This is a genomic window from Nocardia sp. NPDC006982 (genome assembly GCF_042869435.1).
Classification (GTDB): domain Bacteria; phylum Actinomycetota; class Actinomycetes; order Mycobacteriales; family Mycobacteriaceae; genus Nocardia.
The window spans coordinates 404827-461830 of sequence record NZ_JBIAFV010000007.1; the positions used below are offsets into that span (position 1 = coordinate 404827).

Annotated in this window: 48 protein-coding genes and 8 pseudogenes (1 of these 56 cut by a window edge); 19 read left to right on the top strand and 37 right to left on the bottom strand. The window is 66.1% G+C overall.

Translation table 11 applies throughout. The features are described 5' to 3' along the window. Positions 1-2470, top strand: a 2470-nt coding sequence (locus ACFYOW_RS28780; RefSeq protein WP_387293051.1) for a beta strand repeat-containing protein, incomplete at its 5' end; no start/stop codon positions are given. An 89-nt stretch (positions 2471-2559) separates the two neighbouring features. Further along, a complete protein-coding gene (locus ACFYOW_RS28785) occupies positions 2560-2823 on the top strand; it encodes an integrase core domain-containing protein (RefSeq protein ID WP_387293255.1) in 264 nt (87 codons plus the stop codon). Positions 2824-3786: 963 nt separating this feature from the next. Here ACFYOW_RS28785 and ACFYOW_RS28790 read toward each other — a convergent pair. From ACFYOW_RS28790 to ACFYOW_RS28800, 3 genes and pseudogenes are all read right to left on the bottom strand, one after another. Then, positions 3787-3939: pseudogene (locus tag ACFYOW_RS28790) on the bottom strand (DUF4236 domain-containing protein); the annotation flags it as partial. A 534-nt stretch (positions 3940-4473) separates the two neighbouring features. Continuing rightward, complete coding sequence (locus ACFYOW_RS28795; protein ID WP_387293053.1) at positions 4474-4716, bottom strand: hypothetical protein; 243 nt, start codon at positions 4714-4716, stop codon at positions 4474-4476. A gap of 148 nt (positions 4717-4864) precedes the next feature. After that, a pseudogene (locus tag ACFYOW_RS28800) lies at positions 4865-6127 on the bottom strand (IS110 family transposase). Positions 6128-6731: 604 nt separating this feature from the next. On the opposite strand from ACFYOW_RS28800, the gene ACFYOW_RS28805 reads away from it, so the two are divergent. After that, positions 6732-7046, top strand: a complete 315-nt coding sequence (locus ACFYOW_RS28805) for a transposase (protein WP_387293055.1) — start codon at positions 6732-6734, stop codon at positions 7044-7046. Positions 7047-7316: 270 nt separating this feature from the next. Here the strand turns inward: ACFYOW_RS28805 and ACFYOW_RS28810 are convergent, their stop codons facing one another. The 5 genes and pseudogenes from ACFYOW_RS28810 to ACFYOW_RS28830 all read right to left on the bottom strand — a co-directional run bounded on the left by ACFYOW_RS28810 (position 7317) and on the right by ACFYOW_RS28830 (position 13744). Next, positions 7317-10589 (bottom strand): protein kinase, encoded by a 3273-nt coding sequence (locus ACFYOW_RS28810; protein ID WP_387293057.1) that lies wholly within the window; start codon positions 10587-10589, stop codon positions 7317-7319. Positions 10590-11314: 725 nt separating this feature from the next. Further along, a complete protein-coding gene (locus ACFYOW_RS28815; protein WP_387293059.1) occupies positions 11315-11692 on the bottom strand; it encodes a nitroreductase family deazaflavin-dependent oxidoreductase in 378 nt (125 codons plus the stop codon). 861 nt (positions 11693-12553) lie between these two features. Next, positions 12554-12799 (bottom strand): annotated as a pseudogene (locus ACFYOW_RS28820) (alpha/beta fold hydrolase); the annotation flags it as partial. A gap of 325 nt (positions 12800-13124) precedes the next feature. Then, positions 13125-13316: a hypothetical protein gene (locus ACFYOW_RS28825; protein WP_387293061.1), complete on the bottom strand. Its 192-nt coding sequence runs from the start codon at positions 13314-13316 to the stop codon at positions 13125-13127. A gap of 47 nt (positions 13317-13363) precedes the next feature. After that, on the bottom strand, positions 13364-13744 hold the full coding sequence (locus tag ACFYOW_RS28830; RefSeq protein WP_387293063.1) for a DUF5313 family protein: 381 nt from the start codon (positions 13742-13744) through the stop codon (positions 13364-13366). Between the two features lie 257 nt (positions 13745-14001). Between ACFYOW_RS28830 and ACFYOW_RS28835 the strand changes: the two genes are divergently transcribed. The 3 genes from ACFYOW_RS28835 (at position 14002) to ACFYOW_RS28845 (ending at position 18201) form a co-directional block, all read left to right on the top strand. Beyond that, positions 14002-15834 (top strand): phosphoenolpyruvate carboxykinase (GTP), encoded by a 1833-nt coding sequence (locus tag ACFYOW_RS28835; protein WP_387293065.1) that lies wholly within the window; start codon positions 14002-14004, stop codon positions 15832-15834. A 2-nt stretch (positions 15835-15836) separates the two neighbouring features. Further along, positions 15837-17534 carry a SulP family inorganic anion transporter gene (locus tag ACFYOW_RS28840; RefSeq protein ID WP_387293067.1) on the top strand — a complete coding sequence of 566 codons (1698 nt, stop codon included), beginning with the start codon at positions 15837-15839 and terminating at the stop codon, positions 17532-17534. Positions 17535-17694: 160 nt separating this feature from the next. Continuing rightward, positions 17695-18201, top strand: a complete 507-nt coding sequence (locus tag ACFYOW_RS28845) for a hypothetical protein (RefSeq protein WP_387293069.1) — start codon at positions 17695-17697, stop codon at positions 18199-18201. A 189-nt stretch (positions 18202-18390) separates the two neighbouring features. Here the strand turns inward: ACFYOW_RS28845 and ACFYOW_RS28850 are convergent, their stop codons facing one another. From ACFYOW_RS28850 to ACFYOW_RS28900, 11 genes are all read right to left on the bottom strand, one after another. After that, positions 18391-18750: an ArsR/SmtB family transcription factor gene (locus tag ACFYOW_RS28850; protein ID WP_387293071.1), complete on the bottom strand. Its 360-nt coding sequence runs from the start codon at positions 18748-18750 to the stop codon at positions 18391-18393. Between the two features lie 267 nt (positions 18751-19017). Then, positions 19018-19302 (bottom strand): hypothetical protein, encoded by a 285-nt coding sequence (locus ACFYOW_RS28855; protein ID WP_387293073.1) that lies wholly within the window; start codon positions 19300-19302, stop codon positions 19018-19020. Positions 19303-19325: 23 nt separating this feature from the next. After that, positions 19326-20240 carry a universal stress protein gene (locus ACFYOW_RS28860; RefSeq protein WP_387293075.1) on the bottom strand — a complete coding sequence of 305 codons (915 nt, stop codon included), beginning with the start codon at positions 20238-20240 and terminating at the stop codon, positions 19326-19328. Position 20241: 1 nt separating this feature from the next. Beyond that, positions 20242-20544, bottom strand: coding sequence for a hypothetical protein (locus ACFYOW_RS28865; protein WP_387293077.1), 303 nt, complete (start codon positions 20542-20544; stop codon positions 20242-20244). 130 nt (positions 20545-20674) lie between these two features. Then, positions 20675-21595: a universal stress protein gene (locus ACFYOW_RS28870; protein ID WP_387293079.1), complete on the bottom strand. Its 921-nt coding sequence runs from the start codon at positions 21593-21595 to the stop codon at positions 20675-20677. A gap of 15 nt (positions 21596-21610) precedes the next feature. Next, positions 21611-22489, bottom strand: coding sequence for a universal stress protein (locus ACFYOW_RS28875; protein WP_387293081.1), 879 nt, complete (start codon positions 22487-22489; stop codon positions 21611-21613). A gap of 39 nt (positions 22490-22528) precedes the next feature. Then, the gene (locus ACFYOW_RS28880; protein ID WP_387293083.1) at positions 22529-23446 is read right to left on the bottom strand and encodes a universal stress protein; all 918 of its coding nucleotides are present in this window, start codon (positions 23444-23446) and stop codon (positions 22529-22531) included. 128 nt (positions 23447-23574) lie between these two features. Continuing rightward, complete coding sequence (locus ACFYOW_RS28885) at positions 23575-25308, bottom strand: GAF domain-containing protein (RefSeq protein WP_387293085.1); 1734 nt, start codon at positions 25306-25308, stop codon at positions 23575-23577. A 59-nt stretch (positions 25309-25367) separates the two neighbouring features. Continuing rightward, positions 25368-26018, bottom strand: a complete 651-nt coding sequence (locus ACFYOW_RS28890) for a response regulator (protein WP_387293087.1) — start codon at positions 26016-26018, stop codon at positions 25368-25370. A gap of 27 nt (positions 26019-26045) precedes the next feature. Next, a complete protein-coding gene (locus tag ACFYOW_RS28895; RefSeq protein WP_387293089.1) occupies positions 26046-27575 on the bottom strand; it encodes an AAA family ATPase in 1530 nt (509 codons plus the stop codon). Continuing rightward, positions 27566-28330 (bottom strand): SDR family NAD(P)-dependent oxidoreductase, encoded by a 765-nt coding sequence (locus ACFYOW_RS28900; RefSeq protein WP_387293091.1) that lies wholly within the window; start codon positions 28328-28330, stop codon positions 27566-27568. The genes ACFYOW_RS28895 and ACFYOW_RS28900 overlap by 10 nt, the downstream gene beginning before the upstream one ends. Positions 28331-28556: 226 nt before the next feature. Here ACFYOW_RS28900 and ACFYOW_RS28905 point away from each other — a divergent pair, with 226 nt between their 5' ends. Continuing rightward, positions 28557-29555 (top strand): Acg family FMN-binding oxidoreductase, encoded by a 999-nt coding sequence (locus ACFYOW_RS28905; protein ID WP_387293093.1) that lies wholly within the window; start codon positions 28557-28559, stop codon positions 29553-29555. A gap of 50 nt (positions 29556-29605) precedes the next feature. On the opposite strand, the gene ACFYOW_RS28910 is transcribed toward ACFYOW_RS28905, so the two are convergent. Together ACFYOW_RS28910 and ACFYOW_RS28915 are read right to left on the bottom strand one after the other, a co-directional pair. Then, positions 29606-30517, bottom strand: a complete 912-nt coding sequence (locus tag ACFYOW_RS28910) for a DUF302 domain-containing protein (RefSeq protein ID WP_387293095.1) — start codon at positions 30515-30517, stop codon at positions 29606-29608. Between the two features lie 16 nt (positions 30518-30533). Continuing rightward, on the bottom strand, positions 30534-31061 hold the full coding sequence (locus ACFYOW_RS28915) for a flavodoxin family protein (RefSeq protein WP_387293097.1): 528 nt from the start codon (positions 31059-31061) through the stop codon (positions 30534-30536). A 137-nt stretch (positions 31062-31198) separates the two neighbouring features. Here ACFYOW_RS28915 and ACFYOW_RS28920 point away from each other — a divergent pair. From ACFYOW_RS28920 to ACFYOW_RS28930, 3 genes and pseudogenes are all read left to right on the top strand, one after another. Beyond that, positions 31199-32810 (top strand): annotated as a pseudogene (locus tag ACFYOW_RS28920) (SulP family inorganic anion transporter). 78 nt (positions 32811-32888) lie between these two features. Continuing rightward, positions 32889-33491: a hypothetical protein gene (locus ACFYOW_RS28925; RefSeq protein WP_387293099.1), complete on the top strand. Its 603-nt coding sequence runs from the start codon at positions 32889-32891 to the stop codon at positions 33489-33491. Between the two features lie 66 nt (positions 33492-33557). Then, positions 33558-34436: a universal stress protein gene (locus tag ACFYOW_RS28930; protein WP_387293101.1), complete on the top strand. Its 879-nt coding sequence runs from the start codon at positions 33558-33560 to the stop codon at positions 34434-34436. Between the two features lie 246 nt (positions 34437-34682). On the opposite strand, the gene ppsA is transcribed toward ACFYOW_RS28930, so the two are convergent. The 5 genes from ppsA to ACFYOW_RS28955 form a co-directional block, all read right to left on the bottom strand. Further along, complete coding sequence (gene ppsA / locus ACFYOW_RS28935; RefSeq protein WP_387293103.1) at positions 34683-36965, bottom strand: phosphoenolpyruvate synthase; 2283 nt, start codon at positions 36963-36965, stop codon at positions 34683-34685. A 21-nt stretch (positions 36966-36986) separates the two neighbouring features. Next, positions 36987-37541 carry a flavodoxin domain-containing protein gene (locus ACFYOW_RS28940; RefSeq protein WP_387293105.1) on the bottom strand — a complete coding sequence of 185 codons (555 nt, stop codon included), beginning with the start codon at positions 37539-37541 and terminating at the stop codon, positions 36987-36989. An 80-nt stretch (positions 37542-37621) separates the two neighbouring features. Next, the gene (locus tag ACFYOW_RS28945; protein ID WP_387293107.1) at positions 37622-39649 is read right to left on the bottom strand and encodes an erythromycin esterase family protein; all 2028 of its coding nucleotides are present in this window, start codon (positions 39647-39649) and stop codon (positions 37622-37624) included. Between the two features lie 45 nt (positions 39650-39694). Continuing rightward, entirely contained in the window at positions 39695-40861 is a 1167-nt protein-coding gene (locus ACFYOW_RS28950; RefSeq protein WP_387293109.1) for a site-2 protease family protein, read from the bottom strand. A 1-nt stretch (position 40862) separates the two neighbouring features. Then, positions 40863-41528 (bottom strand): DUF2267 domain-containing protein, encoded by a 666-nt coding sequence (locus tag ACFYOW_RS28955; RefSeq protein WP_387293111.1) that lies wholly within the window; start codon positions 41526-41528, stop codon positions 40863-40865. Positions 41529-41780: 252 nt separating this feature from the next. Between ACFYOW_RS28955 and ACFYOW_RS28960 the strand changes: the two genes are divergently transcribed. From ACFYOW_RS28960 to ACFYOW_RS28975, 4 genes are read left to right on the top strand one after another with little or no spacing between them, the layout of a single operon-like run. Continuing rightward, entirely contained in the window at positions 41781-41957 is a 177-nt protein-coding gene (locus ACFYOW_RS28960; RefSeq protein ID WP_387293113.1) for a hypothetical protein, read from the top strand. A 57-nt stretch (positions 41958-42014) separates the two neighbouring features. Then, complete coding sequence (locus tag ACFYOW_RS28965) at positions 42015-42206, top strand: E3 binding domain-containing protein (protein ID WP_387293115.1); 192 nt, start codon at positions 42015-42017, stop codon at positions 42204-42206. Next, positions 42157-42678 (top strand): 2-oxo acid dehydrogenase subunit E2, encoded by a 522-nt coding sequence (locus tag ACFYOW_RS28970; RefSeq protein ID WP_387293117.1) that lies wholly within the window; start codon positions 42157-42159, stop codon positions 42676-42678. The genes ACFYOW_RS28965 and ACFYOW_RS28970 overlap by 50 nt, the downstream gene beginning before the upstream one ends. A 6-nt stretch (positions 42679-42684) precedes the next feature. Next, positions 42685-42930: a hypothetical protein gene (locus ACFYOW_RS28975; protein WP_387293119.1), complete on the top strand. Its 246-nt coding sequence runs from the start codon at positions 42685-42687 to the stop codon at positions 42928-42930. A 137-nt stretch (positions 42931-43067) separates the two neighbouring features. On the opposite strand, the gene ACFYOW_RS28980 is transcribed toward ACFYOW_RS28975, so the two are convergent. Then, positions 43068-44060, bottom strand: a complete 993-nt coding sequence (locus tag ACFYOW_RS28980) for an Acg family FMN-binding oxidoreductase (RefSeq protein ID WP_387293121.1) — start codon at positions 44058-44060, stop codon at positions 43068-43070. A gap of 240 nt (positions 44061-44300) precedes the next feature. Here ACFYOW_RS28980 and ACFYOW_RS28985 point away from each other — a divergent pair, with 240 nt between their 5' ends. Then, positions 44301-44567 carry an SHOCT domain-containing protein gene (locus ACFYOW_RS28985; RefSeq protein WP_387293123.1) on the top strand — a complete coding sequence of 89 codons (267 nt, stop codon included), beginning with the start codon at positions 44301-44303 and terminating at the stop codon, positions 44565-44567. A gap of 158 nt (positions 44568-44725) precedes the next feature. On the opposite strand, the gene ACFYOW_RS28990 is transcribed toward ACFYOW_RS28985, so the two are convergent. Next, the gene (locus ACFYOW_RS28990) at positions 44726-45730 is read right to left on the bottom strand and encodes an Acg family FMN-binding oxidoreductase (protein WP_387293125.1); all 1005 of its coding nucleotides are present in this window, start codon (positions 45728-45730) and stop codon (positions 44726-44728) included. Between the two features lie 97 nt (positions 45731-45827). Between ACFYOW_RS28990 and ACFYOW_RS28995 the strand changes: the two are divergent. Beyond that, a pseudogene (locus ACFYOW_RS28995) lies at positions 45828-46083 on the top strand (Tn3 family transposase); the annotation flags it as partial. Between the two features lie 69 nt (positions 46084-46152). Further along, entirely contained in the window at positions 46153-47616 is a 1464-nt protein-coding gene (locus ACFYOW_RS29000; protein WP_387293257.1) for a multicopper oxidase family protein, read from the top strand. Positions 47617-47731: 115 nt separating this feature from the next. On the opposite strand, the pseudogene ACFYOW_RS29005 reads toward ACFYOW_RS29000, so the two are convergent. Continuing rightward, positions 47732-48061 (bottom strand): annotated as a pseudogene (locus ACFYOW_RS29005) (TVP38/TMEM64 family protein); the annotation flags it as partial. A gap of 55 nt (positions 48062-48116) precedes the next feature. After that, entirely contained in the window at positions 48117-48971 is an 855-nt protein-coding gene (locus tag ACFYOW_RS29010) for a universal stress protein (protein WP_387293127.1), read from the bottom strand. 357 nt (positions 48972-49328) lie between these two features. Here ACFYOW_RS29010 and ACFYOW_RS29015 point away from each other — a divergent pair. Next, positions 49329-49991, top strand: a pseudogene (locus tag ACFYOW_RS29015) (DUF4389 domain-containing protein); the annotation flags it as partial. A gap of 105 nt (positions 49992-50096) precedes the next feature. Here the strand turns inward: ACFYOW_RS29015 and ACFYOW_RS29020 are convergent. The 4 genes and pseudogenes from ACFYOW_RS29020 to ACFYOW_RS29035 form a co-directional block, all read right to left on the bottom strand. Beyond that, positions 50097-50756 (bottom strand): annotated as a pseudogene (locus ACFYOW_RS29020) (cation transporting ATPase C-terminal domain-containing protein); the annotation flags it as partial. A gap of 62 nt (positions 50757-50818) precedes the next feature. Then, positions 50819-50965 carry a hypothetical protein gene (locus tag ACFYOW_RS29025; RefSeq protein WP_387293129.1) on the bottom strand — a complete coding sequence of 49 codons (147 nt, stop codon included), beginning with the start codon at positions 50963-50965 and terminating at the stop codon, positions 50819-50821. A 91-nt stretch (positions 50966-51056) separates the two neighbouring features. After that, positions 51057-51257: an HPP family protein gene (locus tag ACFYOW_RS29030; protein ID WP_387293131.1), complete on the bottom strand. Its 201-nt coding sequence runs from the start codon at positions 51255-51257 to the stop codon at positions 51057-51059. Between the two features lie 197 nt (positions 51258-51454). Further along, entirely contained in the window at positions 51455-51931 is a 477-nt protein-coding gene (locus ACFYOW_RS29035) for a CBS domain-containing protein (RefSeq protein ID WP_387293133.1), read from the bottom strand. Between the two features lie 465 nt (positions 51932-52396). On the opposite strand from ACFYOW_RS29035, the gene ACFYOW_RS29040 reads away from it, so the two are divergent. Next, a complete protein-coding gene (locus ACFYOW_RS29040) occupies positions 52397-52837 on the top strand; it encodes a sigma 54 modulation/S30EA ribosomal C-terminal domain-containing protein (RefSeq protein ID WP_387293136.1) in 441 nt (146 codons plus the stop codon). Positions 52838-52928: 91 nt separating this feature from the next. Here the strand turns inward: ACFYOW_RS29040 and ACFYOW_RS29045 are convergent, their stop codons facing one another. The 3 genes from ACFYOW_RS29045 to ACFYOW_RS29055 all read right to left on the bottom strand — a co-directional run. Next, entirely contained in the window at positions 52929-55715 is a 2787-nt protein-coding gene (locus ACFYOW_RS29045) for a cation-translocating P-type ATPase (RefSeq protein ID WP_387293138.1), read from the bottom strand. A 141-nt stretch (positions 55716-55856) separates the two neighbouring features. Beyond that, positions 55857-56552, bottom strand: a complete 696-nt coding sequence (prs, locus tag ACFYOW_RS29050; RefSeq protein WP_387293140.1) for a ribose-phosphate diphosphokinase — start codon at positions 56550-56552, stop codon at positions 55857-55859. After that, positions 56519-57004 carry the 3' end of a wax ester/triacylglycerol synthase family O-acyltransferase gene (locus ACFYOW_RS29055; protein ID WP_387293142.1) on the bottom strand. It continues 918 nt past the right edge of the window, so the window shows 486 of its 1404 coding nt (coding positions 919-1404); the start codon falls outside the window, past its right edge — the gene reads right to left on this strand; its stop codon occupies positions 56519-56521. Before ACFYOW_RS29055 ends, prs begins: the two co-directional genes overlap by 34 nt.

Consider the following 57004-nt stretch of genomic DNA (forward strand, 5'->3'; position numbering starts at 1 on the left):
CGTCCCCAACGCTGGTCCGGTGACCGGCGGGACCACGGTCGTGCTGACCGGCACAGCCCTGACCGGTGCGACCGCGGTGAATTTCGGTGCCACCCCGGCGACTTCGTTCACGGTGGACTCCTCGACGCAGATCACCGCGGTCGCCCCCGCCGGGACGGCCGGAACGGTGTCGGTCACGGTCACCACCGTGGGTGGAACGAGTAACGGGGTCTCCTACACCTACGTCGCGGTTCCCACCCTCACGACCATCGCCCCGAACGCCGGTCCGGTGACCGGCGGGACCACGGTCGTGCTCACCGGGACGAACCTGACGGGTGCCGCCGCGGTGAATTTCGGTGCCACCCCGGCGACTTCGTTCACGATCGACTCCGCCACCCAGATCACGGCGGTCGCCCCCGCAGGTGCGGCCGGGACGGTACTGGTCACGGTCACCACCGTGGGTGGAACCAGCAACGGCGTCACTTACACCTATGTTGCGGTGCCGACGTTGACCACGGTGGTGCCCAACGCCGGTCCGGTGACCGGCGGGACGACGGTCGTGCTCACCGGGACGAACCTGACGGGTGCGACCGCGGTGAATTTCGGTGCCACGCCGGCGACTTCGTTCACGATCGACTCCGCCACCCAGATCACGGCGGTCGCCCCCGCAGGGGCGGCCGGGACGGTACTGGTCACGGTCACGACCGTGGGTGGCACGAGTAACGGGGTCTCCTACACCTATGTTGCGGTTCCCACCCTGACCGCCATCGTCCCCAACGCTGGTCCGGTGGCCGGTGGGACGACGGTCGTGCTGACCGGCACGAACCTGACGGGTGCGACCGCGGTGAATTTCGGTGGCACCCCGGCGACTTCGTTCACGATCGACTCCGCCACCCAGATCACCGCCGTCGCCCCCGCAGGGGCGGCCGGGACGATACTGGTCACGGTCACGACCGCGGGTGGCACCAGCAACGGGGTCGCCTACAGCTACGCGGCGGTGCCGACGCTGACCACGGTGGTGCCCAACGTGGGTTCGGTGACCGGCGGGACCACGGTCGTGCTCACCGGCACAGCCCTGACGGGTGCGACCGGAGTGAGTTTCGGTGCCACACCGGCGACCTCGTTCGTCGTGGACTCCGCCGCCCAGATCACCGCCGTCGCCCCCGCAGGGTCGGCTGGAACGGTACTGGTCACCGTCACCACAGCCGGCGGAACCAGCAACGGCGTCACCTACACCTACGTCGCGGTGCCCACACTGACCACAGTGGTACCCAACGCCGGTCCGGTAGCAGGCGGAACCATGGTCACCATCACCGGGACGAATCTGACGGGTGCGACCGCGGTGAATTTCGGTGGCACACCGGCGACCTCGTTCACGATCGACTCCGCCACCCAGATCACGGCGATCGCCCCCGCAGGTGCGGCCGGGACGATACTGGTCACCGTCACCACCGCAGGTGGCACGAGTAACGGCGTCACCTACACCTACGTCGCGGTGCCCACACTGACCACAGTGGTACCCAACGCCGGTCCGGTAGCAGGTGGGACCACCGTCGTGCTCACCGGCACAGCCCTGACCGGGGCCACTGCCGTGAGTTTCGGTGGCACCCCGGCGACCTCGTTCGTCGTGAACTCCGCCACGCAGATCACCGCCGTCGCCCCCGCAGGGTCGGCGGGGACGATACTGGTCACCGTCACCACCGCAGGTGGCACCAGCAACGGGGTCGCCTACACCTACGCGGCGATTCCCACGCTGACCATAGTGGTGCCCAACGCCGGCCCGGTAACCGGCGGCGCAGCGGTCGTGCTCACCGGGACGAACCTGACCGGTGCGACCGCGGTGAGTTTCGGTGGTACACCAGCGACCTCGTTCAGCGTCGACTCCGCCACCCAGATCACGGCCATCGTGCCTGCTGGGGCGGTCGGGACGGTACTGGTCAGCGTCACCACCGCGGGTGGAACGAGTAACGGGGTCTCCTACACCTACGTCGCGGTGCCGACGCTGACCGCCATCGCGCCGAACGCCGGTCCGGTGGCAGGTGGGACCACGGTCGTGCTCACCGGCACAGGACTGACCGGTGCGACCGCGGTGAATTTCGGTGGCACACCGGCTAGTTCGTTCAGTGTCGATTCCGACACCCAGATCACGGCGGTCACCCCTGCCGGGTCGGCCGGGACGGTACTGGTCACCGTCACTACCGCGGGAGGAACCGTCGACGGCGTCTCCTTCACCTACGCGGCGGTGCCGACCCTAAGCGCGGTCAGTCCGACTTCGGGGACGGCGGCCGGCGGGAACACGGTCACCATCACCGGGACGAATCTGACCGGTGCGACCGCGGTGAATTTCGGTGGCACCCCGGCAACCTCGTTCAGTGTCGACTCCGACACCCAGATCACCGCGATCGCCCCGTCCGGCACCGTCGGGACGATACTGGTCACCGTCACCACCCCGGGAGGAACCAGCAGCGGGGTCTCGTACACCTACCTCTGACGGTGGATGTGGCTGGGCCGTCGGCGGGCAATTGCTTGCCGACGGCCCATCGCGTTGGCGCGGAGTTCCAGTCCGGATTCCACTGGCACGTGCTCGACAAGGGCATCAACCACGTCTATATCAAGCCCCGCACCCCGCGATTGAACGGGAAGGTAGAGCGCTCTAACCGCATCGACACCGAGGAGTTCTACCGGTTACTCGACGGGGTCGTCATCGACGACGTGAACATCTTCAACGCGAAACTCAAAGAGTGGCAAGACTATTACAACTACCACCGGCCCCACGGCGGACTCGACGCCCAGACCCCGTATGAGAGACCTCAGCAGAAGACACAAACCGGGAACCGGGTGTAGTCGATCTTCACTGACGGAATCCGTTGTGTGGCATTGCTTCTCGGTGTTACCCGGGCGGTTCGACAGCTCGGTTGCGAATCTCTCGGCGGCCTCGGGGCGGGAACAGTCGATCACCCAGCTCAGGCCGTTCGAGGCGGTCAGCGTCAGGTGTCCGTATTCCATGATTGGTAGTTGGGGGTTGCGGCGGTATCGGCGGTCGGGTCCGCCGCGAACGTTGACGAACTGCCATGTCGTGTCGACCTGGGTGCCGTCGCGGGGCGGCTGCTCGTACTCGATGACTCGCTGTCGAGTGCACGTCACGCGCACATGTTGGTAGTCGACATCGCTCCAATCTTCGAAGGAGCGCACCAGGATTCGATCGGGCAGGAATAGCAATGCGTGCCGGTCGTGGGAGATCGTCGGTACCGCGATATTGGTGGTGAGCACGCGGGGTGCTTTCAGGCTGCGCGCGATCGGCTTGCGTTTGACCGCGGCATCGGCTCCGCCGCTGACCTTGTATCCGTAGGTGCCGACGATGGTCGCGGATGCCTCGACCCGCCAAGCCCCGCCCAAGCCGACCATCGCACGATGGCCCTCGCAGAACTCGGCGAACCAGGCCGCGACGGGCCCACTCACCTCATACACTGCTGTCGCTGTCCGTTTCCCGTGTTCCCACCACCACAACCACGCCAATGCGGGCACGCCCACAACCAGGGCAGCGATCGGCATCCACAGCACTTTCGACGTAGCGGCGACACCGATAGTCATCACCAATGCTATTGCTGCCCATGGTAATAGCAGCTGATATCTGCTCGCGGCGAGCAGCTGCTCGATTAGTTCACCCGGTCCGGTCGGCAGCAGTTGCGATGCGTCGAGCCCGGTCGTATCGGCCATATCCGCCGCATCGAACGTCAAGCGGGCTGTGGACGGAATCGGGACGGCGCGGGCGCCAGATTGGGAAGACAGCACGCGGCGGTAATAGACGCCGTGCGCACCGACATGAACATACGTACCGCGTGGTCCGGAACCGACCCGCAACCCGCGAACCCCGACACTGCCGCCCACGCCGGACTTCGAGAAGTTGACCCGAAACGGACCGGCATTCAACGACTTCCGGAAATACAAGCCCGCCGCCACCCCCAATCCCCTCCAGACCCGTGTGATCAGATTCTATGTCGCCACAGAGGGGGCTGGGGGCGCAACGCGCGGGACTTCTCCGGCGCACGGATTCGGGCGCGTGCGCCCTCTGGGCGTCGACATTCGCCGCTGGGCTGTCAGTCGCAGAAAGGCCAACGAGGCGATCATCTCCACGCTCATGGCGCGCCGTCCTTTTCGCCTGGTGCTCCGTCAGGTCCGGCCGCGTCGGACGGTGCGCTCAGGGCACCGATTCCATGCCTGATCGTCGGTCGCGAGTTACCGCAAAATGAGGTATGTCGAACGGTCGTTGTCGATTGCTGAGGTGGTGACTTATCAGGCTGGCCAGGAAATTGGCAGGTCGGGACAAGCTAGGCGACCTCGCCATCGGCGTCGGGGTCATTACCGTGGATGCTGTGCCCGCGTCCAGCGACACTGAGCACAGTTGCGGCGCGGGGCGATGCGACACGTCGCAGGCCATGAGGCGCCACGGCTAGACTTCCCGGCTCGACGTGATCGCCTTACCGCATCGCGCGGCTAGGGATGAATTCGACTGTCTTCAGGGGACATCCGCATCGGGAGAAACTCCGGGATGGTCTTGATCGCCACCACCAAAGCGCCCCCGCCTGCGGCAGCAACTTGCAGGAAGTCCCAAGCGCCCTGCTCGCCCGGCATCGGCGGCACTCCGACTTGGCGGACCTCAACCCCAGGAACACGAGCCAGATGTTCACGCAGAGAACTCAATTCAACGATATCGGACAGCGAGATCTCCACCGCCACAGTCACGACCATCAGGACCCCAGTTCTGGCGTCATCGTCCGGACGGTAATGGTGCCAGACACTCGGCCATTCAGGCAGAGTGCGATTCCCCTCATATCGTGGAGGCCGGACCATAGAGGAAAGGCCAGACCTCCGATTTTGCTAACTGTCAAGCAGCTGCGGATTCGCTCGGTGTGTCGATGGGGTGTCCGAAGGCCTTGATCGGGTCGTAGGTTTGGCGGGTTTGCAGGCAGTGGTGGAGCTGGCCGAGCATCTTGTTGAACAGGTGCCGGACCGCTGGCACATGGCGATCGCCGTGGTCGCGGCGGTGTCGGTAGTGGTCTCGGGCGGGGCCGGAGTGGAGGACAAGGGTGGTTGGCCCAGACCCAGCCGGTCGCGGCCAGGCGGTCGTTCTTGATGCGGCGATGGGTGATGGAGATGACCTTGCCGGATGCCTGTGTGACCGGAGCGGATCCGGCGTAGGCCTTCAACGCGCGTGCATCGGTGAACCGGGCGCGGTCGTCACCGATCTCGGCGAGTATCCGCGCGCCGGTCAGGTCGGCCAACCCCGGGAAACTCGTAATGATGCGGTGGTCCGGATGCTTGCGGAACTCCTCGGCCGCGACCTGCTCCAGTTCGGCGGCGCCGGCGCATGCGGCGTCGAGCATGGCGAGCAACGCCGACGCTTGGCGACCCATCGCCTGTTCCACCGATTCCGGTTGCCGCAGTTGCGGTTTCCGCAAGCCTTCGATGATGTCGGTGGCGAGCCGGTCGATGCCGCGCTGGCGACCTGCCCGGCGCAACGCTGCGGTAACCCTGGTCTTGGTCAACTTGGCCGCGTGGGCGGGGGTCGGCGCGATCGCCAGGATGGCGCGGGCCTCCGGTTTGGCGAGGTTGGTGGCGGATTTGACCGCGAAGGCGTCCAGAACATCGGGTAGTACTCGCGCAACAGGCTGCGCAGCTCGTTGCCGGCCTTGGTGCGCCGCCAGACCGCGTCCTGCTGAGCCCGCGCCAAAACCGCGATGGCACGGGCGAGTTCGCTGTCGACGGGCATCGGCCGGTGCGCATGCGAGTCGACGCGCAAGATGTTGGCCAGCGTCATGGCGTCGGCATGGTCGGACTTGGCGCAGGCCACGGAGTGGCGTTCGCGGTAACGCGCGACCGCCATCGGGTTGATCGCGAACACCGGGCGTCCCGAGCTGCGTAGCGAAGCGACCATGAGTCCACGCGGGGTTTCGATCGCAACTGGGATCGGGTCTTCGGCGCTGTCGCCGACGCTGGCGAGCAGCTCGGTCAGCTCGGCGAACCCGGCCGGGTCGTCGCCGATCCGCTTCTTCGCTACCAGCGTGCCGTGCTGGTCGACGACGGCGATGTCGTGGTGCCCTTCCGCCCAGTCGATACCGCAGTAATGGTTCAATTTTCGTCCCTCCATGAGGCCAGGCCATCCCCGCATCAGATTGAGTGGGTGGTGCTGGGTCCGGAAAACCCGGGCGAGAACGCGCAGCGCCCTACTTACGAGCCTCTGGGGCTTGCCTCCGATGAGCTGTTCGCGATCCCAGCTCACCCGCACGGCACCGGTCTATCTCAGAGCTCCAAAAGGCTCCCGAAATGCAGGGTGTGCGATCGTGCAGGCGGGCTCGAACCACGAGCAATCCCAATCGGTGACGGTGGCCGGACCCGGCCGACACGCCGTGCCATGCCGGACGCGACCACCCGTCGCTGCCGTTTTCGTCCCGGTCTGGCCTGAGGGTTCGCATCCCAGATGGCGGACAGAGATCGCGGCAGCAGTCTCCCGCGGCACGACAGCACGCGGTCTCAACGCAGAACTCGCCGGTTCGCGGTAGCGGCAGGTGTCCGTCGGACAGCAGGAAGGCCGCTGCGGTAGAGCGTGGCGCCCGCAGCACCAGTCACCGCGCCCGATCCGAAAGATCCGATGCTGCCGGACACGACCACCCTGCCTCCCGGGAGACCTTCAAAGGTCAGTTTCAGTGCAGGTGTCCCGGGCCCGGAGTTCCGGATCGTTCACGAATAAGTAGATGGCGGAGAAGAGACGCAAGTTCGATTCAGAGTTCCGTGAGGGAGCGATCCGGATCGTGCGGGAGACCGGGCGGCCGATCGCCCAGATCGCCTGTGAGCTGGGGGTCAACGAGGCGACGCTGACGACGTGGGTGGCGCGGGATCGGCAGCAGCGGCGGGCGAACGAGTCCGATGGCGGGTTGAGCGAGTCCGAACGCGAAGAGCTGCAACGGCTTCGGCGGGAGAACGCCGAGCTGGCGATGGAGCGTGATGACGCCCCTATGTTTGTCAAGTCGTCGCGGGGGCTGTTTCGCCAGGTGACAGTGCGTCTTTGATGATCGGGAAGACCTCGCGGGCGACGTAGCGTTTGAGTCCCTTGAGTCAAGTCCTCATGCTGTGAGGCGTTGTGCTCGCGGCAGTGCTGGCCGCTAATCGGTGAACGCGGCTGGGTGCCGGGACTCGGCATCAGTCTGAGGATCTGAGGATGCAGATCGGCGAAATTTTGTCGCATCCGGTGCAAACATCAGGCCGGATCGACGCAGGTCAGAAGTGACGAAATCCGTTGGGGGAGCGAATAATACGAGCTTCACAACACATAGTGGGGCTCACAGACTCTCTTGTTTGGTTTCCTGCACGATCCAGGCCGCGATCTGAGAGCGTGAGGTGAAGCCGAGTTTGGTCAGGATGTGTTCGACGTGGCCTTCGGCGGTGCGGTGCGAGATCACGAGTTTGGCGGCGATCTGCTTGTTGCTGAGTCCCTGAGCGATGAGGTCGGCGACCTGCAGCTCACGCTTGGTCAATTTCGTGGATGCGCGCGCGGTATCGGCGGGCTGTTCCCCGAGCGCGTACGCCACAGCGGCGCCGATCCCCATCGCCTGACCGTGGCGGAAGGCCGCATCGAATGCGCGGGTGCCGAGGATGCGATGCGTTGTCTGCTCACAATTTTCGTGAAAGCGCGCCATTTCCGGGAAGACAGCTCCAACACTGCTACCCACGAGCCAGCTTCCTTGCGCGGCTCCCAGCAGCACGGCCGCGCGCTCGGCGTCGCCCTGGTCGGCGACAGTCCAGGCCAGTGCCTCGAGACTGAACGCGGTAAGCACCGGGCTACTTGGCCGACGGTTGACTCGCAGCGCTTCCTCGAGCAGGTTTTGAGCTTTGTCCCGCTCACCTTGCTGCCATGCAGCCACACCCAATCCGCGTAGCGCAGCCGAACGAAAGAGCAGTTCGCCCTGCGCTTCGGTAATGGAAAATACCCGGCGGTAATGCTCGGTTGCTCGAGTCATGTCGCCGCGAAGCTCATATGCCCAGCCGAGGATGGTCAGGGTACCGATGTAGAGAGCGCCCGTCCTGTCCCAGCTGAGTGTCTCGATGTCATGTTCGAGGGAGGACGCTACGTTGACCGTTTCGCCGCTAGCGAGTGCGAGAAGGGCGGTCGCATACGCGATCTGCGCCTGGCTCGCGGGAGCGGGGGCCTGTTCCGCGAGCACTCGTGCCTGCTCCAGCAGGGCGGCCGCAGACTGGACATCCCCCTGCGGCGCGGCCAGTTGGCAGCCGACGCAGAACGCCTTGATGCGGTCGAGTACCGGTTGCGCGGCAGGGTGGGCGAGAACGCGGTCGATCCACGATCGGCCTTCCCCATACTGACCGGATAAGCTCCAGAAGTCGTAGAGTGCCGCTGTGGTGCGCAGCCCTGCTTCAGCGGCTTCCTGCGTGTTCTCGGACAGGCAGGATTCGAGCGCTTCGCGCAGGTTGGGTAGTTCGTGTTCGAGGCGGATGATCCAGTCGAGCTGCCGGTCGCTGATCCACCCGGCTTCCGCGTCCAACGCCAACTGCCGATACCAGCCGCGGTGGCGTCGGCGCAGCTCAGTGTCTTCGCCGGACTCTCGTAGTTTCTCCCGGCCGTAGCCGCGAACTGTCTCGAGCATCCGGAAACGCACGGCGGTATCGGATTCCTCCCGGATCAGGATGGACTTGTCGACCAGCGAGGAAACCACATCCAGCGGCGTGTCCGGTGCTAGGTCTGTGCCGCATATCTGCTCGACGGCGTCGAGTTCGAAGCTGCCGGCGAACACCGACATCCGGGCCCACAGCCGCTGTTCGGTCCCAGTGCACAACTCGTAGCTCCAGTCGATACTCCATCGCAGCGTCTGTTGCCGTGTCGGGGCTGTGCGACTGCCGCGGGTGAGCAGCGCGTACCGGTCGGTAAGCCGGGCCAGGATCTGCTGCGGTGACATCATGCGCATCTGGGCCGCGGCCAGCTCGATCGCCAGCGGCAACCCGTCCAGGTGGGCGCAGATCCCGGTGACGGCGGCCTTGTTGCCCTCATCGAGTTCGAAGCCCGGCACCGCTGCCGCGGCGCGGTCCACGAACAACGTCACCGCATCGAAACCGGGCAGCCCGGCCAGGGTCGGTTCCCGGTCGGGGTCGGGGACCGACAGTGGTGGCACCCGCAGCAACGCTTCCCCAGCGATGTTCAGTGGTTCGCGGCTAGTGGCGAGGATCCGCAACTCCGGACACGTCCGCAGCAACGTCTCGGTCAGCTTGGCCACGGCATCCACAATCTGCTCACAGTTGTCCACCACGAGCAGTGTTTCTCGCGAGCTCAGGAAGCCGATCAGAACCTCGAGCAACGGGCTGGCCGACTCGTTGCGCACACCAAGGGTGGCCGCCACCACGTCGACCAGCAGCGCGGGGTCGGACACTTCGGCCAACTCGATCAACCACACACCGTCGGCGAAACCACGTCGCGCACTGGCCGCGGCCCGCAGCGCCAGTCGCGTCTTGCCGACACCCCCGGTCCCGGTCAACGTCACCAGCCGCGCGTTCGACAGTAGATTCTTCAGCTCCGATACCTCGGTGCGCCGGTCGATGAAACTGGTCAACTCGAGCGGCAGATTGCCACTGTAGTCCCGAGTAGCCGCCGTCGGCTTGCGCGCTACCCGCATCGGTGGCTGCTGGTCGGAATCGGCGAGATTCGGTTCGCCTCGCACCGCCATCTCGCCCACCGCGAACCCGTGGCGCTGCTGCAGTTGCCGAAATGTCTGCCCCAGCGCCGCCGCCGACGGCCGCTCCCTACCGTCGCGGCTCATCGCTGTCGCCACCACCGCCGACACGTCCTCGGGGATGCCGTTCTCCCGCAGGTCGGGCACCGGCTGGGTGGTGATCCGGATGAACTGCGCGACCATCTTCTCACCGCTACGACGCTCGAACGCGGCATGCCCGGTCAATGCACAGAACAGGGTGGCGCCGAGCCCATAGACATCCGCGGCCGGGGTCGGCTCGTCCCCCTCGAGCACCTCCGGCGCGGTGAACGCCGGCGATCCGGTCACCACGCTCGCAGTCGTCTGGAACCCACCGGTGATGTGCGCGATACCGAAATCGGTCAACGCTGGTTCACCGTACTCGGTGAGCAGAATGTTTCCCGGCTTCACGTCCCGATGCACGATACCGAGACGATGTGCGCTCTCCAGCGCACCAGCGATCTTCACCCCGATCTGCAGCACCTTCTCCAAAGGAAGCGGACCATGCTCGCGGATAAACGCATCCAGCGAATCCAGCGGGTGGTACGGCATCACCAGATATGGCTGCCCGCTGGTGGTGGTGCCGGTTTCCAGCACGGTGACGATGTTGGGATGCCCGGTCAACCGGCCCATCGCGCGCTGCTCCCGGACGAACCGCGCCTTATTGTCTTCGTCCAATTCCGAGGTCAGAACCTTTACCGCGACCGTCCGGTCCAGCGATGCCTGCGTGCAGCGATACACCACACCGAAACCCCCGCGCCCGATCTCCACGGCGTCCTCGAAACCCGCAGCAGCCAACTCCGCCGTGACAGGCTTCATCGCCTCACGGCGCGTCCGCGGCGGATCGTCATCGGTCATCGGGCCGGGTGTGATCCGACCAGCATCTCTCCGGACACCAGGCAACATGCACTCACCTTTCGCCAATGCCAGCGTATCGCCGGAGAACATCGACGGAGGAATAACAGACTGGAGGCGCGTTGAGCGCGACACCGACCGCCACCAGCGGAGACGGCTACCCGCCTTGCCGTCGGCCCACGGCGGCGCGCCGGACAATTCCAGCGCCGAATCGCCGCCGAAAACGACGCAAACCGGAGCCCCTGGCGGTGCAGGGTGCCGAACCGAGTACTGGCGACTGACCGCCTCGGGCACTCACGCTGACCGCTTGCTCCACTCGATCTCCACGGTGGTGCGGAACACCACTCGGGCCGAGATCTCGCCCAGCACCGACACGTCGAGAAGTTCTGTCGTGCCGGAATGATCGCGCCGAGTGGGCCGCCGCAGCCCGCTCGCGATCGATATGGATCTGCTGGCGGTCGCCGGTCGCGACAGCGAAGGCACCGATCCCGAGAACAAGTCATTGAGGTCGGGCAGGTGGCAGCCACCACCGGTAGCGACACGGAATTGGATTCGCTGATCGTCCGCGCCCACATCGAAGCGGCATGTCGACGATCCGGTGTCCTGAATTTGGAAGTCCCGACATGGCGGTTCAGGACTGACTGATCCGGTTACACCCGGATCGACCTCGTGGCGGTTGCCGAAACCTCTTGTCTACTCGGACAAAAGGTTTCGGCTTCGGCAGGTTGTCAAGCCGGACGCGCCTGCAGATAGTCCGTCGCAGACATGACCTTCAGCGCCTGGCGCACACCGAGTGGCGCCCACCCAGCCGAACCGTCTTGCACCACCACCGGATCGATGAGCAGCACGACAGTACTTTTGGTCTCAAGCTCGAAACCTCCTGCGGCCGTGATGTTCTTGACCCAGTCCACATGGCGGCCATAGGTCAGCGCGATCCGGTAGACACCGTCGTTTTCGAACGCCCACACCGGAGTTCTATAGGGACGCCCGGATTTTCGTCCCTTGTGGACGACCATGCTCATCGGGGGCACTTTGCCGGCCAACCGACCGAGGATCGGGTTCGTCACGTGCCGGTTCAATTTCGCCAGTGTGCGCGGAAGCACCATCTGGGGCGGTCCTTTCTCAGGCGTCACGGGTCGGAGCTCGCAACTTACGGAGACTCGGATCCAGATAGTTATCGCAAGCAACTATCAATGCGCTGCGTTGACCAGCAACCATGATTCACCTACCTGGTACGCCGATTACTGCGGTGGCAACAATTCTTCCGTCCGATTACTGTTCGCGGGAGTACGTATAGTTCATCGCTCAAATAATTTGCATCGAAAAACATTCTTCGGATATTGTTCAATGCTGATCGCATTACCCGCCGATTGCATGAGTAGTGCAATACTCGATTGCCGCAATCAGGTGCTATCACTAACCTCGATCTTTCTCGGGGTGTCCGACCTGGCCTGATCGAGTTCGGATTGGTTTCCGGTCGCTGATCAGCGACCGTTGGGCAATGCAGGATAGCCCGGTCAACGGGTGGCTGCCGAGTTGCACGGGCCCGGATGAAGGTCCCTTTGTTGGTTGTAGGGGTGGTTTGTGCTGGTCAGCCTGGTTGCAGGTGGTCCAGCGTCGGTCAGCAGCAGGCCGGCGCCGCGATGGTGTCGAGACAGCAGGTGGACGCGGCGGGCGTGGTGCGCTTTCCGGCGGGATCGAGAACAGTTGCCGGCGTAGTGTTTTCGGTTCCCAGCAGCGGGCGGGGTGGTGGTGCAGACCGATCGTTTGCAGCAGGCGGTCAGATCAGAGCCAGGGCGACGATCGCGACCCAGATCCAGTTCGCATCAAAGGATTTGAACAGCGAATTTCGTAGCCCGGTGTCCTTGGCACAGCGGACACGGTCCTCGCAGCGAGCGCCCGTATCCCATCGAGGTCGTCCTGTCGCGGGTCGGTTCGCCGAGGTAGGGGCTGGGTTGGTGTGGGTTCTATCTGGTTGGTGCAGTGAGGAAGTCGATGATGACGCGGTTGACCTCGTCGGGGCGTTCGAGGTATCCGTAGTGGCCGCAGCGTTCGATTTCCACGTATCGCGCGCCGGGGATGGCGGCCGCGACTTTCCGGCCGAACACTGCGGGGGCCATCGGGTCGTCGGCGAATCCGACGACCAGGCTGGGGGTGGTGATGCGGGTAGTCGGCGAGGCGGTCGCGGGAGCGGTCCATCCCGAGCTGGGCGCGAACGCCGGGGGAGGGTTTAGCGGTCGCGGAGAATTCGAATATGTCGAGCCATTGCTGGGCCTGGGTGGGGTCTTCGAGGGTGTGGGGTGAGAGGTTCAGCAAAGTCTTGATCGCCGCCGCGTACTGCGGTGGCAGTTGCACACCTTGGTCATGGAGGGCTTGTTCGCCGAGGTTGAGGGTGCGGGACAGGGGATGGGGCCGACCGACTGTCGCCATCATGACCGCCTTCGCGACAAGCTCCGGTCGGGTCAGTGTCAGTTCCTGCCGGGATGAAGGCAAGGCCGAGCTTTTGCCGGGTGGCGAGCGGTCGCGGGCTGGCCAGCTTCAGTGATGGCCGATGCGGTGGAACGGTTTTCCGGTGGTGATGTCTACCAATGCGGCGCTCTCGCACCGTGGGCAGGACGTGGTGTCGGTTGCTAATGCCGAGGTTCGGCACAGTAGCGAGTAGTCCGCGGAGCGCAGGATCCGCCCGCGTAGTCGGCTCAGCGGTGTCACCCGCATCCAGTTCACCTCCATGATTGATTGCTAACTTTAGCAATTATCTAAAGGCTGGACGTCGGGTGTCAGGCGCGGCCGTGGCGACGTTCGTAATCGAGACGCGCTGCTTCGGAGCGTCGTCGGGAATCGGCGTCGGCCAGTGCTGGATCGAGGCCGTGCTTGATCAGGCGGCTGCGTCGGTAGACATACATCAGGGCTGCCGTGAAGTAGATCAGCGGCAGATACAGCAGCGCCATCATCGCCACGCTCATCCATTTCGGGCCCGGGATCAGCAGAAACAGCATGAGCGGCGGGATGACCGGGATCAGGAAACGCATCAGGTAACGCCGTGCAGCGCCGGGCCCGGTCAGGTCATTGCGCACCCATTCCGACATCGACGCGGGCAGGGTGCGGCCGAAGATGTAGCCGATCCGCTGGGGCAGGGTCGGTGTGGTCTGCGCGTTCATCGGGTCAGTATCCCTCACAGGGTATGCTGTTTGCTAAAGTGCGCAATTATGAGATCGGTGATCGGTGCCGATGTCACACCGGGTGGGAGGTTGGTTCACGGGCGCCGGGATCGGTTCGCCGTTGCATCGGATGAAGGCCGGCGTCTTCACGAAGTGCTGAGACTCGCAGGTGGTGGGCATTGTCACCTTCCCGCTGCTGGCCGGCTGATTGCATGATTTCTAAACTAGATATCTAGTGAGTTCGAAGGAGAGCACCTGTGACCGATAGCGCCGCATCCACCCTGGCCGTGGCGGCCCCGACCGATCATTCCGGCGTCACCGCGTGGGTGCGCGAGGTTGCTGAGCTGACCGCGCCGGAGCGGATCGTCTGGTGTGACGGCTCGCGGGCGGAGTGGGACCGGTTGACTGGGGAGTTGGTGGCCAAGGGCACCTTCGTGTGCCTGGATCGCAAGCTGAATTCGTTCTGGTGTGTATCGGATCCCGACGACGTGGCGCGGGTGGAGGACCGCACGTTCATCTGCTCTGAGGACCAGTCCGATGCGGGTCCGACGAACAACTGGGTGGATCCGGTCGATATGCGCACGGTGATGACCGAGCACTATCGCGGCGCGATGGCGGGCCGGACGATGTATGTGATCGCGTACTGCATGGGTCCTTTGGATGCCGCCGATCCGAAATATGGTGTGCAGGTCACTGATTCGGAGTATGTCGCGGTCTCGATGCAGATCATGACCCGCTCCGGGGCGGCGGTGTGGAACAAGCTCACCGACGGTGTCGAATTCGTGCAATGTCTGCACTCGGTCGGTGCGCCCCTGGGGGTAGGGGAGCCCGATGTGGCGTGGCCGTGTGACAAGACCAAATACATCGCGCATTTCCCGGAATCGCGCACCATCTGGAGCTACGGCTCGGGTTACGGCGGCAACGCGCTGCTCGGTAAGAAATGCTTCGCGCTGCGGATCGCCTCGGTACTCGGCCGCGACGAGGGGTGGCTGGCCGAGCACATGTTGATCCTGAAACTCACCTCCCCGCAAGGCAAGACGCATTACATCGCGGCAGCGTTCCCGTCCTCGTGCGGCAAAACCAACCTCGCCATGCTCGAACCGGCGCTGCCCGGTTGGCAGGCCGAGACCATCGGTGATGACATCGCGTGGATGCGTTTCGGTGCCGACGGCCGGTTGTACGCGGTGAATCCGGAGGCCGGGTTCTTCGGTGTCGCTCCTGGTACCGGGGCGAAGACCAACCCGAACGCGATCGCGACCACCGATGTCGGTAACTCGATCTTCACCAACACCGCGCGCACCGACAACGGCGACGTGTGGTGGGAGGGTTTGACCGACCAGCCGCCCGCACATTTGATCGACTGGCACGGCCGAGACTGGACCCCGGAGTCGGGAACCCCTGCCGCACACCCGAATTCGCGCTATTGCACCCCGATCGAGCAGTGCCCATCGGTTGCCCCGGAGTGGAACGACCCTATCGGTGTGCCGATTTCGGCGATCTTCTTCGGCGGCCGCCGCGCGTCGACGATCCCGCTGGTCGCCGAGTCGTTCGACTGGGCGCACGGGGTGTTCACCGCGTCGGTGCTGTCCTCGGAAACCACCGCCGCGGCCGCGGGAAAGGTCGGTGTGGTGCGGCGTGATCCGATGGCGATGCTGCCGTTTCTCGGTTACCACGTCGGGGACTACTTCGCGCACTGGCTGTCGCTCGGCGCGGGCGCGGATGCGGCGAAACTGCCGAAGATCTTCCAGGTCAACTGGTTCCGTCGCGGCACGGACGGCAAATTCCTGTGGCCCGGATTCGGCGACAACGCCCGCGTGCTGAAATGGGCGCTGGAACGGATCGAGGGCACCGCGACCGCGCAATGGACCCCGATCGGTCATGTGCCCACCGCCGATGCGCTGGATCTGTCCGGGCTCGACGAGGGCGCGCGCGACTTGGTCGAGGCCGCGCTCGTGGTCGACATCGAGGAATGGGTAGCCGAGACGCGCTCGATCGATGAGTGGTACGCCACTATCGGCGGTAACCGGCTGCCCGAGGAACTGCGCAAGCAGCTGGCCGCGCTGAAACTGCGCCTGCTCGGTGCCCGCTGAGGATGAGGGCGCTACTTCCCACCTGGTCGGAATGGAAGCCCGCGGTCCGCGTGCCCGGCGCGGACTTGCTGGCCGGTCTGATCGTCGCGCTGGTCGCGTTGCCGCTCGCGCTCGGATTCGGGATCAGCTCGGGGCTGGGCGCGGCAGCGGGTTTAGCGACGGCAGTGATCGCGGGCACGCTGGCCTCGGTATTCGGCGGCTCACGGTTCCAGGTGTCGGGACCGACCGGTGCGATGACGGTGGTGCTGGTTCCGATCGTGCATGCGCACGGCGCGACCGGGGTGCTCACGGTCGGGCTGATGGCCGGGATCATGCTCGTGGTGCTCGCCGTCGCGGGTGTCGGGCGGGCGGTGCGGTACATGCCCGCCCCGGTGATCGAGGGGTTCACCGCCGGTATTGCGGTCGTGATTGCGCTGCAACAGTTTCCGGCCGCGTTGGGGATCGCCGACGCCGAGGGTGACAAGGTGTGGCAATCAGCGTTCGACGCCGTGCGCCGCTTCGCGGGAGGACCGAGCCTGGCGACGCCCGCGACCGCGCTCATGGTGGCCGCGGTCATCCTGATCGGCGGCCGATACCTGCCCAAACTGCCCTTCGCGCTGGTCGCGGTCGCCATCGCCACGGTGATCGCGCGCGTATTCGACCTCGATCTGTCCTTGATCGGGACCATCCCGTCGGGATTGCCCGCGCCGTCGCTGGGCTTCGTGCACCCCGGCCAACTCGGATCGCTGCTGGCACCAGCGTTGGCGGTGGCGGCACTGGCCGCGCTCGAATCGCTGCTGTCGGCGACCGCTGCGGACTCCATGTGCGTCGGCACCCGGCACAACCCGGACCGCGAATTGCTCGGTCAAGGCCTGGCCAACATCGCTGCACCGCTGTTCGGCGGCGTCCCGGCTACCGGCGCGATCGCGCGCACCGCGGTCAACGTGCGCTCCGGCGGCCGCACCCGCCTGTCCGCGCTCACCCACGCGGTGATCCTCGCGGCGATCGTCTACCTCGGAGCGTCGCTGGTCGCCGACATTCCTCTGGCCGCGCTCGCGGGTGTACTGCTGGCGACAACGATGCGGATGGTGGAGACCGCGTCGCTGACCGCGATCGCACGGGCCTCGCGGGGCGACGCGATCATCATGGTCGTGACCTTCGGCGTCACCGTCGCGCTGGACCTCGTCACCGCAGTCGCGATCGGCGTCGGATTCGCGATCGTGCTCGCCCTGCGATCGGTGGCCCGCGAGGCCCGCCTGGAGCAGGTGCCCCTCGATGACACCGACCACCTCGTCGAGGAACACGACCTCCTACACGACCACATCGTCGCTTACCGCATCGAAGGACCCTTGTTCTTCGCCGCCGCACACCGGTTCCTCCTGGAACTGGCCGAGGTCGCCGACGTCAAGGTGGTCATCTTGCGCATGTCGAAGATCACCGCCCTCGACACCACCGGTGCGCTCGTGCTCAAAGACGCCATCGGCAAACTCGAACACCGTCACATCACCGTGCTGCTGTCCGGGCTGCGCCCCGACCACCACCGCCGTCTGTGCGCCATCGGCGCCCTACCCACCGGAGGCGAGGATGCGTTGTTCGCCAACACCCATGAGGCGATCGACCATGCCCGCAGTTTCGTACCCGTGAGCCGCATGAAGCACCTCACACGCCACTCGGACGCTGAAGTTCTCGAACACAAGGACACCGAGACCCTCGTGCGTTGAGCGCCGCGTTCGGTGAGGCACTACTGGCCGGGTGAACGGTGTCGAGGCAGATGGTCTACCACGCCACCACCGAGCCTCGACTGAGTGATCTGCATTCCCGTTCGATTTGATATCCTCAGGGCTGCAACACTTTTCACCCATCAACGCAGGGGGGAACAATATGGGGGAGATATCGGCCGAAGCGGTGGCCGCTTTCGTAGCCGCGCTCGCACTGGTGGCGACCACAGTGTCAGTTATCTACCTGGCCAAGCAAACCAGTGCCGTCGCCGAGCAAACTCGCGTGGGTGCCGAGCAAACCAAGATCAGCAACGCGATGGCCGCGGTCTCCGCGAACAACACAGTGCTGAGCGCTTTGCGTGATGTGCACCTGCTGATGCTCGATCGACCCGGCTCACGTCGATACCTCTACGGCGATGAACCGTTGCCCGAGCAGCAGGACGAGCGGGACGAAATCCTCACCATCGCCGAATTGCTGGCCGACGTCATGTCCAGCGGCATACACACGCACAAGCAGATCCCTGACAGCAACAGCGCCGAGCCTTGGGACCACTACTGCCGCTCTACGCTGCGCAGCAGCCCGGCACTGCGTGATCTGGTGCGTGACCACGCGACGTGGTGGCCTTACCTCCCACCACTACTTCCGCCGACTCCTGCCGACATGGCATGACCGGAACGCCTTCAAGCCATCCATTTCTCCAGTTCACGACCGCCTAGCTCGAGCGCGGCCGGCGGCGGAGTGGCATCGAGGATCGCGTCGAGCCGTTGTGATTCGGCTCGGTCCAGGCGGCCGGATCCGACGTGCCCTTCGGCACACCGGACCGACGGCGCCCGCCGAAATGCTCACCGTGCTGCGAGGTCACCCCGTGGATTCGCTGACCAAGGTGGGTTCGGATAGCTCCTCGAGCAACTCGGCCTGGCCGGCCACCACCCCGGTCAGGATCGCCCGCGCCACCGTCAACAGCTCCGCGACCCGCGGCGAGGTCAACGCGTAGGAAACCGACAACCCCTCCCGTCGAGCGGTCACTAACCCCGTACGACGCAAGATCGCCAACTGCTGCGACAAATTCGCCGGTTCGATACCGACCTCGGGCAACATCTCTGACACCGCGTAATCACGCTCGCTGAGTAGCTCCAACACCCGAATGCGCGCCGGATGCCCGAGCGTCTTGAAGAAGTCTGCCTTCATCCGATAGAGCGGCTGGCGTGCATCCCCCATGATGTCCTCCACTCTCCGGATACCGACAAATGCTGAGATTACTTTCTAATCTTAGCAACTTGCCTCATCAACCCGAGTGAAGACCATGCCCCGCCGAGGCGATGCTCTATTGCCAGCCTAGGCGAGGTCGGAGGGCTCTTTGGCAGACCTTTCTGATTCGGGAACTCCCGCCGGTTTATAGGTGGGAAGCTCGGCGCTGACGCAAGGAATGTGATCGGCGGGGTGTCGATGAGTATGTCGGCGGTACCGCTCCACAACGTGAACCAGCTAATCCCGGCGGCCAGATTGCTTCCCGCGGTCGTCTGTCACCTCGTTGATGCCGAGTTGGTAGAACCCTCGAGCGTCTGGTCGGCATGTTCTGCCCGCACGGGTTCGACACGGATGGCCGCCCTCGGCAACGGCATCCGCAGCGGTGCCGCAGCACACCGCCACCGCATGCTCGTCATCGACCGTCTCGCCGGTGGCGAGTTGCGGTGGGGAGCCGAAGGTTTCGCTGTCGGCCAGGACGGTGTAGACATCCCAGCGCTCAGTATCCGGGGCGGTGACACACACGTTGTCCTCGTTTTCGGGTCGGTCTAGTCCTGGTGCACGACCATGACCGGGCAATACGCGTGTTGCACAAGGGCATTGCTCGTGGAGCCCAATAGGAGCCCGCGAAATCCGCCGCGACGACGACTGCCGACCACGATGAGCTGTGCGGTCCTGGACCACTCCAGCAGATGCTGCCGGATATGCAGGTCGTAGATTTTGTGACGGACCTCGACATTCGGGTACTTCTCCTGCCATCCGTGCAGGCGGTCGGCCAGTAGTTCGCGCTGCGTGGTTTCCATCGTCTGGATGGGTGCGTCGAGGAAGGGATACCCGGCGAAGGTATCGATGAAGAGGTCGTGGTGGCCGTGCACCGCGACAAGGGTGGCCCCCCGGTCGGATGCCTCGGCGAAGGCGGTGGCGATCGCGGCTTCACCGGCCTGGCCGCCGTCGACACCGACCACCACCGGACCGTCGGCCGGTAGCTGTTCACGCGGGTCGGCGGTGCGCACGACCACAACGCTGCCGTGGCCGTGCGCGACCACGGCAGACACAGTCGATCCGAGATGCGCGGCGCCGCCGAGTCCGGGTGTTACCCCCATGGCCACCAAGTGTGCGGTGCGTGAGTGCCGGATCAACAGCTCGGCGGGATGTGCCTCGGATACCTCCGTCGAAACTGTCGACTCGGGGGCTTCCGCACGTGCGATTCGCTCGGCCTTGGCGACGAAATCCGCACCGCGCATGCGGGTTTCGTCCATGAGCATGTGAACCGGAAAGGCGCTCGCGTCGAAATCGGCGGCTACGGCACGCAGATCCATGCCGTGCGTGATCAACAGTGCCCGCCCGCGCGGCGCGGCGGTCCGGGCGGCCCACCGAACAGCCAGATTCGACGCGACTGTGCCGTCCACGCCGACGACTACCTTCGCCGACGCCAGCCGGTGCGTATTCACGTTCTCGGTCATCTCAGTTGTCCATCTCCCCAGCCGTGGGATCCGTTGCCGGCTCGGTCACCGCACGGTGCGTGGCCAGGCGGCGCAGCCGTTCGTGTTCGAGCAGGAACAGCGAAATGCTGGTGAGAAACAGCAGTGCGGTGGTGAGAGCGCCGATTTTCGTCCAACCGGCGAAACCGTAGGCCGCAGCGGTGAGTGTCGATGCCAGGCCGACCACTCCGAGCGCGAACAGGACGATGCCTGGGATGTTGAAGAGGTCGGCCAGGCTCTCGCCGGGCTTGGTGTGGAAGGGTGCGTCGAATGTCGCGCTGCTCATGATGATTCCTTCGATCTGGCGAATGTGGGGTGGGCCGCGGATGGGCGGTTGTCCGCGGCCCGATGACCACCATGCCCGTCGGATGGGGTGGGCGGGCAGGGGCTTCGGTCCCGGAGGGGGAGGTCGAAGGTCAGCTCGGATGTACGACCATGACCGGGCAATCGGCATGCTGCACAAGCCAATTGCTGGTCGATCCCAGCAGCAAGCCACGGAATCCACCGCGCCCACGACTGCCGACCACGATCAGCTGCGCGAACTCCGACCACTTGCCCAGCAGCTCGCGCGGTCCGAGAACGGAGACCTTGCGGGTGACAGTGACATCGGGATACTTCTCCTGCCAGCCCGCGAGCCGCTCCGCCAACAGCGCGTGTTCGGCGATCTCGAGGTCGACGATGGGGATTTCCAGATAGGTGCTTCCAGCGAACGCGCCGACGTTCAGGTCGCTCCAGGCGTGCACGGCAACAAGTTCGGCCTCGCGCTCGGATGCCTCCGCGAATGCCGCGGCGATGGCGGCCTCACCGACCGGGCTACCGTCCACGCCGACCACGACTGGACCGCCCGGATGAGCCGGTTGCCCCGTCTCGGCGCCGCGTACAACGACCGTAGCGCCATGCCCGTGGCCGGCCACCGCGAGCAATGTCGACCCGAGGTGAGCGAGAGTACCGGAACTCGGCGTGGCGCCGAGGGCGACAAGGTCCGCCGTTTGCGAGAGTTCGATCAACAATTTGGCGGGATTCGCTTCGGAGAGTTCAGTGGTGACGGTCAGTTCCGGGTCGACGTCATGAGCCAGTTCACCGGCCTTGGCGAGGATGCGTTCACCGTCGGCACGCATTGTCGCGATGACCGAGGGCTCCATCGCGTCATAGCTCCCCAGGACCGCGCGGGTACCGAGGAGGTCGAGGCAGTGCACGATCAGCAACCGCCGTCGGTTCCGAACTGCCGTTTGCGCGGCCCATCGGATGGCGGCGTCGCTGGTTGTCGATCCGTCGGTTCCCACCACCACTGCGGCTGATGCCAGTTGGTGTGGATTGTCATCGGAGTAAGCGATCATGTCGATGCCCTTCGGTCAGTTTTGTGGGCGGGCGATGATGAGGGGACAGTCGGTGGCGTGGAGGACGGCTTGGCTGACCGAGCCGAGGGTCATCCCCGCGAAACCGCCGCGGCCGTGGCTACCGACGACGATCAGCTGGGTGTCCGCGGATTCCGCGAGTAGGCATCTGGCCGGTCGGTCCTCGACGACCACGCGCTGCACTTCGAGGTCGGGATACTTCTCCGCGTAACCGGCCAGGCTTTCGGACAACTGCTCCTCGGCCTGTTTCTGCATATAGGCGCGCGAGATATAGCGGTTGAATTCGGACCAAGTGAGTACCGCGCGCACCGCGACCTCGCGACGGTCGGCCTCGTCGAAGGCGATCTCGATGGCGCGGCTGCTGCTCGCCGAGCCGTCGACGCCTACCAGCACCGGGCCCAGTAGCCGATCCGGTGTGTAGTTTTCGGGTTCGGGGATGACAGCGACCGGGCAGTGCGCGTGCCGTGCGACGGCGGTGCTCACCGAGCCCAGCAGGCCACGGCGGAACGCGCCCAGCCCGCGGGTGCCCACGACCAGTAGGCGCGCCTCTTTGGAGCGGTCGAGCAGGACCGGGATCGGCGGCGCCTCGACCACGAAGGTGGCGATGTCCAGGTCGCCGACGGCTGCGGCTGCCGCGGTTGCGAATTCGCGTGCGGCGGCGACGGCCGCCGCACCGGCCGCCCGAAAGGCGTCGTAATCGATTTGGTTGAAAGCGATTCCGGGACCGAAGTCCATCGGCGCGCCGATGCTGTACACGATATGCAGGGGCGCGCGGTGATGGACGGCATCGACCGCGGCCCAGCGCACTGCCTCGGCGGCGGCTTCGGAGCCGTCGATGCCGACGAGCACGGGGGAATTGATGGCGTTGGCGGACATGGGATTTCGTAATCCTTCTACGCGACGGGAATGGGTGTTTTACTCCGCGTGGACGACCATGACCGCACAGTGCGCGGTCTGCACCATCGTGTTGCTGGTGGAGCCGAGTAGCAGTCCGCGGAATCCTCCGCGGCCCCGGCTACCGACGACAAGCAGCTGCGCCGACCGTGACCACTCCAGCAGTGCCTGTCGTGGACCGGACAGGTACACCTTGCGGATGACCTGGACGTCCGGATACTTGTCCTGCCATCCCGCGAGCTGTTCGGCGAGGATCGCATGCCCGGCGGTCTCGGCGTCTCGGTCGGAGATCGAGTAGGGGAGTCCGGCGAAGCGGTCGTAGTACAGGTCGCTCCACGCGTGGATGGCGACGAGTTGGGTTCTGCGTTCGCTGGCTTCGGCGAACGCGGCCTCGACGGCGGCCGTACTGACCGGTCCGCCATCGACGCCGACAACGACGGGGCCGACACGTCGGGTCTGCTGTTCGGTGCCGGTATCGCGCACCACCACGATCGCGCCGCAGCCGTGGCCGGCGACCGCGAGCAGTGTCGATCCGAGGTGGCTGAGGGTGCCGCCGGAACCCGTCGCGCCGATGACGACGAGATGTGCCGTTTCGGACAGCTCGATCAAAAGATGCGCTGGATTGGCTTCGGAGAGTTCGGTTTCCACGGTCAGGCTCGGATCGATCTGACGGGCGAGTCGGCGTGCCGTGCGCAGCATGTCCGTGCCTTCGCTGCGGATCGCGTCGATCACCGGTGGCATGATCACGTCGTAGATCCCGTAGGCGGCGCCGGCGGCGGCGAGGTCCAAGCCGTGCACGATGCGCAGGCGCCGACCCCGCTGGGAGGCGGTCTCGGCGGCCCAACGAACGGTGAGATCGGCCGCTTCGGAGCCGTCGGTTCCGACCACTATTTCGGCCGACGCCAGCCGGTGTGGATCATCGTGGTGCTGGGTGGTCATGGGCGGTGTCCCTTCGGATTCCACGGATCGGTTATCCGTAGGTTAGGAATCCGAGGGGGTCCGGCACGTCTGGCATTGGTCACGAACCGCGGGGCCCAAAGACAGCTGATGCCAAGGGGTGACGCCGCTCAGGGCAACGGTGCCGACCAGCGCAGTGTCGTGCCTCCGTGCTCGCCCTTCGCGATGCTGAAGCTGCCGCCGGCCTGTTCGGCGCGTGCGGCCAGATTCGCCAATCCGCTCATCCGATCGACGTTGTCGGGCACGCCTATACCGTCGTCGGCGACCTCGATGGTGACGTCGTCGCGCACCGTGAGGTGGACCGACACGGTCGTCGCCGATGCGTGCCGTACCGCGTTACTCACCGCCTCGCGCAACACGGCCTCGACATCCTCCGACAGCGGCGGTGCCAGCACCGAGACCGGACCGGCGAGGCGAATCGTGGTGCGCAATCCGCTTTCGCCGATCATGTCGGCGATGATGCCGTGCAGCCGTTTACGTAGCGTCGGGGCATCCGCGGTGGTGCTCTCGTGCAGATCGAAGATCGATTGCCGGATTTCCTGCACGATCGACTGGATGTCCTGGATGGTTTCGGTGAGCCGGGATTTGACTTCGGGTGCACGGGCGCGTTGGGCGGTGCCCTGCAGTGAGAGACCGACCGCGAACAGGCGCTGTATGACATGGTCGTGCAGGTCGCGCGCGATCCGGTCGCGGTCGGAGAGCACGTCGAGTACGCGCATCCGGCGCTGACTGTTCGCCTGCTGCAAGGCGAGCGCGGCTTGGTCGGAGAAGGCGGCCATCATCGCTTGCCCGGCCGCATCGAGCGGCTGTGTGCCAGCGGGCCGCACAGTCGCGAGTACGCCGATGACCGAGTCCTCGGCGCGTAGCGGCAGATTGAGTGCAGGGCCGAATTTGGATGGCTCGCCCAAGATAGGGAAGTTCAATTCGTCGACCGCGATGATCTGTCCCTTGCGGAATGCTTCGCCGGAATGCGATTTGTCTATGGGGATGCGTTCGCCGATGAGGTCTTGGGCGCTGACGCCCGCCGCGGCGACCACCACCAGTTCGGTGACATCCTCGGCGGGGATATCGGGGTCCTCGGGAAGTGCGAGGAAGGTGCACGCCGACTGGGTGAGCGTCAAGGCACGGTCGGTGACCAGTTCGAGGGCGGTGCCCGGGTCGCCGCCGGCGAGTAGTTCGGTGGCCACATCGCGGTTGGCCTCCAGCCATTGCTGGCGGATCCGGGATTGTTCGTAGAGGCGGGCGTTGGCGATGGCGATACCGGCCGCGGCGGCCAGTGCCTGCACCACGACCTCGTCGTCGTCGGTGAATTCCTGTCCACCGGCCTTCTCGGTCAGGTACAGGTTGCCGAAGACCTCGTCGCGAACCTTCACCGGTACGCCGAGGAAGGTGTGCATCGGCGGGTGGTGGGTGGGGAAGCCGACCGACGAGGGATGCTTCGAAAGATCCGGCAGCCGAATGGGTTTCGGTTGTTCGAAGAACAGGCCGAGGACACCGTGACCGCGCGGCAGATCGCCGATCATGACCCGGGTGCGGTCGTCGATGCCCTCGTAGACGAATTCGGCGAGCTCGTTGCTGGTCTCATCGGTTTCGCGTACGCCGAGCGCGCCGTATTCGGCGTCGACCAACTCGATGGCGGTGTGCACGATCGAGCGCAGCGTGTTGTCCAGGTCCAATCCGGCGGTGACGACCAGCATGGCCTCGATCAGGCGGTCCATCTGGTCGCGGACGCCGACGATTTGGGCGATGCGGTCCTGGACTTCGCCGAGCAGTTCACGAAGTCGCAGTTGAGACAAAGTTTCCGTCACCGGGGTCTGTCCGGAGACAGACGACTCGACTTCCATGATCAGTATTCTGCCCGGATTGTGCACCCCGTGTCACACCGAGCGAAACCGCACGTTGCTCACTCCTGCCACTTGGTGGGTATGTTGAGTTTGGAGGCCAGCACCGCTGCTTGAGTGCGGCGTTCTACCCCGAGTTTGGTCAGTAGCCGGGAGACGTAGTTCTTCACGGTTTTCTCCGCGAGGAACATCCGGCTCGCGATCTGCCGGTTCGTCAGTCCTTCACCGAGCAGATCGAGCAGGGTCCGTTCCTGTTCGGTGAGGCTGGCCAGCGGCCCGGTTTTGGCTGCGCCCTCCTCGCGCAGCTTTGCCATGAGGGCCGCGGCCGCGCGATTGTCCAGCAGCGACTTACCCGCGCCGACCTCGCGAATGGCCTCGATCAGCTCGATGGTGTCGATGTCCTTGACCACGTACCCGCTGGCCCCGGCCAGAATGGCATCGAGCATGGCCTGCTCGTCGGTGAACGAGGTGAGTATCAGACACCGCAGCTCGGGATGCTGATTCAGCAGTTCACGACACAGCTCTACGCCATTGCCATCGGGCAGGCGCACGTCGAGGACCACGACCTGCGGGCGCAGCGCGGGTATCCGCGCCAACGCCTGCGAAACCGTGCCCGCCTCGCCGACGACCTCGAGATCGGGCTCGGAATCGATCAGATCCTTCACACCGCGACGCACGATCTGATGGTCATCGACCAAGAAGACGCTGATCATCAACAAACACCTCTCTCGCGTGGCACTTCAGCCTACTGAGCGATCGCGCCCGGCGGGGCGGAGACAGGCCCCGGAATCGTGACCGAAGTCCCTTGCTGTCACCGGTTCGCTTCGCTGCCAGGCACGAACGGCCGCAGCCGCAGTCTGGTCCAGCGGCAAGGCAGTGTCGAGGCCTATCGCGTCCGGCCAGACCGATGCCGCGGCAGCCATGGCGTCGGCGATATCCGGCGTGGCATCGGATTCGCAGGCCGCGCGCTGCCGGATCCGGCGACTGGCCAGCGCACGGGGACAGACGCACTGCAGTGCCAACAGGTCGGCGTGTGCTTCTTCGGCCAGCGCTGTCGCGTGACTGCGTTCGGCCGCGTCTATCCAGCTCGCGTCAAGAATGACCGAGACACCGGAGGCCAGCAGTACGCGAGCCTGAGCGAGCATCTCGGCGTACACGCGGGCCTTACCCTCCGGGGCATACGCGCCCGTGGCGTAGGTGCCGATCGGACCGGTCAGCTCCTGTCCGGCCAATAGCTGCCTGCGTATATGGTCGCTGGAGATGACGATCGCGCCGGTGGCGGCGGCGAGTTCGGCGGCCACGGAGGATTTTCCGGTACCGGGCAGACCGCCGACAAGGACGAGCCGCACCGCCGCCTGGTCCAGATGGCGCGCGGCGATCTGCAGATGTCGTTGCGCGCGTTCGCGTGCAGCAGTCTCGCCCTGTCCGAAGCGGATGACATCGACCTTCGCGCGGACCAGGGCGCGATAGGCGATGTAGTGATCACGCAGTGAGGTGGGCGCGGGATCTGCGGTGGTTCGGAGGTATTCGTCGAGCAGTCGATCGCCCAGCTCGCGGTGGCCGAGGAATTCGAGATCCATTGCCAGAAAGGCGATGTCGTCGAGACAGTCGACGTAGCGGAGTTGATCGTCGAAGTCCAGACAGTCGAGTACCCGGAAGCCGTCGGCGAGATCGAAGATATCCTGCGCGAGCAGGTCGCCGTGCCCGTCGACGATGCGGCCATCGGCGATCCGCTGCGCCAGCAATGGCTTTCGGCCCTCGATGTAGCGCATCGCGAGTTCATCGATGCGCGCGAGCCCTGCCGGATTCACGAGGTCGGCTGATTGTTCCGCGAGCGGATTCGATAGTGCACGCCAGCGCTCGCGCAGTTGCTCCGGCGTTGCGGCGTGATCGATCTCGGGTCCGCGCCGTGCTGTGTGGTGGAACAGGGTGAGCACCTGGACCAGTTCAGACAGCTCCGATCGGCGCACGAGGGGATCGGCGAGCACATTGGACAGGCGCCGGTCTTCGGGCATCCGCCGCATGACGATCACCGGTTCGTCGGGACCACCGGTCGGATCAGTGAGGTGTGCGACGCCGAGATAGACATCGGGCGCCAGTCGCCGGTTCAACTCGACCTCGCGGGCACAGGCGTGCTCGCGCAGCGGTGCTGTGCTGAAGTCCAGGAAGTCGGTGGCGATCGGCTTCTTGGTTTTGTACGCCCGGTCCCCGCAGAGCAGGACGACGCCGGTGTGGGTTTCCCGCACTTGGGCGGCGGCGGTCACTGCCATGTTCCGTGCGCCTGTGGGGGTTCGACGAGGGTCATGCCCGCAGTGGCGCCACCGTCGGTGACGAATTCCGAACCGGTCGAGAAGGTGGCCTCGTTCACGATGAAGCCGACCATCGCCGCGACCTCCTCAGGCTCGCCGAAACGCGGAAGCGGCTGTCCTGCGGCGATGCTCTCATCGAAACCGGCGGTCATCGGGGTGTGTATCGGGCCGGGGTGCACCGAGCAGACCCGGACGCCGGCGTCGCCGAGTTCGAGCGCGGCGGCCTTGGTCAGTCCACGCAGACCCCATTTGCTTGCTACATATCCGGCGATCCCGGAATAGCCCACCAGGCCGGCGGTCGAGGAGATGTTGACGATGACGCCGTCGCCATTTACGCGTAGCCGCGGGGCAGCCAGATGCATGCCGAGCCACGCGCCGTACAGGTTGACGTCCACGACATGGCGGAACATCGCAGGGGATTCGGACTCGATTCCGCCGAAGTCGACGATCCCCGCGTTGTTCACCAGCACGGCGAGTGGCCCGAAGTTCGCTTCGGCATCATCTAGCACCTGCCGCCAGCCGCATTCGTCGATGACGTCGAGGTGTCGGAATATCGCTGTCGGGCCGAGGGATTCGGCCGTCGCCGCACCCTCGGCATCGAGGAGATCGGCCACGACCACGCGTAGGCCGGACTTGACCAGGGTTCGCGCGATGGCCGCGCCGATGCCGTGCGCACCGCCGGTGACGACGGCGCTTCGGCCGTGGAATTCGGACATGGTGTCAACCTCCGTCGGGTGAGGCACATAGTGGTTCTCCCACTGCTGCATTAAGGATTTCGCAATGGGTGGCGCGAGGTGATGGCCGAAGGTCATTGATGTCGCGGGACTTCCGGACCGTCCTCGCATCGTTATCCGAAGTCCCGGCAGATGGGGTCGTCGTGCTCTTACCGATGGCGGTGCATCGGGGGCAGCGTGGATCGGGGCGAAGGAAAGGATGATGACAATGGACCACGGATTGCCCGATGATCACACCGTGAAGGCGGCGCTCGCGCTTGCGGTGCGGGCGCCGTCGGTACACAACACCCAACCGTGGCGGTGGCGGATCGGCGATCGCTCTGTCCACCTGTGCCTGGATCCCGCGCGAGCGCTGCCGTCGACCGATCCCGATCAACGTGACATGGTGTTGAGCTGCGGTGCGGTACTGCATCATCTGCGGGTCGCCTTCGCTGCGCTCGGCTGGTCGGCGGTGGTACATCGACTGCCGAACCCGGCCGAACCCGACCACCTGGCAGCGATCGAACTGGTGCGGCATCGGCCGACTCCCCAAGACATCGCGCTGAGTGCCGCGATCACCCGCAGACGGACCGATCGCCGGCATTACAGCTCCTGGCCGGTGCCGCCCGGGTACCTCGGGCTGGTCACCGAGCGCGCCGCGACGTTGGGAGCGGTTGTGCGGCAGGCCAATGACCGGTCGCGGGAGCGTTTGGTCGATGCCCTGCGGGCGGCAGCCGAGCGGCATGCCGAGGATCAGGAGTATCGATTCGAAGTGGCCGAGTGGAGCGGCAGGCACGCGACACCGGATGGTGTGCCCGCAAGGAACATCCCGCGAGTTCGCGCCGACGACGAACTGCCGCCACGGGCGTTCGCTGGTCCGGGGTTGGTCGACGAGGCGCACGAACCCGACTTCGCCGAACTGCTGGTGCTCGCCACCAGGGGCGACGATCGAGGCTCGCGACTGAACGCGGGCGAAGCGTTGAGCGCGGTTCTACTGACGGCCACCAATGTCGGTCTGGCCACCTGCGTGCTGACCGAACCGCTCGAGATCCCGGCGCTGCGTCATCGGGTGCGGGCCGGGGTCCTCGACGACTACGGCTATCCACAAGCTCTCATCAGGATCGGCTGGCCACCGACGAGCTCCCATCCACTGCCGATGACGCCGCGTCGAGCTGTCGAGGAAGTGTTGTCGGAGCCCTTCGACACCAGCGAGGCGACCGCCTGCTGAACGATCTCGGCCCGTTGCCGACGAGTACAGCCCGCTCCCGAATCATCGGGCTATCGCGTATCGGGTGCACGCTTTTCGACGATCTCCAGCCGTTTTCCGGCGGTCTCCAAAGCCGCCGCCAAGCGCTCCCTGGCCTCCCGGGCGACCGCGTGCAGTTCGGGTTCGTCGGTGCGGTGCAGCACCGCACCGCGCACCAGCAACTCCGGGTCAGCCGCCTCCACGAGGATGGTGTCGTTATCCGCGGCGCGCACCACCACATTGCACGGCAGCAGCAAGCCGACCCGGGGATCAGCGGTCAGCGCGCGGTGCGCGAGGACCGGGTTGCAGGCACCGAGAATCAGGTACTCGGCCATCTGCACACCGAGCTTCATCCGCATCGTGGCACGCACATCGATCTCGGTCATGATGCCGAATCCCTGTTCGGCCAGTGCCTTTCGAAGTTCGGAGACGGTATCGGCGAACAATGCGGGTACCCGGACGGCCAGGGCGGCGGCGACCGGTCGGCGGATCTCGGTCACGAGATCGCCGGGCCGTACCGCTGCGTCCGGCGCCACCAGGTACACCTCGGTGGAGGGTCCGATCGGTTGATAGTTGGAGGAACCGATCCAGTTGTCGAGCGCACGGTAGGCATCGCCGATACAGCGGTAGTCGCCGTGGTGTCTGGTGCTGGCGAATAAGGTTGGCTCGAGATGGCGCAGACCGATGTGTTCGGCGGCGCCGTCGAGGATTGCGTCGGTCACCGGGAGGCCGAAGTCGACCACGGTGGTCGCGTCCGGTCCGAACATGCCGAGGTACGTCGTCGATGGGGGTCCGGTCGGTGCGAGTCCGGTGCGGGCGGCCAGTTCGTAGAGTGCCTGCATGCCCGCGCCGATGTCGTCGCCCGCATGCTCGGCGCGCACCGTGCGACGCAACTCGAGCAGGGTGGTCGGACTCGATTCGGTGACCGCGACCCGATACGACATCGCTGCTGCTCGGCTCTCAGGACCGGTGCGCGATGTGGTCGAGTTCGGTGTGGGCGAGGTGATCCGCCCAGGCCCGTGCCCGCTCCAACTCGCCCGCGGTGAGCGGGCCGAGCATGCCGTCGACGCGGAAGTCGGCTGGTGCATCGATCAGCTCATAGCCCAAGCGCCGCAACCGTTTTCCAGCGCCGCGTGCGGCCGAACCTGGTAGCCAGGACGGTTTCGCGGCCTTGGTGCAAAATGCCGCGGCCCGGGAGCCCGGCGGCACTGGCAGAGCCGCGTCCAGCCATTCCCGCATGCCGATATCGATCGTGACCGGCGCCTCGGTCCGGCCTGCCGCGTCGCGCCGCGTGCGTGCCCGGCTCATGCCGAAGGCGTGCGTGGGAGCGCCGACCACCAGCAGGTCCACCGTCGGCTCGGGGCGTTGGGCGGCCGTCGCCACATCCAAAACCTCCACCTCGCCGTATTTGCCCAGTGCCGCCGCAATGGTCTTGGCGACGACGGCAGTATTGCCGAACATCGACTCGTAGACGACTCGGACTCGCATATCGTTCCCCTCAACCGTGAAACTGCTTCGATTCGACGCTACGACCGGGCAGTGCGCCCGCACAGTGCCGAACCGACCCATGCCCAGGGACTTTCGGCCATCCGCGTTCGATGGCCGAACCGTGCGATGCTGGCCAGATGCCGGCGCATCTACTCGCGGGCCTGCGGCAGTTCGATGGCTACGACCGGACCCGGCTGCGTACCGATGTCCTGGCCGGTGTCACGGTCGCCGCCTATCTGGTGCCGCAGGTGATGGCCTATGCGACCGTGGCTGGGCTGGCACCGGTTGTCGGGCTGTGGGCGTCGATCGGACCGCTGGCGGTATACGTTCTGCTCGGCACATCCCGGCAGCTGTCGGTCGGCCCGGAGTCGACCACGGCGCTGATGACTGCGGTGGCGCTGGCGCCGCTGGCGGCCGGTGATCCGGACCGGTACGCGGCATTGGCGGCGATACTCGCCCTGTTCGTGGGAGCGCTGTGTCCGGCGGGAGCGGCGGCGCGGCTCGGTGTACTCGCCGATCTGCTGTCGTGACCGGTGCTCGTCGGATATCTGGCGGGGTACGGCGGTGATCATGATCGTCGGCCAGCTCGGCCGCGTGACCCGGGATTCCGGTCGAGGGGGAATCCATTCTCGCGCAGCCGCATTCGCTCGCCACGCACGCAGGGCGGTGGCACTGGCAGACGCTGGTGTTCGCAGTGTCGGTGCTGAGTGTGCTGTTGTTGCTCGCTTGGCGTGCACCGCGCGTGCCGGGGCCGTTGCTCGCGGTGCTGCTCGCCACCGGTGTGGTAACGGTCTTCTCGTTGCGGCGCTACGGCATCGAGGTCGTCGGATCGGTTCCGGCCGGGCTACCGGTACCACGCTTCGCTGGGGTTGCCGCCGCCGATATCGCCCAATTGGTTTTGCCCGCGGTCGGCATCGCCGTGGTCGGTTTCACCGACAATGCCTTGACCGCGCGCGCTTTCGCGGCCCGGCACGGCGGGCACGTCGCCGTGAATACCGAACTCGCCGCACTCGGCGCGACCAATCTGGCATCCGGGGTGCTGCACGGATTTCCGGCGAGCTGCAGTGGCAGCCGCACCACGATCGCAGACGCCATGGGCGGCGCGTACACAGCTGTATTCGGTTGTGGCGCTGGGGAGCGCGCTGGCAGTACTGCTCGGGGCACGCGGTATCCTCGCCGGTTTCCTGACGGCAGCGCTCGGCACGGTTGTCGCGATGCTGGCACTGGGTGTGCTCTACGGGGTGCTGGTGGCGATCGCCCTATCGATCTTCGACCTGTTGCGCCGTGTGTGGCGCGGGCCCACGGTGCCATTCTCGGATTCGTTCTGGGGTGGCGGGGATGCACGACGTCGATGACTCTTCGGACGCGAAACTGGTTCCCGGACTGGGGATCTATCGCTACGACGCGCCGCTGTGCTTTGCCAATGCGGAGGAATTCCGGCATCGGGCGCTGGCCGCGGTCGACGAGTGGGACGAACGCGGAGCTACACCGGTGCGCTGGTTCGTGCTCAATGCCGAAGCCAATTGTGGAAGTCGATCTCACCGCGCTCGACGCGGTCGACCAGGTGCGCGCGGAGCTGGCTGCCGCGGCATCGTCTTCGCCATGGCACGCGTGAAAGCTGATCTGCGCGACGATCTGGATGCGGCCGGACTGACCGCGAAGATCGGCGCGCAGCATCTCTACCTGACCTTGCCGACCGCGGTCGAGGCATACCGAAAAGCGAGGTCGGTGGACCCCTGGGAGCGGTGACCTTCGTCTCTGCCCGCGGTCGTGCCCACGCGGGATGCTCGGGTCGGTACACATGCCACCGGAAGAAGGTGATCGGCGATGTCGCAGGACTCGGCGTTCCCGATCCGTGCCACGTGGTCGCCGCTGCGACGGTTGTGGTGGCTGCGCCCGTGGAGTCCGAATCCCTTGCTTCGGCCGTCGGATCGAATCGAGGCCGCGTTGCGGCTCCTGGTTGCACTCGCGGTAGTCGCCGCGATCCCGGTTGCCGGGGCATTGGGGACGACGGCCTATACCGACGCCACGGCCCGAATCCGTACCGAGGATGCGGCGAAATCCGCAGTGAGCGCCATGATCACCGACGAACCCGAGCGGACGCCGTCGCATCTGCTCGAGGCGCGGGTGCGGTGGACCCACGATGGCCGCCCCGGCACCGCGACGATGCGCGTGCCGATCCATGCGGCACCCGGGGATCACGTGCGGGTGTGGCTGGGATCGGATGGGACTCCGACGGCCGCGCCACGGCGTCCCGGCGCCGCCGTGCTGACCGGGATCGGCGTCGGCGTCGTGGTGCTGAACGGCACCTGGGTCATCGCGTGGCTGCTGATGCAGGGTGCCCTATGGCTGCTCGGGCGTCGTCAGGGGGTGGGCTGGGACCGACAGTGGCGTCAATTCAACGGTCCGATCAAAGAGGACCGGCAGTGAGGTTGCCGTAGCACGGTGACCCCGGACAGTGACCGGCGCTGTCGGTCATACGGAAAGGGAGCGACGATGGGCAATTCCGCAGGTCCACAGATCATCGCGGCAGTCGACGGCTCGGCGAGTTCGTATCAGGCGGTCGCCTGGGCGGCGGTCGATGCCGCGCTGCACCAGTGTCCGCTGCGCATTCTCACCTCTTTGGCGATGCCGGACTTCGGTCCCGACAAGGCCTTGAGCGAAGAGGATGTGGAGTGGTTACACCGCGACGGCGAGCGGGTCGTCACCGAAGCGGCCCGGGTGGCCCGTCAGGCCACACCGGGGGAGGAGCTGGACTTGGCGACCGAGGTGATCTTCGCGTCGATCACGCCGACGCTGATCATGCGCTCGGCGCAGGCGAGGATGCTGGTGGTCGGCAGCCGCGGCGTCGGCGCGTTCCAGCGCGGACTGCTCGGGTCGGTCAGCTCCGCGGTCACCCACCACGCGCACTGTCCGGTCGCGGTGATTCACGGGAATTCGGCGCTGGATCCGGTCTCAGTAAGCAAACCGGTCTTGGTCGGTGTCGATGGTTCGGACAACAGTGTGCCCGCCATCGAGCTGGCGTTCGAGGAGGCCTCACGGCGTAAGGTCGGGCTGACGGCGCTGCACACCTGGAGCGATGCCAGCGGGATCGATCTGCCGCATTCGGGCTGGGAGGCCGCGCGCGAGTCCGAGCAGACACTGCTGGCCGAGAACATGGCCGGATATCGCGATCGGTACCCGGACGTGCCGGTGATTCGAATCCTGAAGCTGGACCGCCCCGTTCGGGCGCTGCTCGACGAGTCGGTGAATGCGCAACTGCTCGTGGTCGGCAGCCACGGTCGCGGCGGATTCGCGAGCATGCTGCTCGGTTCCACCAGCAATGCCTTGTTGCATACGGTGGAGTGCCCGATGATCGTGGTGCGCAAGGCCTGAGCCGCTTTCATCCGAGGCGCGGGTGTCCGAATCGAGTCGCGCGCCGAAGCTTGCGCGTCGGTGGGTGCGACGCGAATTGGGCAGAGCGCGAGATCGTGATACGCGACGTACCCGTTGTTGTGCTCACGAAATGGAATCGCGCGCGATGTCCGAGGCGATCCGGGGACGCGAGCTGCACTGCGGAGGTGCTGTTGTGTGACGCACAGTGGTTGCCTGGCAGCGGGACGCCAGGGAAACGCTGTGTTGTCAGCGCGGTGTCGCCGGACCGGGCTCGCAAAGCGCCCTGTCGAGCAGGAGACGGCGTTCGGCGGCGGCGACCGCGCGGCGGGCGGCCGGTACGGCATCCGGGGTGACCGAGATGGACGTAATGCCCATGCGGACAAGGTGTTCGGCGAATTCGGGGCGGTTAGATGGTGCCTGTCCGCACAGCGAGGAAGTGATGCCGAGGCGGCGGGCGGTCGAGACGATGCGGGTGATGGCATCGAGTACCGCGGGATCGGATTCGTCGAACAACTCGGCGCATTGTTCGGAGTCGCGGTCGACGCCGAGCATCAGCTGGGTGAGGTCGTTGCTGCCGATGGAGACGCCGTCGATGCCGAGACCGATGTATTCGGGCAGCCAGTGCACCACCGAGGGCACTTCGGCCATGACCCAGCGGTGCAGTCCGCGCTGGCGGCCGAGTGGGCTGGCGTCGACGAGTTCCAGGCAGGCCGCCAGTTCCCAGCGGGTGCGCACGAACGGAATCATCAAGTGCAGGTTGGCGGTTCGTTCGCGCACCCGGGCCAGCGCGGCGAGCTCGAGGTTGAACAGTTCGGGTTCGCGGATGTAGCGGTAGCAGCCGCGGTAGCCGATCATCGGATTGTGTTCGACCGGCTCGTATCGGGTTCCGCCGGTCAATGCACGGAATTCGTTGCTGCGCATGTCGATTGCCCGGTAGATGACCGGTCGCGGCGCAAAGGCGGCGGTAATTCGGTGCAGTGACTCGGCCATTCGCGTCACGAAGGCCTGTTCCTCGCCGCAGGCGATGAGATCGCGCGGATGTCGTCCGCCGAGCGCCTCGGTGAGCAGTGTCTCCGCGCGCAACAGGCCGACACCGTCGACATCGGATGCGGCGACCCGCTCCGCGGCTTCGGGCAGTGCGAGGTTGACGTAGATGCGGGTGGCCGTCGGTTCCGACGACGCGACAATGGGCGCGGAATCGGTGGTCACCGTGGTTGTATTCGATTCCGCTTGTCCCGCACGGACTTCGCCTGCACGGCCGTCCACGGTGACCAGTGTTCCGTCGGCCAACGCCGTGGTGGCCGTGCGGGTGCCGACCACGCACGGGACACCGAGCTCGCGCGCGACGATCGCGGCGTGACAGGTCATCCCGCCGCTGTCGGTGACGACCGCTGCGGCGCGGGTGATGGTGGGTAGCCAGTCCGGGTTGGTCATCGGCGCCACCAGCACCTCACCGTCGCGCAGCGCTTGGCCCTGTGCGGGTGAGGTGAGGACGCGGACCGCGCCGCTCGCCTGTCCAGGCGCGGCGGCCAGACCCCGCACCAGTACCTGCTGAGCCGTCGGGCCCGCCGGGTAGTCGGGAAGCGTGGTGATCGGGCGTGCTTGCACCAGCCATAGCGTGTCCTCGTCGTAGGCCCATTCGACGTCCTGGGGTGTGCCGTGATGTTTCTGTACGGTCAGCGCGAGCCGGGCCACCTCGACGACCTGCTGCTCGTCGAGCACCGGCACTTCGGCTTCGCCTTCGGTCAATTCGATCCGCCGGTCGCCGTCCGGCCCGGCCACGATGGCGAAACTCTGGTGCCCGCTGCGGGTTTCGAGCAGAGTGGGTCCGTCCGCGTCGAGGATGTAGTTATCCGGTTCGGTCGCGCCGGAGACGACGACCTCGCCCTGACCGCGGGCCGCGTCGATCACCACTCGGTCGCGTCGTCCGGTCGCCGGATCGGCAGTGAAGGCCACCCCGGACCGTCGTGCGCTCACCATGCGCTGTACCACCACGGCCATCGCCGGTCGCCGGCGCAGTCCGCGCCGTGCTCGATAGGTCACCACGCGCGGGGTGAACAGTGAAGCCCAGCAGTCGATTACGGCCTCGATCACGTTCTCGTCGCCGTGCACGTTGGTGCGCGAGAGATTCATTCCGGCGAAGGAGGACGTGGCGCTGTCTTCGCCGACTGCGGACGAGCGCACCGCCACCGCGACTTCGTCACCGAGTGCGTGGTATCCGGCCAGGATCATGGTGCGCACCGTGTTGTCGAGCGCGGTGTGATCTACGAGTTCGCGCATCCGGCGGCACAATTCGGCTACCCGAGCACCATCGGCGCTCGCGTCGAGCGCCTCGGCGTGCAGGCGGTCGAGTTCGGCGCCATTCGGCCCGTCGGAGATCACCTGCTCATAGCAGTTGCGCAGGATGACGAACCCGGGTGGCACCGGTAGACCGGCCGCGACCAGTTCGCCCAGGTTGGCGCCCTTGCCCCCGGCCCGGTCCGCGTCGGCGAGCCGAAGCTCGTCGAAGACAGCGACGTAGTCGCCCATGTCGGCTCCCATGTGTTTGCGTTACGGATGGATCGGCGTGGACTTGGCCTGCGGCAAGCCGAGCGACTGGGCGATACCGGTGGTCCAGGCCAGAATGGCCTCCCAATCGCGCAGATCACCGTAGCGGCCACCACCCATCAGCTGGTACAGCGTGCGCGCTTGCAGCGAGACGCCCGCACGCTCGTAATGTCCGGCGAAGGCGTGATAGCCGCGCGGTGCGATCGAATCACGCAGCGCCGCGATCTTCTTCGGCACGATGCGGCCGATCCGCCGCCCGATCGGACCGCGCAGCGCCGGACCGAGCCCGACACTGAACAGCCAGACTTTGGCGCGCACCAGTTGGTCACGGTGGGTATTCATATAGGACGTCATCGCCGGGAGCAGCGCCATATTGTGCACCGCACTGCCGAGGATGACGGCATCGAAACCGGACAGTTCCGGCGCATGCTCGATATCGCTCAGCTCGATCGAGGCGCCGCGCGCGGCGAGCGCGTCAGCGATGAATTCGGCGATATCGCGGGTCGATCCTTGTGCGGTCGCGTAGAGGACCGCGATACGGGTTGTATTCGCTTCCATACCGATAGCGTCGCGCCGGATGGTGCTTGCCGGGCAGAGGCGTGGTGCCCGCAGTGCTGGGACCAATGGCCTATGGCCGGTCACAGGCCGGACGGATACGTCACGGGCGTGCTGCCCGCGATCCACTCACTGGTCGGCTCCAACGGTTCCAGTGCGGTGGTGTGGTCGATGTGGATGAGCGCGTCGAACTGGTCGGCGAGCCGGGTGTGGAAGTAATGGCTCTGTCGTTCGGTGCCGGGCCGGTAGACCACGCCGATCGCGCGCTGTAACCGAGGTTGGTGCAGTAGCTCTGCGGCCTCGCCGGAAAGGTCCGTGCGGAGTAGGAATTCCGGGTTGCCGGTGTCGTGCAGCAGTTCTTCGATACTGGAAGACAATGCGGGACGAACGTTTTCGGGGCGGTCCGGACCGCCCCAGTCCTCGGCAGCGGTGACCGTTCCCGAGCACGTGCTGAAGCCGATGAGCCGGCAGGCATCACCGTGGCGTTCGCGCATCAGCTGGCCCAGGGTGAGTTGACCTTCGCTACCCATTTCGGTGGCGCGGGCATCGCCGACATGAGAGTTGTGCGCCCACACCACGATTCGAGCGGGGGAGCGTTCGTCGGACCGGTCGAGGTGGTTGGCGAGTGCGTCGAGGGTGTCGGCCATATGTTCGTCGCGCAGATTCCAGGAGGACACCCGGTCGCCGAACATGGCCCGATAGTAGGCCTCGGCATCGCGCACCGACCAGGCATTGCGCAGCGCGTCGAACAGTTCGTCGGCGGCGACGGGTTCGACCTCGCCTCCGGCGATCGCGACGCGCTGCAATTCCAGCAGCTGCCGGATCACTTGGGCCTCACAGGATCTGCCCGCGCCGAAGGCCGCGGCGAAACCGTATGCCTGGGCGTCGTCGCCCGCGACATGGTCGAAGCAGGCGTAGCGATCTCTGGCACGCTGTGCTGCTTTCGGATCGACGCGGTCGAGATAGTCCACCACCTCCTGCATCGATCGATGCAGGCTGTAGAGGTCGAGACCGTAGAAGCCGGTCTGCGGCTGGTCGTCGTGCTGCTGCCCGGCGTTGTATGCGCGCAGCCAGATGATGAATTCGCGGATCTCGGTATTGCGCCACATCCAGGCCGGGAAGTGCGCGAATCCGCGCAGCGCTTGTTCCGCGGTGGTGTCGGTGCCGCGCCCGTGCACGTACCGGTTCACTCGGTAGGCGTCGGGCCAGTCCGCCTCGGCCGCGACGGCGGTGAAGCCTTTGTCCTCGATCAGCCAGCGCGTGATCGCCGCCCTGGCTCGGTAGAACTCCCTTGTGCCGTGCGAACTCTCGCCGATCAGCACGAATCGGGCGTCGCCGATCAGTTCTTCGAGCACGTGTGTGGGTGGGATGCCGTCGGGTGCGTCGATGGCTGCGGCTCGGATGGTCGCCGCGGCGTCGATGCGCGGGACGGCGGTGCCGGTGGTCGAGATGCCCAGCAGGGTGCGTACCTGTTCGTCGGTGACCTGGGTGAAGTCCCACAACGATTCGCCGACCGCGCGGAACGGGGTCGGCATGGTCGCGCAGACCATTTCGTCGATCGATGCGCCGAGTTCTCGGCAGGTCGACTCCGGTGCGGCGGGGACCGCGACCACGATCCGCTTCGGTTCACCCGCGCGGATCGCCTCGATGGCGGCGAACATGCTGGCGCCGGTGGCCAATCCGTCGTCCACCAGGATCACCGTCCGCCCGGCCACCTCGATCGGGCCGCGGTCGGCGCGATAGGCGGTCTCTCGCCGGGCCATCTCCGCGGCCTCGTCGCGGGCGATGCTGCGCACCTGATCCGCGGTCAGCCGCAGCGCGCGCACCATATCGTCGTTGAGCACGATGCGACCGCCGGTGGACAGGGCACCGATCGCGAATTCCGGATGACCCGGTGCGCCGAGTTTGCGCACGACCAGGGTGTCCATCGACGCGTCGAGTGCCGCGGCGACCTCCCACGCGACCGGTACCCCGCCGCGCGGCAGTCCGAGCACCAGGACATCAGGATCGCCGCGATAGTGTTCGAGCAGACTGGCCAGCACCCGGCCCGCCTCGTGCCGATTCCGGAAGATCGGTCGCGGCGGTTCGTGGCGCACTCGCGTATGGCTCATCACAAGCCTCCAATCAGCTGGCCCTATATGGGCCGAATTGTCTTGTCAGAGTGCGGTATTCGGTGGCTGGTACCGTTCCGGTCGGTGTGCGGGCAGGCCGAGTGCGCTGCGCTGGACGGCCAGCGTCAGATCCGTCGCGGTGACCACACCGATGAGGCGGCCGGGTGGATCGATCACCGCGATGACGTCGAAGTCGGGTCGCAGCACCGCCCGGGATGCCACCGTGGACAGCAGTTCGTCACCGGAAACCCGGGCCGTCGGCGGCAGCGGGCGGGCGAGGCTGCGCACCGCGGTGGTCTCGCGGGCCGCGGCGGGCAGTGCCGCGAGATCGGACCAGGCGAGTTCACCGATCGGCCGTCCCGCCGGGTCGATTACCGGGAACACGCGGTGATCGGAATGCACGATCTGGGAGCGCAGCAGGTCGCCGACGGACCAGGTCGCGGGCACCGACAGCGGGCGATCGGTCATGACATCGCGTACCCGGATGTCGCCCAGCCGATGTCGCAGCCCCGCGACGGCCAGTTCGACATTGGCGGCCGAGAACAGGAACCAGCCGAGCAGCATCAGCCAGAGTCCACCACCGTTGCCCACCAGTAGCAGCTCCGCGCCGCCGAGGATCAGCAGCGCCAGCCCGAGGACCCGGCCGTTGCGCGCGGCCAAGGTGCTGGCGCGCAACCGATCTCCGGTGTGCCGCCAGATCAGTGCGCGCAGCACGCGGCCCCCGTCCAGTGGTGCGCCCGGCAGCATATTGAATACGGCCAGAATGAGATTCATCGCGGCCAACCAGGCGAGCATCTGCGGCACCGACCCACTGACCACCGCCGCGACCACATCGGCGACGCCGAACAGCGCGACGCCGAGCACGAAACTGGTGAGCGGTCCGGCCAGTGCGATCCGCAGATCCGAGCGCGGATCCTTCGGCTCGTCGCCGAGCTCGGACACCCCGCCCAGTAGCCACAACACGACCACATCGACCCGGGTGCCGCTGCGGCGCGCGATGATCGAATGTGCCAACTCATGGCTCAGCAGGGAGACGAACAGGCCGACCGCGCCGCCCGCGGCGACCAGCCAGACTCCCACCGAGTTCCCATCGGCGTCGGCGAGCGAGCGGCCGAGCAGATAGGTGAACAGGCCGAGGGTGACCAGCGCCGACCAGTGCGCCCCGACGCGGATGCCCCCCACCCGCCCCAGCGGAATCGTCGCACGCACCATGTCAGCGCTCCCGCGCGTCGGCGCCGAACAGACCTTCGGCGAGCAGAATGCGATGCGCCTGCTGAGCCGCCTGCGTCGACCGGTCGCGATCGGGTTTGTCTGCGGGAAGTCGCTCGAGTCCGCGCGCCAGCACAGAGACGGCGTTACCGAGTGCCTGGATACGGTTCTCGAGGTTGGCGACCGGGCCGACCTCGTCGGCCACGGCGACCGGTTGCCACTCGATCAGCGACTCGTCGACCTCTGGTCGCGCACCACATAGCACCCCGTACAGATTCATCGGCAGCACCGCGAAGATCCGGTTCAACTGGCCGGGGGAGAACAGCTCCGACAGCGCCGCGGTGACTGCACCGGCGACCGGGCCGACCTCGTCCTCGTCGATGCCTGCCTCGCGGGCGAACTGCCGGATGAATTCGCCGACGCCATGCCGGACCGGCACGTGCGTCGGCACCCACCCTTCGTAGTAGGCCCCGCGCAGTATTTCGGGAAGTTGCGCGGCCAGGTGCGCCGAGCTGCTGACATTGATGCGGTCGCGCACGGTGTGCAGCCAGGCACGCAGCGCCCGGTACGCGAAGGCCGGCGCGTCGGTATCGAGACCATCGGCGACGGCGCGCAGCCAATCGTGGGCGGTCTGCACGGCGGGCGCGAGTGGATCGTCGTGGTGCGGCATGACTGGCCTCCTGGGTTCTTCCCTGGTCTTGTACGCCCCAGCCTGCGACGCGCATTGCCGCTGGCCAAGGGCCGAAGGGTGCTCTCGGGTGTGCCGATGGTCCCGCTTTCGGATCGCCGATTGCCCGACATCGCGGCAGTGCGATTGCGCTGGCGGGCGAGGGACGGAAGCCCCCTGCTTGGTGGACGTTTCGCACCAGGTCCGGGTCGGGGGACTCTGCCATGCGGAGTCTGGGACCGCGAAGATGGCGATATGACGGATACGGCCCCGGTCGGCGCATCGACGGGCGGCGCGTTCGGCTGGACGCCGATCGACGGGCCGCAGGCCGACCAGGCGCGGGCCAACCTCATCGACTACGACCGAACGTTCGCGAATTCTTCTGGGAGAAGGCGCGATCCGAACTCGCTGGGCTGCCGTGCGGCGGGCTGAACATCGCCTATAGGAGGGTGGCGGAAACCCCTGGCGCGCAATCGATAACCCGCTCCGATGCCGGTCGCGCCCGGTCGGGTGCGGGCGTCAGGATATGCCAGGCGGCTGGCCCGGGAACTCGGCGTCGATATGTCGGCGGTGCGGGGCGGCGGATATCCGGGCAGCGCAAGAACTCGCCGCGCACGAGTCTGCCACGAAAATGTCTGGACACGAGCAGGTCTCGCCGGACGGCGTGGCGACCCGACGTGAACCGGCGCAGGTTGCCGCTCCACGGCACGATGCGGCGGGGATGCGCCTGTCCATCGCGGCGGCCATGACCCGCTCGAAACAGACCATTCCGCACTACTACTTGTCGAACACCATCGACGCCGCCGCCACCACCGAGTGGCTGCGCGAGGTGAACAAGGCCGCACCAGTACACGATCGAATCGTGCTCGCGGCCTTGCTCTTACGGGCGGTCGCACTGGCCGCAAAGACCGTGCCCGCGATGAACGGGCACTGGATCGAGGACGGCTTCCGTCCGGCCGACACCGTCGATCTCGGCACGATCGTCTCGCTGCGCGGCGGCGGCATTATCGCGCCCAACCTGGCACACGCGGACACGACGCCGCTACCGGAGTTGATGGTCTGGCTGCGCGAGGCGGTCACCCGGGCCAGGTCTCAACACCATCGCCGAACTGCTGCAGCATCCGGAACAACTGTGAACCACGAAAGGTCGTGAACGACCATGTCCCACACCCTGTCTCGCGACGACGCGGAGCCCGTCATCCGAACCGCGCTGCGCGGCTTCGCCTCCGATGCCGAACTCGCGGCGCTTGCGCGCACCGAACCCCTGCGTACCGCACTGGACCTCGACTCCCTCAGCTTCGTCGAAAAGCTCAATCGCGCAACCGGAGTACGCATCGATGAATCCGACTACCCACGGCTGGCATCGATCGACTCCTGCGTGGAGTTCCTGACTGCAGCCGATTAGCGCTCAGCAATAGAGGTAAGCCGCACCGACCAGTCGTGCAGCCATCCTGACGATGCCTCACATGTAGGCCGACCACGCCGCGCGATTCGCTACTTCGCGCATCTACACTTCGCGCTCAGCGAGATCAACGGTAAGACTCAACCGGTGCGGAGCTCGAGTACCTCATCGAGCGGACGTCGTGGTGTAGAGGCGGGTTCAGTGTCCTCGGGTGCCACGCCGATACGGATCAGCACTTGCGGCAGGTCAGGATGCGGTATCAGGTCAGCGATGACCGAACGGCTGGTGGCGAGTTCGGTGATGTGGGTCAGAGAGCAGGTGGCCAGGCCGCGTGCGGTGCATTCGAGCAGTATTTCCGACAGTGCCTCACCGGTATGCAGCCAGTGCGCGGGCGTCTCACCGAGGGTGCTGAGCACTATCAGCCGGGACCGATCCTCGATCGCGGCGCGGCGAACCGAATACGGTGCGGGCGGGAAGCTGCGCCCGACGTCCACCCTGGCCGCCTCGGCATCCGATACCAGCGCGGCAGCAGGGACGCCCTGCTCAACATCCAAATGCCCGGTCCACCAATGTAGTTCGGTCTGATACGGCATGTCGTACCGGCGCAATGCGGCGGCTTGTTCGGTGGCCGCGGACAACCGGGGCCGACTGGTTTCTGCGATCTCATCTACGGAAACATGATGTGGTCTCGCCAGTTCGCGCGCAGCGTCGAATACATCGATCCAACCTTCCGGTGCCAGCATCGGCAATCGGTCGGTGTGGCGACGGTGGATGGCGCGCACGCGAGCCGCCGTGGTATTCAGCGCGCCGGGCCACGGGCGGAACTCCAGCACGGCCAAGTGATCGGGCACATCGGGGTCGGGGAGCCGGATGACATCGGCGAACCAGCCCATCGACACAAAGGCCAGGCGCGCGTGGTCGAGCACCGCGCCGCAGCTGATCACCAGCTGTCTGCCTTGCGGGTCGGCCGAGCGCAATAGTCGGCTGGTATCGCGGTAGAGATTCAGGCGCCTTCCGTCGTACACCCAGCGCCATGGCTGGGTGTTGTGCACAGATGGGGCTCGGCAGGCGAGCATCAGTGCCATTCGCACGGTCCGCAGATCGGGTGTGCTCCCACGGTCGCTTGCGTTCATACCCCGACTCTCACCCCCCGCGACCGCCGGCGCGACAGGCATTGCGCACCGATCCCAGGGCCGATGGTCACCCGCACTCGGTCGGGTGATCACCATGCGCTGACAGCGATGAGCGTCGAGGTCGTTTGTACCTGGTGGAGGGGGCGATCGGCTCTGCTGCTGGTGGCGGGGGTGGGGCACAGTTGATGTGAGCTGGCGAAATGGTCGGTGGCATCAGTTGTGAGCTGAGGAGATGCCGAGATGATGTATTGGTACGACCACGATCTCAATGGGTGGGGGTATGCGTGGATGAGCATCGGAATGGTGCTGTTCTGGGGGCTGCTCATCGCGGGCTTCGTGATTCTGGTTCGCCTCGCTATGCGACCCGATCCTTCATCGATGAACCGGCGCGAGCGGGTGGCCGAACAGTTACTGGCCGAACGGTTCGCGCGCGGCGAGATCGACGAGAAGGAGTACACGGATCGGCTGGCGACGCTGCGTCGCCACCTGACAGCGGGACATTCGTAATGTTATCCGCGGCGGTAGATTTCGGCAGGTTTGCGGCCCGTCACCCAATGTGTCCGGGTCGTGGATCCGCCGAATGTCACCGTCCAGCATCTCGAAGAGGGTACTGCGGCGCAGCCAGCGCCGTGGATCCGTTTCGGTGCGGCGCTGGTGTGGTCGGCCTATTCGTGTCGCATCGTCAGGAAGTCGGTCAGCGGGCGGCGCGGTGTCGGTGCGGTTTCGGGTTCATCGTCGGGTACGGTGCCGACGCGGATGATCACCTGAGGGAAACCAGGGTGGGGGAGCATAGCCGCGATAATCTTTCGGGCCGAAGGCATTTCGGTGATGTGGGTCATCGAGCAGCTCGCCAGACCGGCGGTCGTGCATTCCAGGAGCACAGCCGAGAGCGCTTCGCCGGTGTGCAACCACGCCGTGGCGGACTCACGAGGCGAGCTGAGCACCAACAGTCGCGCATTGTCCTCGATATCGCCGCGGCGGGCCGAATGCGGTGCTGACGGGAAGGTGCGCCCAACACTGACGCGGGCGAATTCGGCATCCGAGGCCAGGGCCTCGCGCGGGACGCCTTCGGGGTCGCCGGAATGCCCGGCCCACCAATGCAATTCGGCCTGGTATTCCATGTCGTAGCGGCGGCCCGCAGTGGCGTGGTCGGACGCCGCCGCGAGCTTCGCGCTGGCGCTGTCGTCGAGGAGATCGAGCTCGATGTCGTGGGGTGTCACCAGCATTCGCGCGGTGTGCAAGAACTGTGAAAGATCCGTCGGTGCGAACATCGGCAGTCGGTCGGTGCGGCGCCGATCGATGGCGCGAGCCCGGGCCAGCACGGCGGGCGGAGGCTCGGGCCACGGCCGGAACCCGATGACCGCCAGATAGTCGGTGCGATCGGAAACGGGCAACCGGGTGGTATCGGTGTGCCAACCCTTGGCGGCGAATGCGGTGCGCACATGGTGCAGCATCGCGCCACAGCTGATCACCAACTGTCTGCCGAGTGGATCGGCCGAGGTCAGGAGGCGGTCGGCGTCGCGGTACAGATGCAATCCGACTCCGTCGAACACCCAGCGCCACGGCTGGCTGTTGTGCAGCGACGGTGCCCGGGCGGCCAACCGCATGGCCGACAGCACCGTCTGGTGGTCCGGCACCGAAAGTACGGGAGAAGCGCTGGTATCGGTCATACTGTCGAGTGTCGTCCCGCGCGCAGCGGCACGATACGGGACTTGCGACCGTTCTCGAAGGTCCATGGTCACCCGCCGACTGGATGATCCGGACGGGCTCCGGTCACAGACAGAGCAGGCGTGGTGCCTGAACTTGGCTACGAATGCGATGATCGCCTGGACGACAGGGGATTGACCGTCCAGCAGTTGCGACGGCTGGGCCGCCGCACCGATGACGAGGAGCTGGCCCACATCTCACCGGCACGCAGCGAGAACATCGACGTCTTCGGCGCCGACGAGGTCGACATGATGTCGAACTCGCCCCGTTCGGCCTCGCCGGCTATCGGCCGTTACGGGTGTACGACACTCTGTTCTGCCCCGATGGACAACGATATCGTGGTGCGATAGCTGCCTCCGATATCCAGGGAAGGTGTCTGCGGGTGATGCGGGTGAACCGGCGCGGGTTCCTCGGAATGGCCGGAACTGCGGTGGTTGCCAGTGGTGCGGCTGCCCTGACGGCGGGGTGCGGCCGGTCGCCATCATCCGCGAAAGCTGATTACACGCTGTATATCGGGCCGGGGGAGGTGGAGGTGGCGCCAGGGCGGGTGGTGTCGACCATGCTGTACGACGGGCAGTTTCCGGGCCCGTTGTTGCGGTTCACCGAGGGCACACCGGTCGTGGTGGAGGTCCACAACGACGCCGGCACACCTGAGCAGTTGCATTGGCACGGGCAGACGATGCCGGTGGAGGTGGACGGTTCGGCCGAGGAAGGCACCCCGTTCATTCCCGCGCACGGGATGCGGCGATTGTCGTTCACACCGGGCCCATCGGGATTGCGCTTCTATCACACACATTTAGTCGCTGGCGCGGACCTGAACCTGGGCCAGTACAACGGGCAGGTCGGACCCGTCTACATCGAGACGAAGCACCATCCCGGCGCCTACGACCAGGAGGTGTTTCTTACTCTCAAAGAGTTCGGGCCGTCGCTGAGCCAGCGTGGGGATATGGATGCCGAATTCTTGGCCGGTGAGCCGGTTGCGGAGTTGCGGGACAACGGTGAGGCGGCGATGGCGGCCTCGCTGGCGTCGGGTAAACCGCACGGCTACGAGGTCGGCTACGACACCTGCACCATCAATGGCCGCATGCTCGGCCACGGCGCCCCGATCCGGGTCCGCGAGGGGGAGCGGGTGCTGCTGCATGTGGTCAACGGCAGCGCGACCGAGAACCGCAGCCTCGCATTGCCCGGTCATGCCTTCACGGTGCTGGCGTTGGACGGCAACCCCGTGCCGAACCCGGCGCGGGTGCCGGTGTTGTGGCTCGGTACCGCCGAGCGGATTTCGGCGGTGGTGGAGATGACCACCCCGGGCGTATGGGTGCTCGGTGACCTCTCCGACGATGATCGTGGCAACGGCATGGGCATCGTCGTCGAGTACGCCGGCCGCGCCGGTGACCCGCAGTGGGCTCCGCCGTCGCCGTTCACGTGGGACTATCGGCTATTCACCCGGTCCGGCGTGAACCCGGCGGCGCCGGACGAACAGATCGAGCTGCTGATCGAGAAACGCAACGCCGACCGCGACGGGTACAACCTGTGGACCCTCAACGGCACCGCTTTCGACATGAACACCGGCACACCCGCTTTCGACCTGGCTCGGGGCCGCCGGTACCGGTTGCGGTTGCGCAACGCGACCGACGACATCCATCCGATTCATCTGCACCGCAACACCTTCGAGGTCACCCGCATCGCCGGCACACCCGTCGCCGGGTTGCGCAAGGATGTGGTGATGCTGGGTGGCTATCAGGAGATGGACATCGATGTCCTCGCCGATCAGCCCGGATTGTCGCTGCTGCACTGTCATCAGCAGCTGCACATGGACTACGGGTTCATGACATTGCTGCGCACGGCTTGAGCCGTCCTGCAGTGGAGCTGGGCAGGACCGATGGTCTGTCCGTCTGGAAGGTGATGCGCGGCAGGAGGTTCCGTCCACCACCTGTCTTGCGCCGTGGTGGGTCCTGCCTTCGGTATCACGCCGGGAGCTGTGTCGTTGGTGGGTTCGTTTCGGGTTCGCCGACACCGAGGCGGGCGTCGACCAGCAGTCCGGCTGCTCCGATCGCGGCACAGGCCACGGTGACCGCAATCAAGGCGGGACTGGTGTGCCCGGTAAGGGCGTCACCGAGCGCGACGACCGCGGTCGTTCCGGGCAGCACCCCGGCGATAGTGGCGGCCAGGTAGGGCACGAGCCGGACCGAGGACAGACCGGCGCAGTAGTTGATCAGCGAGAACGGCACCGGGCTGATCAGGCGCAGCGACCCGACCGCCAGCCGGCCGCGGCGGGCCGTGCGGGATGACTGACGGATTCTGCGGGTGATGGCGATTTATCTTGTGGCCCCGCGGTTTCGGCTCCCCGGTTCAGCTCCGGCACACGAGTACCGGGCATGTGGTGTGGTGGAGCAGGTCTCGGCTGGTCGACCCGAACAGCAGCGCTGCGGCGGTGGGGTGGCCGTGGCTGCCGACGACCAGTAACTGCACATCGCGCGCCATCTCGTTCAACACCGAGCGGGCCGAGCCAGGGACCGGCAGCTCGATGACCTCGACATCCGGATATTCCGTGCGCCAGCCTGCCAGTGACTCGGCCAGTAGCGTGCGTTGCTGCTCACCGTGCTCGAGATGGTGGCCCACCGGGTCGATGCGTGAGGGCCAGCAGTGCACGGCGGTCAGGGGCACCTCGAGCGCGGCGGCGATTTCGAAGGCGTGGGCGATGGCCGGAATGCTGAGTTCGGTTCCGTCGATACCGACCGCCACCGGCTTGCCGCGCGGAATGGGCTTGCCGTTCGCGCCGCGCCAGACCCCGACCGGACAGTGCGCGTGCTGGGCGACCTGCATGGTGGTGGGGCCTACCAATCGGTCCCCGTAGGCGGTCCGTGCACCGACCACGACGATGCGGGCGTGCGTGCTCAATGCCACGAGCGCGTCGGCGGGCGGGCCCTCGGGGCGTACCGCATTGACGGTCAGCTCCGGATCGCAGGTGTACACGAGCTGGCGTGCGCGCTCGAGGGTCGCGTGGGCAGCGTCGGCGGACTGTGGCGCATGGATAGACTCGGCCAACTGCTGTGCGGACGTAGCTGAACGCGGTTGCGCATAGGTGAGCAACAGCGGTGCGTGCATGGCACCGGCCAGATATGCGGCCCAGCGTGCGGCATTGAGTGCCGTCGGCGAATCGTCCACGCCGACGACGATCGAGGTGCGATCGGCCCTGGTACTCATCGATCCGCACTCCTTGCCGCGAGATCTTCCGGTTGCGTCACAGCGACTACCAATACATTCCACCCTCGTCCTCGGCGGTCCCTCGCGGTAGGGGCATTGGTGCTCGATGGGGAGGTCATCGGTCAACCCAAGCACGGAGCCGACTACCCCGCCCGGACGTGCACCCGTGCGGTACCGGCGCTGCCGCAAGGCAATCGAGAGGGGTCCAATGCCCCTGGGATGACGGTCATTCCGGCCCTGTGGCGGACTGCCGATTGTCGCGATGCTCAATGGACGACCGCGTGCGCGTCTTTGTGCTACGCGGATCCATTGTGACCCGGTGAGGAGCCGATCATGAATCCCGAGAATGTCGAACCCGTTTATCCAGTGCGTGTTCGTGGCGATCTCGACGAGCCCTTGTCGCGCTGGCTGTGGCTGGTGAAATGGATTCTCGCGATTCCGCATTACATCGTGCTGTTCTTTTTGTGGACAGCATTCGTTGTGCTGACCGTGGTCGCCGGGTTGTCCATCCTGTTCACCGGCCGGTATCCGCGCTCGCTGTTCGACTTCAATGTCGGCGTGCTGCGTTGGACGTGGCGCGTGCACTTCTACGCCTTCGCGGCACTCGGCACCGATAGATACCCGCCGTTCAGCTTGCAATCCACCGACTATCCCGCGGACCTGGAGATCGACTACCCGCAGCAGTTGTCGCGCGGCCTGGTCCTGGTGAAGTGGTGGCTGCTGGCCATCCCGCACTATCTGATCGTGGCGGCGATGACCAGCACCGGCCCGGCCTTCGACTGGGGCAGCGATAACAACGACGGCTCCACGGGAATCTCCCTGCTCGGCATTCTGGTGCTCATCGCCGCGGTAACCCTGCTGTTCACCGCTCGCTACCCGCGTCGACTGTTCGACTTCATCCTCGGCATCAACCGCTGGGCCTACCGTGTCGCCGCGTACGCCACCCTGATGCGCGACGAATACCCGCCCTTCCGCCTCGACCAGGGCCCACGCGAACCTGACGAAAAGACGGTGCTCTGATCGCGAAAACCAGGGCACCGCACCGCTATTCGGTAGTTATGCCCGCCGTGGCGATGAACTCGCTGCGGCGGGCGTTCGCTGTCACACGTGGGCCTGCCGACGAAGTCACTGTGCGAGCCCGTCAACGGCCTGGCGGCCGGTGGTGAAGCGGGCGGCGCGGCGGTGCACGCGATGGCCGGTGACTCGGGGTCGTTGCGGGGCAATGGGTTTCGGGGTGCGGAAGAAGAAGTGTTTACCGAGTTCGGCCAGGGTCAGGTAGGCGGGCACCATAAGGGTCAGGGCTAGGAAGAAGCCGCCTGGGAGTGGTGTGAAGCCCAGGTCGCGAGCGAAGGGCGTTGCGGGCAGGATGGCTCCGATGGTCACTGCGCCGAGCGCGGCCATGCGCAGTGTGACGCTGGGATGGCTGTGGAAGAACGGGGTGCGGCGAGTCCGGATGACGAACAGGACCAGTGTCTGGGTGGCCAGCGACTTCACGAACCAGCCGGTGTGGAACAGGCTTTCGTCGGCGTGGAACAGCCCGAGCATGATCGCGAAGGTGGCGAAGTCGAACAGCGAGCTGATGGGGCCGAAGACCAGCATGATGCGCCGGATCAGCCCGACGTCCCAGCGCGATGGGCGTGCCAGTTGTTCTGGATCGACGGTATCGGTGGGGATGGCGAGTTGGCTGGCGTCGTAGAGCAGTTTGTTGAGCAGGATCTGCGACGGCAGCATCGGTAGGAAGGGTAGGAAAGCGGAAGCGCCTGCGGCGCTGAACATATTGCCGAAAACACCGGGAGCAGGCGGGCTCGATGTGAGCGAATCGCGTTGAGGCCGACGGTCTGCGACCGTTAACGAGCTTCCGGTGTCGCCAGACCCGCGTCGGTGCTCGACAGCGCCGAGAGCACGTCCGTGATCGGCATCGCAGCGGCGACCGATACCTCGAAGTGGTCGAAACCTGTTGTCTCACGATCGATTAGATGCGGCGTCGCGGTCATCGTGATGCGGTGTGTGCGCGGCGGGATCGAGCGGGCTTTCGCGGCGGGATGGCCTCGTCGGCGACTTCGACCGGAATAGCCGAAATAGACATCACCGCCTCGACGATGGCGGCCGGTATGGACGACGCGGCGAGTGCGTCGGATTCGGAGTGCAACCGCCCATCCGGTCGTTGTCGTCGACGACGGGCAACGCGGCGAAGCCGTGTTCGGTGAGCCGCTCGATGGCCTCGTTCAGCGGCGCTTCCGGCCGGACAGTCACCACCGGTCGGCTGAGAATGTCGCGCGCGTACATCGCTGCCACCTCACGAGATAGTCGGACTTCTCGACTAATCATCGACGGCGGACCGCTGCGGGTTCGAGGGGCGAAGGTCCGTTTCTACCGAGAACTCGGTCCCTTGAACCGACGGCTGAACCATCGCGCCGCCCCGTTCGTCAAGAGCGCGTCGGCGTGGCGGACGGGAGACGCAGGTAGTGGTCGATTCTCGGCGATTACCGCGGTGTGTCACCGGTGACGCTGTTGCGAGCCCTCGGCGTGGCCGCCGGAAGATGCTGTGCGCATACCGCTTCCACGAATTCACCGACGTTGGACTCGGGAAGACGCCGGGACAGGTCGGCCTCGGTGATGATGCCGACCAGCTTGCCCGCCTCGGTTACCGGAAGTCGTCGGATCTGATGCTGCTCCATCAGAGTAAGCGCGGCGTCGATATCGGTGCCGGTATCGACGGTGAGCAGGTCGTCACCCTGGGCCATTTCGCCCGCGGTGGTCTTGCGCGGATTTGCCCCGGCGGCGATGCATTTGACGACGATGTCGCGGTCGGTGACAATGCCGACCGGATGTCCCTCACCGTCGCAGATCGGTAATGCGCCGACATTGAGCTGACGCATTCGCTGCGCCGCGGTCTCCATGGTGTCGCGGACCGTAATGCTCGCGACATCGGGCTGCATGATGGCCTGTGCGGTAGTCATAGCTGGCTCCTTGTCGTATAAGTCGTGCACTCGTGGCACCCATCATCGACTGGTCGTGGCGGGGCAGCGAGGGCCGAAAGTCACTGTGGCGCGAGGATTCGACGGTGGCGGTGGCTGTCCGCGCCGCGGGTGTGATAGACCCAACGTCCTCGATCCATGGGACCTTCTGCCCTGTTCAGCGCCGCCGCGTCCGGATGACACTGCCTGGGTTGTGTGTGTGGCAGGGCTCCGGAGAAGAGGTTGCCGAGTGAGTACAACCGAACTGTGGTCGACCAGGACAGCCGCGGAAGGGGAGTGCACCACCGAAGGATGGATCCCGCTCTCATCAACCGTGTGATACGGGCGATCGATAGAGCGCTGCGCTGTCACCATGTCGATGAACCGGCGCGAGTGCGGCTCACCAGCCCGCCGCGCGGGGAAGGGCCGACCCTGGCACAGGCGAATGTAGTGTTCCGGAATGTTCCTGTGCGAGTCCAGGTTCCCGGTCCCAGCGAATTCATCGCCACCTTCCTCGCCGACCGGCTCGACCGCCGGCTCACGCGGCTCAATGCCGAAGCGGTGCTCAGATATTGGCCCGATCCGGCGCGTCCGCCGTTGGCGGGGCCCACCGGCGAAAAGCCGATCGTGCGCCGTCAACACTGTGCATTGCTGACCGGAACCCCGGACGATGCGGTGCGGGCGATGGATGCGATGGACTATGACGCCTACCTCTACACCGACGCAGAGACCGGCGAGGACGCGATCGTCTACTGGGCCGGCGCCGGTCGCGCCGGCCTAGTCGAGAAGGTGGGTGATCGGTGGGCGGTAGAGGAACGCGGCGAGCATGGCGAACTCGGCGAGATGTGGGGCAGGAAGTCCGCGCAGACGTTTCATCGTGCGCTTGGCCGCCATGCACAGTGCGTGTGATTACTGGCGGGCGCAGGAGTGGCTGGCCGGGGATGCGTTGTCGCGGTTGAAGACTCGGTCGGTGCTGCGGTGTCACTCCCGCCTTGTGTGGCTATGCGCCAGCGGCGGTGTGGTTGGGTCGGTTCTTGTGTCGCAGCAGCCATCGGCGAAGTTCATCGGCGCCCCAGACGATGATCGGATAGGGGGCGGTGAAGGCGAGCATGCCGGGGGTGAGGGAGGCGGTACCGAGGGCGTTTTGCAGGAGCGGCAGGTAGATGATGGCGGCGGTAAGAGCGAGTTCGAAAGCGATGCCCCACAGCAGCAGGGGGTTGGAGAAAACTCCGATCGAGCGGAGGGAGGCGTTTTCGGTGCGGGCGGCGAAGGCGGTACCGATCTGGCCTGCGACCAACCCGAGGAAGGTCATGGTGGTGGCCTGCTGGTAGGCGTGGTGTAGTGGTTGTCCGGAGCCGGTGGCGTCGCCGGGATGCCATCCTGCCCGCATGAGCACGTAGAAGAATCCGGCCATTGCCAGTGCTGCGCAGATGACGCCGAGGAACAGCCAGGCGCGGAGCAGCATGGGGGCGCGGATAACCGGTTCGTTGCGGGATCGAGGTGGTTTGCGCATGATGCCGGGTTCGGCGGGTTCGCGGCCGAGCGCGAGGGCGGGCAGGGTTTCGGTGCCGACGTCAATGGCGAGCAGTTGCAGCACGGTCAGTGGCAGTGGGACGGCGCCGCCGGTGAGCGCGAAGACCAGGAACGGGGTGATCTCGGGGGTGGCGTGGGCGAAGATGTAGAAGATGAATTTGCGGATGTTGTCGTAGACGCGGCGTCCGGCCTGCACGGTGGCGGTGATGGTGGCGAAGTTGTCGTCGGTGAGCACCATGGTCGAGGCTTCTCGCGCAACGTCGGTGCCGGAGCGGCCCATGGCGATGCCGATGTCGGCGCGTCGCAACGCGGGAGCGTCGTTGACGCCGTCGCCGGTCATCGCCACGACGTGCCCGGTGTCGCGCAAGGCGTCGGCAATGCGGAGTTTCGCTTCCGGTGAGGAGCGGGCGAAGATCAGCTCGGCGCCGCTGTCGAGAAGCTTGTCGAGGTCGAACTCGCTCATCCGGTCCAGCTCTGCACCGGTCACGACGACGGGCTGACCGCGGGTGATGCCGACCTGGGCAGCCACGGCAGCTGCGGTGAGGCCGTGGTCGCCGGTGATGACGATGATGCGGATGCCGGCGGTGTGGCAGGCAGCGACAGCATCGGCGACCTCCCGACGCGGCGGGTCGGCCATCGCCACCAGCCCGAGCAGGGTCATATCCCGCTCGGCCTGCTCGCTGTTCTGCGGTAGTGGTGTGCCGGGTTCGATGCCGAGGTCGGCGACGGCCAGTACACGCAAGCCTCGACGGGCCAGACCGTCGACCTGTTGGCCCAGCATGTGCCGGCGCGCTGGGGTGAGCGGTTGCTGGTCGGCATACGGCCCGAGTTCAGTGGCACACAGTGGCAGCATCGTTTCCGGGGCGCCTTTGGCGTGAACCCACAGGCGGCCGGTGTCGTCCTGGTCGAGGGTGGACATGCGCTTGCGGCCCGGATCGAAGTGGAACTGCTGACGCCGCTGCCGCTGCCGCACGTCCGGATCCAACTGGGCACCGAGTGCTGCCGCGGCGTCGATCAGCGCGATCTCGGTCGGATCACCGGCCGCGGCTTGCCCGGCGGCAGTGCTGTGCGCGTTGTTGCAGGCGGTCATCGCGGCGGCCAAGCGAGCAAGGGTTACGTCCGTGGACGGCGGCAGAGTCGCGGTCATATCGTGGGTTCCGGTAGCGGTGCGGACCAGGGTTGCCCGCATCGTGTTCTCGGTGAGCGTGCCGGTCTTGTCGGTGCAGATCACGTCGGTGGAGCCGAGGGTTTCCACCGCGCTGAGCCGTTTCACGACCGCGCCGCGACGCGCCAGGTCACGCACTCCGATCGCCAGCGCCAACGTGATCACCGGCAACAATCCCTCGGGTACATTTCCGACCAGCAAGCCGACCGCGAAGACGACCGCGTTGAGGAACGACAGTCCTGCGGCCAGGGTCGCGACCGGGATGAACGCCGCACCGAGCAGCACCGACACCCCGGCGATCAGCCAGGCCACCCGCCGCACCTGGTGTTCGAGAGGACTCTCCTCACGCTCCACTCGCTCCGACAGTGCCGCGATGCGGCCCAGCTCGGTGTGCATGCCGGTGGCGTAGACGACCGCGCGGGCTTCGCCCTCGGTGCAGGTCGTGCCGCTGAACACCAGATCCCGGGCTTGCAGTAGCGAGACATCGGTGTCGACCAGCTCGGCCGCACGGAATTCCGGCATCGATTCCCCGGTCAGCGCGGACGCATCCACTTCGATACCGCCGTCGAGCAGGCGGGCATCCGCCGAGATCCGGTCGCCTTCGCTGACCACGAGCACGTCGCCGGGCACCAGCTGCGTGGCCTCGATGTCGCCGACGGTCCCGTCCCGCAGCACCGTTGCCCGCATCGGCAAATACGCGGCCAGCGCCTCTACCGCCTTCTCGGCATGCTGTTCCTGCACGAACGCGAACGCGGCGTTGATCACGATCACCACCACGATCGCGATCGCCACCGGCACGATGCCCACCGCCCACGCCAACCCCGCCGCAGCCCACAGCAACAGCGCCAGCGGATGGGTGAACTGCCGCGCCAGCTCCCGCGGCCATCTCCGGCCACCCCGCCGTTGCAGCAGGTTCGGTCCGACGTGGATCAACCGCCGCTGGGCTTCCCGGGCAGTCAAACCCGACCGGGAACTACGCAGATCACGCAACAGCAGATCCACCCGCTCGGTCGGATCCAACCGAACACCCGGCTCGACCTCTACACCGCCGCTGGTGGCGCCGTCGTCGTTACCAACATTTTCCGACACGGCCCACCCCACTGTCGTCGCAACCAGCTTCGGCCGTCCTGTCGGAGCGACTAGATGGACTGTTCGCCGCCGTTTGCCCTCGGATCCGAGGCCCACCGAGATCGTGGTCATACCAGCGCATAACGGCTCCTTCGGTCGATCTCATGTGTGGGCGAGCAACTCCCGCAGCGGCTGGTTGTGGTGCATTCGGGCGATCGCGTCGGCCAACAGCGGTGCGACCGAGCGCACTTCGAACGGTGCGGCCGAATCCTGTTGTGCGACAGTGTCGGTGACGATGACCCGGCGCAGCGCTAGTGCGCGTAGTCGGGCCGCGGCCGGGGGCACCAGCGGTCCGTGGGTCGCGGCGGCGACGATATCGGTGGCGTGATAGTGCAAGATCTGGATCGCGGCCTCGATGGTCGCGTCGGTGGAGATCATGTCGTCGACGATCAGCACGGGACAGCCGCTGATGTCGCCGATCATCTCCACCGCGCTGACCTCGGTAGCGCTTTCCCGGAATTTGCGCACGATCGCGACCGAATCCTGCATCGACGCCGCGTACTGTTCGGCGAGTTTCGCCGCGCCGAAATCCGGCGCGACGACGATGGTCCGCCCCGATCGCGCCGGGACAGCCGCCTCGGCCAACAGCGGCACCGCGGTCGATATCTCGACGGGCATCGGCGATATCGCCTCCAACGCCTCGGTGTGTGGGTCGACGACGACCAGCCGATCCGCACCCGCCCGCGCGATGGCCTCCACCACCACCCGCAGGCCGAGCGCCTGACCCGACCGGGTCCCTGGTGTGTTGCATTCGCGAGCACCGATCAGCCACGGGTGGATACATCTCGGTCGCTGCACATCGCGAGCGGGAAGGTTCCGTTCCGGCGCATCGAGTGAGCATGGGCCACCAGCTCGGCAATCCCCTCCCGGATCCCGTCGGCTATCACGTCGATATCGGGTGTGGTGTCGTAGTCGCCGGTGATGCCGAAGGCCAAGTGGTCGCCGTAGCTGAGGATGGCTATAGCGGTGCGCAGCCGCATCGCTATCGGCACACATGGCAGCAGTTCCAGCACCTTTGCACCGTGCACGGTCAGTTCGCGCCGCGGGCCTGCGACGTTGGTCGCCAGCGCGCCGACGCCACGCTGCGGGAAATGCGCCGCCAGCCGGACGGTCCACGCGACCGGGGCGAACGGGAGCCGCCCGGCCATCGACAGCAGCGAGTTTTCGGCCTGGGCCGCGCCGCTGGACTTGTGTGTGGTCATCCGGTCATGGATTCGGCCGAGTCGTTCGACCGGGTCGGCGATATCAAT

Excerpts from the sequence above, each read along its gene's own strand:
- ACFYOW_RS29000 (WP_387293257.1), top strand. The coding sequence starts at position 46,153 with ATGCGGGTGAACCGGCGCGGGTTCCTCGGAATGGCCGGAACTGCGGTG.
- ACFYOW_RS29025 (WP_387293129.1), bottom strand. The coding sequence starts at position 50,965 with ATGACCGCGACGCCGCATCTAATCGATCGTGAGACAACAGGTTTCGAC.
- ACFYOW_RS28930 (WP_387293101.1), top strand. The coding sequence starts at position 33,558 with ATGGGCAATTCCGCAGGTCCACAGATCATCGCGGCAGTCGACGGCTCG.
- ACFYOW_RS28990 (WP_387293125.1), bottom strand. The coding sequence starts at position 45,730 with ATGACCGATACCAGCGCTTCTCCCGTACTTTCGGTGCCGGACCACCAG.
- ACFYOW_RS28925 (WP_387293099.1), top strand. The coding sequence starts at position 32,889 with ATGTCGCAGGACTCGGCGTTCCCGATCCGTGCCACGTGGTCGCCGCTG.
- ACFYOW_RS28915 (WP_387293097.1), bottom strand. The coding sequence starts at position 31,061 with ATGCGAGTCCGAGTCGTCTACGAGTCGATGTTCGGCAATACTGCCGTC.
- ACFYOW_RS28910 (WP_387293095.1), bottom strand. The coding sequence starts at position 30,517 with ATGTCGTATCGGGTCGCGGTCACCGAATCGAGTCCGACCACCCTGCTC.
- ACFYOW_RS28900 (WP_387293091.1), bottom strand. The coding sequence starts at position 28,330 with ATGTCCGAATTCCACGGCCGAAGCGCCGTCGTCACCGGCGGTGCGCAC.
- ACFYOW_RS28875 (WP_387293081.1), bottom strand. The coding sequence starts at position 22,489 with ATGTCCGCCAACGCCATCAATTCCCCCGTGCTCGTCGGCATCGACGGC.
- ACFYOW_RS28985 (WP_387293123.1), top strand. The coding sequence starts at position 44,301 with ATGATGTATTGGTACGACCACGATCTCAATGGGTGGGGGTATGCGTGG.
- ACFYOW_RS28885 (WP_387293085.1), bottom strand. The coding sequence starts at position 25,308 with ATGGAAGTCGAGTCGTCTGTCTCCGGACAGACCCCGGTGACGGAAACT.
- ACFYOW_RS28975 (WP_387293119.1), top strand. The coding sequence starts at position 42,685 with ATGTCCCACACCCTGTCTCGCGACGACGCGGAGCCCGTCATCCGAACC.
- ACFYOW_RS28970 (WP_387293117.1), top strand. The coding sequence starts at position 42,157 with ATGTCTGGACACGAGCAGGTCTCGCCGGACGGCGTGGCGACCCGACGT.
- ppsA (WP_387293103.1), bottom strand. The coding sequence starts at position 36,965 with ATGGGCGACTACGTCGCTGTCTTCGACGAGCTTCGGCTCGCCGACGCG.
- ACFYOW_RS28940 (WP_387293105.1), bottom strand. The coding sequence starts at position 37,541 with ATGGAAGCGAATACAACCCGTATCGCGGTCCTCTACGCGACCGCACAA.
- ACFYOW_RS28880 (WP_387293083.1), bottom strand. The coding sequence starts at position 23,446 with ATGACCACCCAGCACCACGATGATCCACACCGGCTGGCGTCGGCCGAA.
- ACFYOW_RS28895 (WP_387293089.1), bottom strand. The coding sequence starts at position 27,575 with ATGGCAGTGACCGCCGCCGCCCAAGTGCGGGAAACCCACACCGGCGTC.
- ACFYOW_RS28815 (WP_387293059.1), bottom strand. The coding sequence starts at position 11,692 with ATGGTGCTTCCGCGCACACTGGCGAAATTGAACCGGCACGTGACGAAC.
- ACFYOW_RS28955 (WP_387293111.1), bottom strand. The coding sequence starts at position 41,528 with ATGCCGCACCACGACGATCCACTCGCGCCCGCCGTGCAGACCGCCCAC.
- ACFYOW_RS28850 (WP_387293071.1), bottom strand. The coding sequence starts at position 18,750 with ATGGGGGATGCACGCCAGCCGCTCTATCGGATGAAGGCAGACTTCTTC.
- ACFYOW_RS28980 (WP_387293121.1), bottom strand. The coding sequence starts at position 44,060 with ATGAACGCAAGCGACCGTGGGAGCACACCCGATCTGCGGACCGTGCGA.
- ACFYOW_RS28830 (WP_387293063.1), bottom strand. The coding sequence starts at position 13,744 with ATGAACGCGCAGACCACACCGACCCTGCCCCAGCGGATCGGCTACATC.
- ACFYOW_RS28840 (WP_387293067.1), top strand. The coding sequence starts at position 15,837 with ATGAGGGCGCTACTTCCCACCTGGTCGGAATGGAAGCCCGCGGTCCGC.
- ACFYOW_RS28965 (WP_387293115.1), top strand. The coding sequence starts at position 42,015 with ATGCCGGTCGCGCCCGGTCGGGTGCGGGCGTCAGGATATGCCAGGCGG.
- ACFYOW_RS28860 (WP_387293075.1), bottom strand. The coding sequence starts at position 20,240 with ATGACCGAGAACGTGAATACGCACCGGCTGGCGTCGGCGAAGGTAGTC.
- ACFYOW_RS28825 (WP_387293061.1), bottom strand. The coding sequence starts at position 13,316 with ATGGAGGTGAACTGGATGCGGGTGACACCGCTGAGCCGACTACGCGGG.
- ACFYOW_RS29035 (WP_387293133.1), bottom strand. The coding sequence starts at position 51,931 with ATGACTACCGCACAGGCCATCATGCAGCCCGATGTCGCGAGCATTACG.
- ACFYOW_RS28945 (WP_387293107.1), bottom strand. The coding sequence starts at position 39,649 with ATGAGCCATACGCGAGTGCGCCACGAACCGCCGCGACCGATCTTCCGG.
- ACFYOW_RS28810 (WP_387293057.1), bottom strand. The coding sequence starts at position 10,589 with ATGACCGATGACGATCCGCCGCGGACGCGCCGTGAGGCGATGAAGCCT.
- ACFYOW_RS28865 (WP_387293077.1), bottom strand. The coding sequence starts at position 20,544 with ATGAGCAGCGCGACATTCGACGCACCCTTCCACACCAAGCCCGGCGAG.
- ACFYOW_RS28870 (WP_387293079.1), bottom strand. The coding sequence starts at position 21,595 with ATGATCGCTTACTCCGATGACAATCCACACCAACTGGCATCAGCCGCA.
- ACFYOW_RS28905 (WP_387293093.1), top strand. The coding sequence starts at position 28,557 with ATGGACCACGGATTGCCCGATGATCACACCGTGAAGGCGGCGCTCGCG.
- ACFYOW_RS28960 (WP_387293113.1), top strand. The coding sequence starts at position 41,781 with ATGACGGATACGGCCCCGGTCGGCGCATCGACGGGCGGCGCGTTCGGC.
- ACFYOW_RS28950 (WP_387293109.1), bottom strand. The coding sequence starts at position 40,861 with ATGGTGCGTGCGACGATTCCGCTGGGGCGGGTGGGGGGCATCCGCGTC.
- ACFYOW_RS28845 (WP_387293069.1), top strand. The coding sequence starts at position 17,695 with ATGGGGGAGATATCGGCCGAAGCGGTGGCCGCTTTCGTAGCCGCGCTC.
- ACFYOW_RS28890 (WP_387293087.1), bottom strand. The coding sequence starts at position 26,018 with ATGATCAGCGTCTTCTTGGTCGATGACCATCAGATCGTGCGTCGCGGT.
- ACFYOW_RS29010 (WP_387293127.1), bottom strand. The coding sequence starts at position 48,971 with ATGAGTACCAGGGCCGATCGCACCTCGATCGTCGTCGGCGTGGACGAT.
- ACFYOW_RS29030 (WP_387293131.1), bottom strand. The coding sequence starts at position 51,257 with ATGTACGCGCGCGACATTCTCAGCCGACCGGTGGTGACTGTCCGGCCG.
- ACFYOW_RS28805 (WP_387293055.1), top strand. The coding sequence starts at position 6,732 with ATGGCGGAGAAGAGACGCAAGTTCGATTCAGAGTTCCGTGAGGGAGCG.